At 44.2% G+C, this 57,671-nt stretch carries 48 protein-coding genes and 1 pseudogene (1 of these 49 only partly in view); 23 read left to right on the forward strand and 26 right to left on the reverse strand.

All coding sequences use genetic code 11. The features are described from left to right. The first annotated feature begins 95 nt into the window (after positions 1–95). Entirely contained in the window at positions 96–818 is a 723-nt protein-coding gene (nfsA, locus tag QQ041_RS10775) for an oxygen-insensitive NADPH nitroreductase (RefSeq protein ID WP_285953936.1), read from the forward strand. A 120-nt stretch (positions 819–938) separates the two neighbouring features. Here nfsA and QQ041_RS10780 read toward each other — a convergent pair whose 3' ends face one another. After that, entirely contained in the window at positions 939–2,468 is a 1,530-nt protein-coding gene (locus tag QQ041_RS10780; RefSeq protein ID WP_285953892.1) for a phospholipase D family protein, read from the reverse strand. A gap of 206 nt (positions 2,469–2,674) precedes the next feature. Further along, positions 2,675–3,244 carry a TetR/AcrR family transcriptional regulator gene (locus QQ041_RS10785; protein ID WP_285953893.1) on the reverse strand — a complete coding sequence of 190 codons (570 nt, stop codon included), beginning with the start codon at positions 3,242–3,244 and terminating at the stop codon, positions 2,675–2,677. A gap of 93 nt (positions 3,245–3,337) precedes the next feature. On the opposite strand from QQ041_RS10785, the gene QQ041_RS10790 reads away from it, so the two are divergent. Then, the gene (locus QQ041_RS10790; protein ID WP_285953894.1) at positions 3,338–3,871 is read left to right on the forward strand and encodes a dihydrofolate reductase family protein; all 534 of its coding nucleotides are present in this window, start codon (positions 3,338–3,340) and stop codon (positions 3,869–3,871) included. Between the two features lie 120 nt (positions 3,872–3,991). Here the strand turns inward: QQ041_RS10790 and QQ041_RS10795 are convergent, their stop codons facing one another. The 8 genes from QQ041_RS10795 to QQ041_RS10830 all read right to left on the reverse strand — a co-directional run bounded on the left by QQ041_RS10795 (position 3,992) and on the right by QQ041_RS10830 (position 16,462). Continuing rightward, positions 3,992–5,272: a dicarboxylate/amino acid:cation symporter gene (locus tag QQ041_RS10795; protein WP_285953895.1), complete on the reverse strand. Its 1,281-nt coding sequence runs from the start codon at positions 5,270–5,272 to the stop codon at positions 3,992–3,994. A gap of 164 nt (positions 5,273–5,436) precedes the next feature. Next, the gene (locus QQ041_RS10800; protein WP_285953896.1) at positions 5,437–6,585 is read right to left on the reverse strand and encodes an S-(hydroxymethyl)glutathione dehydrogenase/class III alcohol dehydrogenase; all 1,149 of its coding nucleotides are present in this window, start codon (positions 6,583–6,585) and stop codon (positions 5,437–5,439) included. Between the two features lie 215 nt (positions 6,586–6,800). Then, the gene (locus QQ041_RS10805) at positions 6,801–7,361 is read right to left on the reverse strand and encodes a sugar O-acetyltransferase (RefSeq protein WP_285953897.1); all 561 of its coding nucleotides are present in this window, start codon (positions 7,359–7,361) and stop codon (positions 6,801–6,803) included. Positions 7,362–7,632: 271 nt separating this feature from the next. Continuing rightward, positions 7,633–8,631 carry a LacI family DNA-binding transcriptional regulator gene (locus QQ041_RS10810; RefSeq protein WP_285953898.1) on the reverse strand — a complete coding sequence of 333 codons (999 nt, stop codon included), beginning with the start codon at positions 8,629–8,631 and terminating at the stop codon, positions 7,633–7,635. A 109-nt stretch (positions 8,632–8,740) separates the two neighbouring features. Then, positions 8,741–10,180 carry a 6-phospho-beta-glucosidase gene (locus QQ041_RS10815; protein ID WP_285953899.1) on the reverse strand — a complete coding sequence of 480 codons (1,440 nt, stop codon included), beginning with the start codon at positions 10,178–10,180 and terminating at the stop codon, positions 8,741–8,743. A gap of 277 nt (positions 10,181–10,457) precedes the next feature. After that, complete coding sequence (locus tag QQ041_RS10820; protein WP_285953900.1) at positions 10,458–11,588, reverse strand: RHS repeat-associated core domain-containing protein; 1,131 nt, start codon at positions 11,586–11,588, stop codon at positions 10,458–10,460. After that, positions 11,581–15,270 (reverse strand): RHS repeat protein, encoded by a 3,690-nt coding sequence (locus tag QQ041_RS10825; RefSeq protein ID WP_285953901.1) that lies wholly within the window; start codon positions 15,268–15,270, stop codon positions 11,581–11,583. The genes QQ041_RS10820 and QQ041_RS10825 overlap by 8 nt, the downstream gene beginning before the upstream one ends. A gap of 64 nt (positions 15,271–15,334) precedes the next feature. Beyond that, positions 15,335–16,462: a hypothetical protein gene (locus QQ041_RS10830; RefSeq protein WP_285953902.1), complete on the reverse strand. Its 1,128-nt coding sequence runs from the start codon at positions 16,460–16,462 to the stop codon at positions 15,335–15,337. 692 nt (positions 16,463–17,154) lie between these two features. Here QQ041_RS10830 and QQ041_RS10835 point away from each other — a divergent pair. Beyond that, on the forward strand, positions 17,155–17,427 hold the full coding sequence (locus QQ041_RS10835; RefSeq protein ID WP_261383441.1) for an EamA family transporter: 273 nt from the start codon (positions 17,155–17,157) through the stop codon (positions 17,425–17,427). Between the two features lie 67 nt (positions 17,428–17,494). On the opposite strand, the gene QQ041_RS10840 is transcribed toward QQ041_RS10835, so the two are convergent. Together QQ041_RS10840 and QQ041_RS10845 are read right to left on the reverse strand one after the other, a co-directional pair. Further along, positions 17,495–18,019, reverse strand: coding sequence for a hypothetical protein (locus tag QQ041_RS10840; RefSeq protein WP_285953937.1), 525 nt, complete (start codon positions 18,017–18,019; stop codon positions 17,495–17,497). A 51-nt stretch (positions 18,020–18,070) separates the two neighbouring features. After that, positions 18,071–18,460, reverse strand: coding sequence for a VOC family protein (locus QQ041_RS10845; protein ID WP_285953903.1), 390 nt, complete (start codon positions 18,458–18,460; stop codon positions 18,071–18,073). 195 nt (positions 18,461–18,655) lie between these two features. Between QQ041_RS10845 and QQ041_RS10850 the strand changes: the two genes are divergently transcribed. Continuing rightward, a complete protein-coding gene (locus QQ041_RS10850; RefSeq protein ID WP_285953904.1) occupies positions 18,656–19,543 on the forward strand; it encodes a DMT family transporter in 888 nt (295 codons plus the stop codon). An 88-nt stretch (positions 19,544–19,631) separates the two neighbouring features. Here QQ041_RS10850 and QQ041_RS10855 read toward each other — a convergent pair whose 3' ends face one another. Then, complete coding sequence (locus tag QQ041_RS10855; RefSeq protein WP_285953905.1) at positions 19,632–20,546, reverse strand: LysR family transcriptional regulator; 915 nt, start codon at positions 20,544–20,546, stop codon at positions 19,632–19,634. Positions 20,547–20,734: 188 nt separating this feature from the next. Here QQ041_RS10855 and QQ041_RS10860 point away from each other — a divergent pair, with 188 nt between their 5' ends. Together QQ041_RS10860 and QQ041_RS10865 are read left to right on the forward strand one after the other, a co-directional pair. Next, positions 20,735–22,807 carry an alkyl sulfatase dimerization domain-containing protein gene (locus QQ041_RS10860; RefSeq protein ID WP_285953906.1) on the forward strand — a complete coding sequence of 691 codons (2,073 nt, stop codon included), beginning with the start codon at positions 20,735–20,737 and terminating at the stop codon, positions 22,805–22,807. A gap of 349 nt (positions 22,808–23,156) precedes the next feature. Next, positions 23,157–23,981 (forward strand): SDR family NAD(P)-dependent oxidoreductase, encoded by an 825-nt coding sequence (locus tag QQ041_RS10865; RefSeq protein ID WP_285953907.1) that lies wholly within the window; start codon positions 23,157–23,159, stop codon positions 23,979–23,981. 19 nt (positions 23,982–24,000) lie between these two features. Here the strand turns inward: QQ041_RS10865 and QQ041_RS10870 are convergent, their stop codons facing one another. Then, positions 24,001–24,702, reverse strand: coding sequence for a lipoate--protein ligase (locus QQ041_RS10870; protein ID WP_285953908.1), 702 nt, complete (start codon positions 24,700–24,702; stop codon positions 24,001–24,003). A gap of 230 nt (positions 24,703–24,932) precedes the next feature. On the opposite strand from QQ041_RS10870, the gene QQ041_RS10875 reads away from it, so the two are divergent. The 4 genes from QQ041_RS10875 (at position 24,933) to QQ041_RS10890 (ending at position 29,022) form a co-directional block, all read left to right on the forward strand. After that, positions 24,933–25,832 carry a homocysteine S-methyltransferase family protein gene (locus tag QQ041_RS10875; RefSeq protein WP_285953909.1) on the forward strand — a complete coding sequence of 300 codons (900 nt, stop codon included), beginning with the start codon at positions 24,933–24,935 and terminating at the stop codon, positions 25,830–25,832. Positions 25,833–25,945: 113 nt separating this feature from the next. Next, positions 25,946–26,956, forward strand: a complete 1,011-nt coding sequence (locus tag QQ041_RS10880) for a Gfo/Idh/MocA family protein (RefSeq protein WP_285953910.1) — start codon at positions 25,946–25,948, stop codon at positions 26,954–26,956. A gap of 9 nt (positions 26,957–26,965) precedes the next feature. Continuing rightward, on the forward strand, positions 26,966–28,471 hold the full coding sequence (locus QQ041_RS10885; protein ID WP_285953911.1) for an SgrR family transcriptional regulator: 1,506 nt from the start codon (positions 26,966–26,968) through the stop codon (positions 28,469–28,471). 152 nt (positions 28,472–28,623) lie between these two features. After that, positions 28,624–29,022, forward strand: coding sequence for a DUF1090 domain-containing protein (locus tag QQ041_RS10890; protein ID WP_146491101.1), 399 nt, complete (start codon positions 28,624–28,626; stop codon positions 29,020–29,022). 177 nt (positions 29,023–29,199) lie between these two features. Here the strand turns inward: QQ041_RS10890 and QQ041_RS10895 are convergent, their stop codons facing one another. The 3 genes and pseudogenes from QQ041_RS10895 to QQ041_RS10905 all read right to left on the reverse strand — a co-directional run bounded on the left by QQ041_RS10895 (position 29,200) and on the right by QQ041_RS10905 (position 32,009). Next, entirely contained in the window at positions 29,200–30,294 is a 1,095-nt protein-coding gene (locus QQ041_RS10895; RefSeq protein ID WP_285953912.1) for an HDOD domain-containing protein, read from the reverse strand. Between the two features lie 316 nt (positions 30,295–30,610). Continuing rightward, positions 30,611–30,790: pseudogene (locus tag QQ041_RS10900) on the reverse strand (alcohol dehydrogenase); the annotation flags it as partial. A 97-nt stretch (positions 30,791–30,887) separates the two neighbouring features. Continuing rightward, positions 30,888–32,009 carry a multidrug effflux MFS transporter gene (locus QQ041_RS10905; protein WP_285953913.1) on the reverse strand — a complete coding sequence of 374 codons (1,122 nt, stop codon included), beginning with the start codon at positions 32,007–32,009 and terminating at the stop codon, positions 30,888–30,890. Positions 32,010–32,106: 97 nt separating this feature from the next. On the opposite strand from QQ041_RS10905, the gene QQ041_RS10910 reads away from it, so the two are divergent. After that, positions 32,107–32,880 (forward strand): helix-turn-helix domain-containing protein, encoded by a 774-nt coding sequence (locus QQ041_RS10910; RefSeq protein WP_285953914.1) that lies wholly within the window; start codon positions 32,107–32,109, stop codon positions 32,878–32,880. Between the two features lie 100 nt (positions 32,881–32,980). On the opposite strand, the gene uxuA is transcribed toward QQ041_RS10910, so the two are convergent. The 3 genes from uxuA to QQ041_RS10925 all read right to left on the reverse strand — a co-directional run bounded on the left by uxuA (position 32,981) and on the right by QQ041_RS10925 (position 36,250). Further along, the gene (gene uxuA / locus QQ041_RS10915; protein ID WP_285953915.1) at positions 32,981–34,168 is read right to left on the reverse strand and encodes a mannonate dehydratase; all 1,188 of its coding nucleotides are present in this window, start codon (positions 34,166–34,168) and stop codon (positions 32,981–32,983) included. Positions 34,169–34,376: 208 nt separating this feature from the next. Continuing rightward, positions 34,377–35,159: an FCD domain-containing protein gene (locus QQ041_RS10920; RefSeq protein WP_285953916.1), complete on the reverse strand. Its 783-nt coding sequence runs from the start codon at positions 35,157–35,159 to the stop codon at positions 34,377–34,379. Positions 35,160–35,266: 107 nt separating this feature from the next. Further along, positions 35,267–36,250: a TRAP transporter substrate-binding protein gene (locus QQ041_RS10925; protein ID WP_048610358.1), complete on the reverse strand. Its 984-nt coding sequence runs from the start codon at positions 36,248–36,250 to the stop codon at positions 35,267–35,269. 299 nt (positions 36,251–36,549) lie between these two features. Here QQ041_RS10925 and QQ041_RS10930 point away from each other — a divergent pair, with 299 nt between their 5' ends. The 7 genes from QQ041_RS10930 (at position 36,550) to QQ041_RS10960 (ending at position 43,632) form a co-directional block, all read left to right on the forward strand. Beyond that, positions 36,550–37,062 (forward strand): TRAP transporter small permease, encoded by a 513-nt coding sequence (locus QQ041_RS10930; RefSeq protein WP_048609952.1) that lies wholly within the window; start codon positions 36,550–36,552, stop codon positions 37,060–37,062. Positions 37,063–37,077: 15 nt separating this feature from the next. Further along, on the forward strand, positions 37,078–38,385 hold the full coding sequence (locus QQ041_RS10935) for a TRAP transporter large permease (RefSeq protein WP_285953917.1): 1,308 nt from the start codon (positions 37,078–37,080) through the stop codon (positions 38,383–38,385). Between the two features lie 96 nt (positions 38,386–38,481). After that, the gene (locus tag QQ041_RS10940; protein ID WP_285953918.1) at positions 38,482–39,945 is read left to right on the forward strand and encodes a fructuronate reductase; all 1,464 of its coding nucleotides are present in this window, start codon (positions 38,482–38,484) and stop codon (positions 39,943–39,945) included. Between the two features lie 12 nt (positions 39,946–39,957). After that, a complete protein-coding gene (uxaC, locus tag QQ041_RS10945; protein ID WP_285953919.1) occupies positions 39,958–41,370 on the forward strand; it encodes a glucuronate isomerase in 1,413 nt (470 codons plus the stop codon). 3 nt (positions 41,371–41,373) lie between these two features. Continuing rightward, positions 41,374–42,366, forward strand: a complete 993-nt coding sequence (locus tag QQ041_RS10950; RefSeq protein WP_285953920.1) for a sugar kinase — start codon at positions 41,374–41,376, stop codon at positions 42,364–42,366. 9 nt (positions 42,367–42,375) lie between these two features. After that, complete coding sequence (locus tag QQ041_RS10955) at positions 42,376–42,999, forward strand: bifunctional 4-hydroxy-2-oxoglutarate aldolase/2-dehydro-3-deoxy-phosphogluconate aldolase (RefSeq protein ID WP_285953921.1); 624 nt, start codon at positions 42,376–42,378, stop codon at positions 42,997–42,999. A gap of 129 nt (positions 43,000–43,128) precedes the next feature. Continuing rightward, positions 43,129–43,632, forward strand: a complete 504-nt coding sequence (locus QQ041_RS10960) for a YgjV family protein (protein WP_285953922.1) — start codon at positions 43,129–43,131, stop codon at positions 43,630–43,632. A 91-nt stretch (positions 43,633–43,723) separates the two neighbouring features. Here the strand turns inward: QQ041_RS10960 and QQ041_RS10965 are convergent, their stop codons facing one another. Both QQ041_RS10965 and QQ041_RS10970 read right to left on the reverse strand, forming a co-directional pair. Beyond that, a complete protein-coding gene (locus QQ041_RS10965) occupies positions 43,724–45,178 on the reverse strand; it encodes a glutathione synthase (protein ID WP_285953923.1) in 1,455 nt (484 codons plus the stop codon). A gap of 117 nt (positions 45,179–45,295) precedes the next feature. Continuing rightward, a complete protein-coding gene (locus QQ041_RS10970; RefSeq protein ID WP_017061092.1) occupies positions 45,296–46,243 on the reverse strand; it encodes a LysR family transcriptional regulator in 948 nt (315 codons plus the stop codon). 127 nt (positions 46,244–46,370) lie between these two features. Here QQ041_RS10970 and add point away from each other — a divergent pair, with 127 nt between their 5' ends. Next, on the forward strand, positions 46,371–47,369 hold the full coding sequence (gene add, locus QQ041_RS10975; protein WP_285953924.1) for an adenosine deaminase: 999 nt from the start codon (positions 46,371–46,373) through the stop codon (positions 47,367–47,369). A gap of 133 nt (positions 47,370–47,502) precedes the next feature. Continuing rightward, a complete protein-coding gene (locus QQ041_RS10980) occupies positions 47,503–48,087 on the forward strand; it encodes a sugar O-acetyltransferase (RefSeq protein ID WP_146491115.1) in 585 nt (194 codons plus the stop codon). Between the two features lie 121 nt (positions 48,088–48,208). Here the strand turns inward: QQ041_RS10980 and QQ041_RS10985 are convergent, their stop codons facing one another. Then, positions 48,209–49,042, reverse strand: a complete 834-nt coding sequence (locus tag QQ041_RS10985) for a hypothetical protein (RefSeq protein WP_285953925.1) — start codon at positions 49,040–49,042, stop codon at positions 48,209–48,211. Between the two features lie 37 nt (positions 49,043–49,079). Next, complete coding sequence (locus QQ041_RS10990) at positions 49,080–49,703, reverse strand: HAD family phosphatase (RefSeq protein WP_146491117.1); 624 nt, start codon at positions 49,701–49,703, stop codon at positions 49,080–49,082. Positions 49,704–50,786: 1,083 nt separating this feature from the next. Between QQ041_RS10990 and QQ041_RS10995 the strand changes: the two genes are divergently transcribed. The 3 genes from QQ041_RS10995 (at position 50,787) to QQ041_RS11005 (ending at position 55,547) form a co-directional block, all read left to right on the forward strand. Next, positions 50,787–51,551 carry a transcriptional regulator gene (locus QQ041_RS10995; protein ID WP_086714731.1) on the forward strand — a complete coding sequence of 255 codons (765 nt, stop codon included), beginning with the start codon at positions 50,787–50,789 and terminating at the stop codon, positions 51,549–51,551. Between the two features lie 263 nt (positions 51,552–51,814). Then, the gene (gene ygjK, locus QQ041_RS11000) at positions 51,815–54,505 is read left to right on the forward strand and encodes an alpha-glucosidase (RefSeq protein ID WP_285953926.1); all 2,691 of its coding nucleotides are present in this window, start codon (positions 51,815–51,817) and stop codon (positions 54,503–54,505) included. 334 nt (positions 54,506–54,839) lie between these two features. Beyond that, positions 54,840–55,547 (forward strand): GntR family transcriptional regulator, encoded by a 708-nt coding sequence (locus QQ041_RS11005; RefSeq protein ID WP_146491119.1) that lies wholly within the window; start codon positions 54,840–54,842, stop codon positions 55,545–55,547. Positions 55,548–55,667: 120 nt separating this feature from the next. Here QQ041_RS11005 and QQ041_RS11010 read toward each other — a convergent pair whose 3' ends face one another. Both QQ041_RS11010 and QQ041_RS11015 read right to left on the reverse strand, forming a co-directional pair. After that, positions 55,668–56,762, reverse strand: a complete 1,095-nt coding sequence (locus tag QQ041_RS11010; RefSeq protein ID WP_146491120.1) for a carbohydrate porin — start codon at positions 56,760–56,762, stop codon at positions 55,668–55,670. A 754-nt stretch (positions 56,763–57,516) separates the two neighbouring features. Then, on the reverse strand, positions 57,517–57,671 hold the final stretch of the coding sequence (locus tag QQ041_RS11015; RefSeq protein WP_004732372.1) for an enolase C-terminal domain-like protein. 1,045 nt of this gene lie beyond the right edge of the window; the window shows 155 of its 1,200 coding nt (coding positions 1,046–1,200); its start codon lies off the right edge, out of view; it ends in the stop codon at positions 57,517–57,519.

The following is a 57,671-nucleotide window of genomic DNA, read 5'->3' on the forward strand; positions in this document are numbered from 1 at the left end:
TCGCCAAACAGAAAGGCTCTGTCCCCCTTTACGCTCATGGTAATAGTCGTTATTGTGATTCTCTACGTCATCATCACAAGGACTGTCTGAGAGTTATGAACAGCACGATTGAAACTATTCTGGGGCACCGCTCCATTCGTCAATATACAAATCAACCGATTGAAAAAGCACAACTTGATGTGATTATTCAGGCTGGTCTCGCGGCTTCATCATCGAGCTTACTGCAGGCTGTTTCTATCGTGAGAGTGACAGACAAAGAGAAGCGTAAGCTGCTAGCGGAATATGCAGGTAACCAAGCTTACGTTGAGAACGCGGCTGAGTTTTTGGTGTTCTGTATCGACTATCAACGCCACGCTCAAATCAACCCTGAAGTGAAAACCGACTTTACCGAACTGACTCTGATTGGCGCGGTAGATTCTGGCATCATGGCGCAAAATTGCATGCTGGCTGCGGAATCTCTTGGCTTAGGTGGTGTGTACATTGGTGGTTTGCGTAACAGCGCACAACAAGTCGATGAACTGTTAGAACTACCACAACACACCGCCGTATTGTTCGGAATGTGTTTAGGTCACCCGGCGCAGCAACCAGAGGTTAAGCCTCGCCTTCCAGCTCACGTAGTAATGCACGAAAACCAATACCAGCCATTGAGCCTAGATGAAATCACGAGCTACGATGAATCAATGCAAAGCTATTACGCAAACCACTCAAGCAATCAAAAGCAGAGCAGTTGGTCACAACAGATCACACAGAAGCTGTCTGGCGAATCTCGCCCACACATTCTGCCTTACTTAAACAGCAAACAGCTGACCAAGCGATAAGTCTAGAACAGAGCTCAATACAGAAAAGACTCAGATGAGCGAGCTCAATTTTCGCCATCACAAACAAAAATGTCAGCGTAAGATACGCTGACATTTTTCATTTCTACGGGATTAATTCTCTTACAAGTACTTCTCTATCGGTAACAACTGCAGGAAGCCTGACTGCATTCGTTCCCACTTGCCTGTTTCAGGTTCGCTGTCCCAACTTTGCTCGCCGGAATACCAATACACATCACCGTCTTCCAGTTCTAATCGCCAGCTGTTTTCTTCACTCATCGCTTGCTCAATAGTTTCTGCTAATGTTTCAGCAATCTCTTTATTCTCGATGATCAAAACCGATTCAGTATTGAGATAGGTAGAGCGCAAGTTGAAGTTAAATGATCCGATACTCGCAATGCTGCGGTCAAATACGACTGATTTAGCATGCAGACCATAGGCGGTCGTTGGAGCGCATTTAGTCGCGTCTTGAGTCGATTCTTCACACAGCTGAGACTCTGGTTTGAGCTCAAACAGATCAATACCATGCTCTAGCATATCGGAGCGTCTTCCAGCGTAAGCAGAGTGGTTGCTCACAAGATCATTAGAGGCCATTGAATTGGTCAGCGCCTTTATTTCAACATTGTTGTTACTCAGAGATTGCCACTCATCAAGTTGACCATCATCAAACACTAGATAAGCCGATTCAAGCAAGATCTCTTGTTTCGATTCGCTCGCTAGTTTCCCAAGAAGAACCGCGGTCGCTTTCGGTTGATCGGTATTGTCTGAATCGATAGGCACTGGTGGATCGTAAACAAAACGCGCATTTACCCAAGTCATCTCACCAATCACCTCTTTCAGCAAGCTATCAGCAGCCTCAGGATTTAATGGTAACTCTGGGTAGTTTTTGTATTGCGGAACGGTTATATCGTCAATCTTTGAAAGATCCGGTTGTTCCTCGTCACCTAACATATCGACTGGGTAAGACCAACGGCTGTCCCAATACTCAATAAAGCTGGTTTGGATAGTGGTAACGACTGTTCCCATCACCAATACATCACGATCTCGGAAGTTGATCTCGTCAGAAAGATCGAAATATTCATCACCAATATTACGTCCACCAACCACAGACAAGGTGCCATCTACGGTAAACGACTTGTTGTGCATACGGCGGTTTAAGCGAGAGAAGTCGCCAAGGAAGCTCAACCACTTACTGAAACCACGGCGCGTTGGTGTTGGGTTGAAGATGCGGATCTCGACATTCGGGTGAGCGTCGAGTGCCGATAATAGGCCTTCACGCTCGTTGAGATTGATATCATCCAGCATTACGCGAACCTTCACACCACGCTCAGCCGCGGCTAACAAACGGCTGGCGAGGTAGCTGCCTGATTCATCTGAGTTCCAGATGTAGTATTGAATATCAATGGTGTGCTCTGCACTTTCAACCAACGCCAATCGCTGCGCTAAAGCATCCCAACCGGATTCTTGTAAACGAACGGCGGTCGTCGCCTGCTCTGATGCTGGTTGATATTCATCTGCCAAAACCGACAAAGTGCTTGGTCCATAAGAGGTGTACGGTTCTGCAGAGTGGTCGATGCCTTCTGGTAATGAAGAACAACCGCCCAGAATAGCGGCTAAAATTAAGGTTAAACTGATGCGTTGGAGCACAGGCATGTGTCTGACTTCCTTTTCACGATGACGTCTTTGAGAGTTGTCCCGACAGCTTTCGACTCACAAGCTATTCAGGTCTATTCATTGATTATTACTGCTAAATCCATAAATTTATAGGTAATTATCCAGTATAAATGAAACATCACTACTCGAACGTGAGCAACACAGCACCAAAGTACCCTCTTCGTCTATCAATCTTTGCTGCAAGATCACAACGATTTCAGCTGCTCGATACCCAAACAATAGAGGCCTAAAGGCTTTCTCACCATCTCAACCGTAATCTCTGTTCTATCCGGGTTACAGTTCAATGCAAGCGCGTAACCGTGTAAATAGTCCACTAGCAAATGAAGAGCGTCTTCGGTTTGCTCTAGTGTGAGATTCAGCGGGTTCACTACCGCTTCAAAGCGCTCACTAAATACCTCAACGGGCCCAAGCGACTTCATCGTTAACAAGGTTTCAAGTAAGCCACTATAGTCATTTAACACCGACAGGTAACTCACGCTGAGTTGATAAAGATTCTCTTGCCACTCTTGGTTCTGTTCAGGCTGTGCCACCTCTTCCACCAAAGAGACAGTGATCGATTCCAATAGATCATTTTTGTTTTTGAAGTAATGGTATATCGCCATCGCATCTACGCCGAGTTCTGTGGCTAACCCTCTGATACTCGGAACTTTACCGCCTTCACGCATCATGCCCTTTGCCGTATCTAAGATCTTTTCGGCACTCAGTTGGCTTGATCCACTCTTTGGTCGACCTCGTTTTTGATCCTTGACAGTCATATCACCACCTCTTAAACTTAATTTCTACACTGTAGAATATTTTAATTTAATAGAGCGTGAATGCCAAGTTCCAGTTCAATTTCGGAGTTAACAATGTCAAATATTGTCTTTATCGGTGCGAGTCTTGATGGTTACATTGCAGACAAAAAAGGTAGTCTAGATTGGCTACAAGCAATCCCAAACCCAGAGGGTGATGACATGGGGTACAACGCCCATATCGATCGTATTGATGCTTTAGTAATGGGCCGAAATACAATGGATATGGTGTTGAGCTTCGGTATTGATTGGCCTTACACAAAGCCTGTTTATGTATTGAGTAACACTTTAAATGAAGTACCTCAAGAACTTGAAGGTAAGGTATTTTTGATGAAGGGCGAGCTTAAACAGATTGTCGCGGATTTGAACAACAAAGGCCTAAAGAACTTGTACATCGATGGCGGCATCACCATTCAAAACTTCATGAAAGAAGACCTGATTGATGAGCTGATCATCTCGACCATTCCTGTCGTGCTTGGTGGTGGCTCCCCGCTATTTGGTGACTTAGTCTCTCCTCTCGACTTTACACTGAAAAGTGTCACGACTTACCTTGATGAGATCGTAACCACTCACTACTTACGTAAGCGCTAAATCTGTTGTTCGCATAAAGGTTATGTACCGATCAACACTGAATGACTGCATACATTAACAAACAACAAAAAGCCCGTTCATAATGTCTGAACGGGCTTTTTAATCAAATCAGAATATTCGCTAAGCTGGAGACTCGCTCAGTGTTGGCTCAGACACTGTTGTTTGTTGTTTCTGCCATTTATCCACGACCAGTGCAGCAATCATGTCACCTTCTACGTTCACCGCGGTACGGAATGTATCTAACGGGCGTTCAATAATGAGCAGAATCGCGATCGCTTCCAGTGGTATACCAGCGGCCAATAACACCAGCTGCATGCCAGACATAGATCCAGATGGCATACCCGGAGCCCCCACAGAAGAGACCATCGCCATAATGAAGATCATCACCAAGCCAGAAGTGGTGAGATCAACACCGAACAACTGAGCCAAGAAAATTGCCGCAACCCCTTCGAAGAGTGCCGTACCATCCATGTTCATCACTGCACCAAGTGGTAACACCATGCTGCTCGTACTTTGCGATACACCGAGCTTTTCTTCCGCACTCTTCATCGCAAGTGGCAAGGTAGCAGAGCTTGATGACGTTGCGAACGCCATCGCCATCGGTGCCGAGATACCTTTGAATAGTGTGCTAAGACGAATCCCGGTCATCACCTTCGCAATAGTCGGCAGTACAATCGCTCCGTGGATCAAAGTCAGCACAAACACGAGCAAAGCAAACAGCGCCAATTGCTCAAACAGTGACTCACCACCACGAACTGTAAAATCGAGAACAATGGCGAAAACCGCTAGCGGAGCTAAATGAATGATCCAACCGACAATAGTATTGATGCTCTTGTTCAAACCATTAAGCACCTCAAAAATTGGGTGTTTTTCTGGCAATGAAGAAAGTAGAGCAATACCCAGCATGAATGAGAACACGACAATCGCGAGCAAGTTACCATTGGTTAACGCCGCTACCGGGTTCACTAGTGCCATACTAAAAAGCTTGCTGGCAATCGCAGCTCCGCCTGCAGCATCTTCACTTATGAGCTGAACACCATCTCCAACCGGAGCGAAGCTAGTTAGTGGTTCCCAAGCAGGCAGCAACAGTGAGGCACCCAAGCCCAAAGAAATGGCCACCAACGTCGTGAAGCTATAGAAAAGCACCGTATTGCGGCCAATTTTCTTCAATCGAGTTATCGAGCCAATGCTTGTTATACCCTGCAATAACGAGAATAAAACCACTAACCCAACGACCATTTTTAGCAAGCCGATATAGGTAGTTTTGCCAAGCATTAAGAACTGATACCAACCCGACTGGGTTACATCAGATGTTGGAGAAATAAGTTGTGCGAGAAACCAAGCAAGCAATGCAGCTAGCATCAGTTGAAGAGGTAGAGAGCGGCGAAGTTTGGTCAACATAAGGACGATTCCAGTAACCCTGTAGGACAATTCAGATACCTTTATTAAAGGGAAACGCCTTTAATAAAAATATGCCTTGGTAAAGCATGCCTAGGAAAAAATAAAGTCCGTTAGATTCAATCTAACGGACTTTATGAAAACCAGATGAGGTTTAAGATTTAAGGCTATTTATCCATGTGTAGAACAGTACGGATAGACTCACCTTTGTGCATTAATTCAAATGCTTCGTTTACGTCATCTAGACCCATAGTATGAGTGATGAACTCTTGTAGTCCGAATTCACCTGCCATGTAACGGTTTACGATTTCTGGAAGCTCTGAGCGACCTTTAACACCACCGAAAGCAGAACCACGCCATACACGACCAGTTACTAGTTGGAACGGACGAGTTGAGATCTCTTGACCAGCGCCAGCAACACCAATCACAACTGATTCACCCCAACCTTTGTGGCAGCACTCTAGTGCTTGACGCATCACGTTTACGTTACCGATACATTCGAATGAGTAATCAACACCACCGTCTGTCATCTCAACGATAACGTCTTGGATTGGCTTGTCGTAGTTCATTGGGTTGATGCAGTCAGTCGCGCCTAGTTGTTTCGCTAGCTCGAACTTGCTCTCGTTGATATCAACACCGATGATTTTGCTTGCACCAGCCATACGAGCACCAATGATTGCAGAAAGACCGATACCACCTAGGCCGAATACAGCAACTGTGTCGCCTTTTTCAACTTTCGCTGTGTTCAGTACCGCACCCATACCAGTAGTTACGCCACAACCTAGAAGACAAACCTCCTCAAGAGGTGCTTCTTTGTTTACTTTCGCTAGTGAAATTTCTGGAAGTACCGTGTACTCAGAGAAAGTAGAGCAACCCATGTAGTGGAAGATTGGCTCACCGTTTATAGAGAAACGGCTTGTACCATCTGGCATTAGGCCTTTACCTTGAGTTTCACGGACCGCCTGACAAAGGTTAGTTTTACCAGACTTACAGAATTTACATTCGCCACACTCAGCTGTGTAAAGTGGGATAACGTGGTCGCCAACTTCAACGCTTGTTACGCCTTCGCCGATCATTTCAACGATGCCGCCACCTTCGTGACCAAGGATAGAAGGGAAGATACCTTCTGGATCGTCACCTGAAAGAGTGAATGCGTCAGTGTGACAAACACCAGTAGCAACGATACGAACAAGTACTTCGCCAGCCTTTGGCAGTTCAACGTTAACCGTTTCACGCTTTAGTGGCTCACCTGCTTTCCAAGCAACCATAGCTTTAGATTGGATATGAGTTTGACCAGGTTTAATTTCGATAGTCATGTGATATTTCCTATATTAGTCAGTCAACGTTGAGCTTGTTTGTTATCGCTCTCTCGTTTTGTTGGGGCTAGTATAGGTAGGGATACCAATTTTGATAATCCCCTATTTTTGGAAATGATTATTACGTATTGGTAATAATTAATCGAGAAAGCTAAGTTCATCACCTACACAATAGAAAATGGCTCTAATGTAGATGATGAAAGTATCCAGTAAATTTAGTCGTTATCGATCGATTTCAGCACTTTACATGGATTACCCACGGCAACCACGTTAGCTGGAATGTCTTTAGTCACGACGCTTCCGGCGCCAATCACGCTGTTTTCACCAATGGTGACGCCGGGGCAAATAATCACACCACCACCAAGCCAAACATTATCGCCAATGGTAATTGGTGTACCGAACTCAACGCCGTCTTCAACTCGGCCTTTCACATCTAATGGATGGCCTGCTGTAAGGATTTGTACATTAGGGCCAAGCAGCACATTGTCACCAATGGTGACTTCAGCCACATCCAAAATCACGCAGTTAAAGTTAGCGTAGAAGTTCTTACCCAACTTGATGTTCGAGCCGTAATCACAGCGAAATGGTGGCTCCAAATGCGCATTTTCACAGCCAGGAATGAGCTCTTGGGTTGCAGTTTTCCATTCAGACGTATCAGGAATACTGTTGTTGAGTTTTTGAAGTACCTTACGACACTCAATTCGAGCTGAATAAAGCTCTTCATCCCAAGCCTGATATGGTTCACCTGCTAGCATTTTTTGTTTTTCTGTTTTCACGTTACTTACCTATTTTCACACTACTTACCGTTTTCACATAACTTAACTAATAGTGGTCAATTCATCGACCAAAGAACGCAATGTCGCATATCTTTAACTCTCATAATAAGCACGGTTTTAAGAGGATTTCTGAGATGCGCTGCCAGTCACGATTTGTAGTGTTCGGCCAATTTAAATCGCTTCTAAACCAAGCAAGAAACATAGATAGTGCAAATAAAAAAGCCTTTGCTATCAAGCAAAGGCCGGTTTAATTAAGTGCGTTGCACGCGGCTTAGATACGCTGGGCTACCGAGTCGCGAATCACAAGGCTACCAGTGGTGTTAATAGCACCTGCTTGTTCCGAGTCTCCGACGATTTTCAGGATAGCTTTTTGCGTCATCTGTTCGAGTGGCACACTCACAGAGGTTAAGCTTGGCGTTAGAAATTCGCCCACTTTACTGTTATCAAAGCCAACAATAGAGATGTCTTTAGGTAATGAGTAACCCAGCTCTGTTAACGCTTTAATCGCGCCAATCGCCATGTCATCGTTTTCAGACAAGATCGCAGTGAAGCTTGCTTTGCTTTCCACTAAAGCTTGCGCGGCACGGTAACCACTCTCCATTGTCCAATCACCCTGAACGACATTAAGTTCATTCACTGCAATACCGTGCTTGGTTAACACATATTGATAAGCTTGGTAACGTTGTTCATCCGTTGAAGAACCCGCTTTACCACGAATTACCGCAATCTCTGCATGACCCTGCTCGATGATATGTTCAACCATCAAACAAGCACTTTGATAATGATCTGTGGTAATTGCGTGATTGGGCTTCGACGGCATTTCACGATTGAGCACCAAAATTGGTGTATCCGTGCTTTCGATGATCTGAGTAATCTCGCTTTCAGTTAAGCACTGCGGATAAATGATGATACCCGCGCATTTCATGTCGAGTAAGAAATTGATCGCCTTTCTTTCGTCTTCAGCGCTGTGTTTGCCATCGGTGATCACCAGTTGATGATTCGATTTTTCGCTATAAGATGCTGCGTGATACATCAAGGAAGAGAAGTAAGGGCCATTGAACAGCTCATTAGTGATAACAAAACCGATGAAGTTGGTCTTCTTGGTCGCCAATTGCTGAGCTAACAGGTTTGGTCGATAGCCCGTTTCTTGAATCGCATCAAAGACCTTCTTGGCAACGTCAGGCCTTACGATGTTCTTGCCGTTTAAGACACGAGAAACCGTCGACTTAGATACGCCTGCGCGGTTCGCGACATCAAGCATTGTCACCATTTGCTTCTTTCCTCATATAAAAAATTAGCCGACATAAGCCGACTAATTTAATGCTAATTCATATTGCGCGTATCTTTATATTACATAGGACGACGCAACAAGAGGCATTCTAAATAGAGGCACCATTAGATGCAATCACGCCTTTGTACCACTCAAACGACTTCTTACGTTTGCGCTCTAATGTTCCTGATTGGTCGTTGTGTTTGTCTACATAAATGAATCCGTAACGCTTTTTCATCTCACCAGTGGTGAACGACACCAAATCGATACAGCCCCAAGGGGTGTAGCCCATTAAGTCAACACCATCAATCGCAACGGCTTTTTTCATCTCTTTGATGTGATCTCCAAGGTAGGCAATACGATAGTCATCATTGATGCTGCCATCTTCTTCGATGGTATCAACCGCGCCAAAACCATTCTCAACGATGAACAGTGGTACTTCATAGCGCTCATAAAGAGATGCTAAGCAATAACGCAGGCCTGTTGGGTCAATCGGCCAGCCCCAATCGCTCGACTTGATGAACGGGTTATCGACCGAATTTTCATGACCACCATCCATTACGTCTTCAGTCGACTGATGCGAAGAAGAATCCAAAGTATTCGACATGTAGTAGCTAAAACCGAGATAGTCAGCTTTGCCTTCTTTTAAGATTTGCTCATCTTCAGGCTGCATCTCAATATTGAAGCCTTTAATAGCCCAATCGCGTTTTGCGTAGCTTGGGTAGTGACCACGAACCATGACATCAGAGAAGAAATAACGATCACGCATTGCTTGCTGCGCCACCATGATGTCTTCTGGCTTTGAAGAACGAGGGTAGAAAGGCACCATCGCACACATTGCACCGATCTGAAGATCTGGGTTGATCTCATGACCTTTCTTAACTACCAATGCGCTTGCAACAAACTGGTGGTGAACCGCTTGGTACATCGCTTCTTGAGGCTTTTCGCAATGTGGGAACTTCACGCCAGAGCACAACCAACCGAAGATATCTGCCGAGGTATTCATCTGGTTGTTGATCTCGTTAAACGTCATCCAGTATTTCACTTTGTGCTGGTAACGCTCCATCACCATGGTTGAGTACTTAACAAAGAAGTCGATCACTTTACGGTTCATCCAGCCACCGTATTCTTTGGCTAGATGGTAAGGCATTTCAAAGTGGCTCAGCGTCACAACTGGCTGAATATCGTATTTCAGAAGCTCATCAAACAGGTCATCGTAAAATTTTAAGCCCGCTTCACATGGCTCAGCTTCATCACCATTCGGGAAAATACGCGTCCACGCGATACTAGTACGGAAACACTTAAAGCCCATCTCAGCAAATAACTTAATGTCTTCTTTGTAGCGATGGTAGAAATCAACCGCCACTTGGTTTGGGTAGTTTTCACCATCGATTACACCATCGGTGATTCGACGTTGTACTCCATGAGCGCCTGCCGTTAACACATCGACCACACTCACACCTTTACCATTCGCATCCCAGCCGCCTTCTAGCTGATGCGCCGCAACCGCGCCACCCCATAAAAAATCGTTTGGAAATTCGTTGTTCATACCATCACTCGCTACAAGTTATTCGCTAGAAAATAGATAGGTTTAAGATAACAAACTTAAAAGCTGCAACTCTGAAACCGATTTCAAGATACAATAAAGATACACATTGAAACCGGTTTCAACAACTGTTTTTGATCTTTTTTTGATCACAAAGTGAATCTAAGGGAAGTGCTCATGATTTACAGCTAACGTTCAAAAACGCCAATACTAAATACAAAAAAACCAGCTCAACTAAGGTTGGGCTGGCTTTACATTGTTCAAGAAAAAATAGAGCAGGCTAAGACAATGGCAATTGACGGATCATTTGCTGTACTTCATTACCATATTTTATGCGCTGTCTGGTCTCTTCGAGTGCGTACATTTGGGTCTTCTTAGCAGCAGGATTAGCACTTCTGCCTTCAGTTACCATATTATCCGCTGATGACTTTTCCTGATCCAAGCGCCCAGGTATCGTTTTGACCGTAGACCAGCCCAAACTGCCAATCGAGCGCGCCGTCATTATACCTTGATAGATGGTATAGCCACGTGCACCAACCTTTACTTGCCCAAGGAGGATCTTTGTGTAACCACCATGAATCGGAGGTGGCGTGTACGTCATCGTCTTGCCGCCCTGAGTCATTCTGGTCGCTATCACCCGTCCCTCAGAGCTTCCTATGCGCATGGCCGGGTTCGTTTTACTCGCCCATGCCACATTGTACTCACTCGAAGGCCTGATTTTATTCATTAAGCGAGAGCCAAGGCCTGGCTGTGTCACATCTTCCAAAGCACCACCAGCTCTTACCCAACGCAGATTCTGAACCGACTTATAGGCCGAATATCCACCACTCACCACACCAATAATATCGAACGGAATCGTCGCTATATCGAGTTTACGGGAAATGTCCCCATCATCGATAACGCCAGATGCGATTTGCAATGCGCCACTGGTCATCCCAGCAATACCACCGATGATACCAGCCGCCAACACCAAGCTTGATCCACCAGTAGGTGCCGCCAATGCAATACCCACAATACCCGCGATCACACCAAAAGCACCAAACAAGATCTTGCTGATGTTCAGGTGCCCACTTGGGTCAGTGAAATTAATAGGATCATTGTGACAATACACATAAGCATTATGAACACCCTCATTAAAAGGCGCCAAACTGTCGGGGGCATTGAAACGCATCAGCTTAGGTTGGTAAACACGATAGCCTTGTCCTAAGTGATAACCTTGCAACACGGGGTCTAGCCACTCACCATTGAAGCCAATGTCTGAATGAGAGATTGTCATCGACTGCGCCATCGCCAAACGAACTGAAGTCGGTAGCAAGGATATGCCACCAGCCACTGCCGCTGTTTGACCAATTTTAATCAGAAACTGACGGCGATTAAGTGGGGTAATAAATACCGAGTCTTTATTATTCATTTGCATTCCCCGCTTGATCGCGTTGTCCATATGGAGAGTAACGGTACATCGAGCCCGTTTTCCCTGAAGTATTAGAGGCAATGACAGAACCATTTTGATCCGTCGCTAACAGGGTCGTCTCCGAGCCTGTCTCTGACCATATTGGTACCCCTTCGTGATAGACATACTGAGTCAGTTTGCCATTTTCTTCTATTGCTGAGAGATCACCCCATAGATAACTAAAGTGACGAGATTCCGAAGACGATAGCTGTGCAGACAATCGGTCATTGCTGTCATACTGATAAAGCCATTCAGTATTATCAGCTAGCACACGCTGTAATCGATCGAAGTTGTCATACTCGAGCACTCGACCATCCGCATCTTGAACCATGTTGCCATTCAAGTCGTATTTCACTGTTACCTGACCATCGAGTTGTGGGTGGGAATGAGTGATACGAGTCAACTGGCAAGGATCATCCGATTCATAAAAGTAACGAGCGAAATCCTCAGATTCAGTAGTAACTGTGCGTTGCGTCAGCATGTTACCTAGCTCATCGAAGCTCCAATCAATAGACGTCATAGGCTGAGACCAATCACTCAGTGGGCCAACGCCGAAGAACTCGACTTTCGTCAACTGAGAAAGGTCATCATAGGTATAGATTTCCGTCAGATTACCTAAAGTTGCACACTCCTTTTTACGAGAATTAAGCAGCCCTAACGCGTTATATTCTTGTGACTGCTCAAAGATATAATTATCGTTCAAGGCTATAGCTCGGTTGACTTCGCGACTATATTCATCCCATTCGAGTTCAGTGACTTGGGTTTGATTACCCGATATCAATGTTTCTAGTATCACTCGATCAAACTCATCATATTCGTAGTAAACCGTTGTTGAATTTGAACTCAACTTCACTAATCGTCCGAGTTCGTCGTAGCCATATTGGCGAGTGTCCGTGTCACTATCAATTGCAGCGATAACCCCACCATCGGAGTAGCTGTAATAACGAGACTGACCATCATTCACCTCGGCTTCAGGCAAACCTTTAGTCGAGTAGATAATGGTACTTTGATTACCTTCACTGTCCTGACTCCCTGTCGGTAAGCCGGATATTGGGTCATGACTGTAACTAGAAGCCTGCCCATCAGACGACTTAGCACTTAGCACACCCAATTGGCTATCGCGAGTAAATATCCTTGTTGGGGCTGCCATGCTGGTTTCAGTTTCTGGGATATTGCTGCTATCCGCATAAGTCCACGCCAATGAAGCTTGGGGGCTCGCTCCTCTGCGCAAGGATCGCGGACGTCCCAATCCATCAATATCGCGTTGCCCTAAAGTCACCCCACCAATTTTCAGATCTACAACTTGTGACTGATCGGTATGTTCAGCGTAAGTGATATCTTGATCGACACCGTTCGCTTGAGTCATGCGAACAACACGATCAAAACGGTCGTAGTGGTAATGCTTAGATCGAGCGAGAGGATTCGTTTCTTTAATCAATCTTCCCCATGAGTCGTACTCATAATTCCAACTGTTGATGCCTTGCTCTTTTTTCTCTTCTAACCCCCAGCTATTCAGAGAGCTGACCGTCATGGTCAAGCCTTCAATACCTTGAGTTTTCTTACGTGAGGCGAGGTTATTGAACTCGACACGACGTTTTCCATTCGCTAACAGAGTCGCTTTAACCTGATCCCACTCATCGTATTCATAGCTTTCTGTTAAGACCACAGGCGCCGATCTGGAATTGCGATCAGGCAACACATCGTAAGTACTCTTACTTTGGAGTCTGCCCAACGCATCGTACATTTTTGTCCATACGACCGAGCTACCAACTTTAGCCTCTAATTCACGTCCTTGACCGTCCCAGCTTTGTTCACACAAGTTGCCTTTGCAATCGGTTAGCAACAAGGTTTGTCGACTCATACCAGTATCAACAATGTATTGATACGAACGGGCTGCACTTCCTTCAATCCGTTCTTCAGTAGTTCTACGAAGCGAATCATAAGTAAATGCACAGCTAACTCCGTCTGAATCGACATGACGCGCGAGTTCTCCAATATCAAGGTAGTGCCCAACCGCAAGATTGGTTTTCGTATTGTCGTGACAGGTCAGCTCTTCGTGTTCTTCAAGGACATCGCTATCCAACTCATAGCGATAGTGAGAAATAGCAGAATACGTGCCGTTAGGATGAAGAATGTCATTTTGGACTGAAGCCAATCGTCCGAAAGAGTAAGTATCACCAGTATCAGTTTGATAAGCGTAATGACTTCTATAGCGTTGGACGTCTTCTTCCAAACTCAGAACCACATCACGATGGCCATTCAGCCCCTCAAGAGAAGCATATTGATAAGAGATCACTCTCTGTTCTGATCCATTGTTGAGCGTACGAGATTTTACGAAATTCACCATGTCAGTAGGCGATGCAGGACAACCTTCCTCACCATTTTTAGCGTAGTATTCGTAACGTTCTGCGATGTCATTCTCATCAACGAACTTAAGCATGTTGCCGTACTCGTCATAGTCCCAAAATCGACTTTGAGCTTGGCTATCCGATCCAGAAAACCAGATTTGTTCCTCTTTACTGATCAAAGAATACTGAGCAGGTTGATCCGAAAACTGTTGGTTATCAATCGCTGGGTATTCCAGCCTTTTCAAATGAACAAGGTTTCCGTTAACCTGTCTAGCTTCTTCAACGAGTAAGTGAAATTGATTGTATGTTTGCGCTGTTACAACGGTGCCATTTTCAATTTTTTGGACGCGATAAGTATATTCGTAACCACGCTCAAGCAGGTTATCAAGCCCTTCACTTAATTCACCACCACGTACACCATAACCCATGAAATTGCGGCTATCTGTACCAACACTGTCGTAGGTTGTGGTAATAACTGGCGAATTAAGGGTGAGGACATCGTGTGCAGTAACTGCTGGTAAATAAGTCATTGAGTTGACTCGAATACCATCAGCTTTATATCTCAAACGCTCGGTCAAACCACAAGGGTGATTTACTTCATTGATTAGCGTATATGAACCAATGCTTTCATAACCAAAACTATAGCTACCTGCTTGTTCTGGTAAATTGCATTTGACGAGCTTGTTATTGCTAAGAGTAAGACTGAAATAAGCTTCATGGGTGCTGCCAATATTAGTAAAAATATTAACGCGCCCTACCGAAATATACTCGACCCACAACAGTGCGGTCTGTTTGGTTGTTCTATCATCCCAAATTTTATCTAGGCGCTTATTTTGTCCCACGTTGAGCCAAGAAAAGTAGAGAGCATGGCCATTACTTTGAGTGATCTTAATGATGTCGCCATCTTTATCTAAAAGATCAATACGGCCATTTTTATACGTAATTTCATAGCCATTCGCGCTAGAAGATACCGAAAAATCGAGCAGTTTCTTGTAGCGAATACTCATTTCGATATTGGCATTTAATTCAGCACGGTAGGACTGCCCATTTGCAAGGTAGAGCTGTTGGTTCTCGATGTCGTATCTTGGGAGATTCAATTTCCAGCCCTTACCGAAACCAAGGTTGTCCGTCGAGTAAGGTGAGAATTGAATGGATATATCGAAGTTTGGTCCCTTAAGCCAGTTACCAATAAGAGAGCCAAGTAAGATTTGATATGAATAGCTTCTGGTTCTTTGGTCTACGCCGCCCGAACAAAAGCTATCAAAGTTAAAAGCGTTTGAAGTCCAATTAGACATAAATTTCCCCTAAAGTGAATGAGTTAGCTCAAAGTGGATGAGCTAACTCTGTTTTATCTGGATGTTATTGGCTAACGAGATTCCAATGGGTGTAATCCCATTTCTGGCCGCCACCAGTAAATTCACTTTGAGGATAAATAAGCTTTAGTGGTCCTTTATTTCCGTATTGGTCAAATACAGTAAATCGGTACTCTTTTTGAGAATCATTGTTCGATGTCCCGCTATTTGAATAAAGCAATTGGCTCAGAGTCACTGATCTTAGTTGCTGGTTAACTCGCCATACCGCCGTGCGACCTTCGCCAGCGGCGCTATTCCAAACATATTCATCAGATACATTACGCTCTGAACCTGGAGCGAACACATAACCTTTCACTGAACGAAAGCCATTAGTACAATCTGAATAACAACCTAACCACTCATCGTTTAGGAACACCTTATCGCTGTCCGACTCGTCGAAGTTATCCATAGCAACCTCGACCAGTTTCACTGAAGTATCTTTGGGCGTCACATAGAAGTTATACATCTCAGCTTTGTCGAAATAGAACCCATCAGCGTTACTCTCTTCCCATACCTTGTCACCTTCTCCAATCTCTGAAAAGTCGGCGGCACTATAGGACTTAGGCTGTACGCTTTGATAGAAGGCACTTGATTCATTTGGATAAGCGCAGCTGTCGTAGTAGTTATTGTCATATTGGCTACCAGTATTGAATTTAACTTTCATACAAACTTCACGATGCTGAGCTACCTCATTGCTATAAACCCAAGCGGTTAATTTGGTATCAGATGCTGAAACCCGAGACGTTGGTAGCCCCTTAGAGTACCCATAACTGCTCCCCATTTGGTGAGAATAGTCATTTGGGTTCAATGTATACCCCCAACAATCTCTTCCATAGGTACAGTCTTTATCTTTGCCTAACTCTTGTTCGCTATTCTTAAGGTAAAAAGATATCGCTCCCTCTAAGTCACTCTTAGATACGGTCACTGGTCTGCCGTAACTATCTGCGAAGGAAACAGAAACACTGAGTTTTGACTGCATTCTCCCGTTAGCATAAAAAGGCATTGGCACACCGTTGCTTTCGTTGTGATCAGCCGTTAAATCTTCGTCTACCACATGATAGTCGCCGTTAATTGCAGCAACACTTACATTAGAAAAAACACACGCTGACATTGCTATTAACAATGACTTATTCATCGACAACTTCATAGTGTTGACCCTACATATTATTCGTTAAGAAATTAAAGAAAAGACAACGTTATCGCTGGATATGACAATTTTTTTATAATTAAACTAGCCATAAGGTCTTTGCCTTATTTTTAAATTTATATTATCAACTATTAAAAGTGTCATTATCTATTCTGATAACCATTGTTTATACGCCATTTAATTGATTAAACAGACAGCGCTAATTTAATTAATCACTTCATCAATGTAAAATTTCGAAACCTTCTTGGCCCGAACCACACCACAAAACTCAATGAAAAACTATACCCATAAAAAACAACAAGTTAACATGTTTAGTGTGACGTTATTTCAAGTTTATTCATGTAATAACCATGCTCAGAATCGAGAGGGCATTACTTTTACAAAAATAAGTATGTTTATTTGCTGTGACTCGCATCGTTACACCACCTTACTGTTAATACTATCACTGATTTTACATTGTTTTTATATTAACAAGAACTATTCGAGATAATTACCCTTATTAATAAAAAGGTAATATTCATAATTCAGTTTATTTCCTCAGAATTTACCGAGTTCGTTAATTACGTCAAAATATGAAAATCACCGTAAAATCACTACTGTGTTCATTTATTAAACGAGAAGGTGATAATTTATATGCTTTTATCTAATTCCTATTAATATAAATAATGAAAAGCTAATATATTGAGTGGCAATGGCCAACAGGTTCTGAATTTCTGTTGTTGATATTGGTGGGTGTGATCTCGTCCATCGGCCAATGGTTTGGCGTGACAGCCTACAAATGGGGAGAAGCTAACGTGGTATCTAATGTTGAATATTCGCAGATGATCTACTCAATGATTCTTGGTTACTTGTTATTCGCTGAATTACCAAACACCTTAGCGTTGATTGGCGCAGCGGTGATCGTTTTCAGTGCTGTTATGCCTTTTGTAATCAAGCTTAAGAAAGGCCTGTAATTCACGATTCAATTCGGCCCTACACATTTGATAGGGGCATTTGTTATCTCTAAATTAAAGCTTGTTCTCAATGCTGTTCAAAATACTGATCATGTTGTGATTTGCCAGAATGGTCTTGGCTTCCAGGATAGAACTGTACGAGCGTCTGATCGGCGAGTGTAAGGTGAATCCAGCCTTCTTTGACTCTCAGCCAATTAGTGCCGTTTGTTTCATAGACGCTAGGAAATTTACCCCAACCAGACTTAGTAATCTGTAGTTCTTGGAAGCGGTCAATCGGTGTAAGTTTGTTGCTGTTGAAATCAGCATTGGAGTAAACCAACAGAGGCTCGATAGCATCGCTTGGCTTAAACGTATAACAGCTCACGAAAGCGGATGTGCGATCAAACCATTGGTAGGGCCGTGCTCCTGTGAGATCATAAACCGTGCAGTCATTGAATTTAAGAGCCCACTCTTGATGAGCTTTAAAGCCGAGATACCCTATTGGGTTCAATGATTCAGACTTAGCATCAGTCTCTTTCTTATGTACCAGATCTGAGGTAGCACATCCCATAAGCCCAAGACCAAAAAGAAAAGTCAAAGAGTGCTTCATCATTGTCATACCTCAGTTCCATTCGTAAATGAGTAACTCAATAAAGTCTCTACATTAAACGGTAAGTTCCAATCGATTACCATCAGGATCGAGTACACAGCTCTCATAATAGCCATCTCCAGTTCTTCTTGGGCCATCTAAGCGTTCATAACCATCTTCAATCAAACGTTTAGTGAGTTCATCCACCGCTTGCTCTGATCCTAGAGAAATTGCCATATGGATGAAGCCGGTAAACTGATCATAGAGGTCATCTTTCGATTCAGGAACCGAGTCCATTTCCATGATCTCTAGACGACTTCCTGTGTCGAAAGAGAGGAAGTATGAAGAGAAACCTTTAGTTGGGTTATGGTATTTTGAGTTCGATGTCGCGCCGAAATAGTCTTCATAAAATCGTTTCAACACTTCGAGTTGTTTGGTCCAAATTGCGATGTGTTCAATCTTCATTTTGTTCCCCTAAGCTTGATGTCTAACGCTAGATTACTCATCAAATCAGGATCAATAAACAGAACGAAATCATCAAATCCATTCCTATTTAAGAACTCGAACCTATACCGACAGTTGCCAATGTTAAGATCTAAGTTTGTGTAATACTTAGCTTTGATTCATAGTCGGTGTTTTACATATTCAGAGGTTCATGCTGTGAGCTTTATAAAACTAATTATCCTCGCTGCGATATGGGGTGGTTCATTTCTTTTCATGAGAATCGCAGCTAGCCCTTTGGGCCCAGCAGTCCTAATTGAAGCGCGAGTTCTGTGCGCAGCAGTCACTCTACTCTTGGTTTCTTTTTATCTGAAAAGGAAGCTCTCTTTTAATACTCATTCGAAACACTTTTTCATTCTTGGCTTGTTTAACACCGCGCTTCCTTTTTTGTGTTTCGCTTATGCAGCTCAAACTTTGAATGCTTCAACCCTTGCGATTTTGAACTCTACGGCACCGATATGGGCGGCAATCATTGGTGCGATATGGACAAAAACGGCGCTTGAAAAGAAGGTGCTGCTCGGATTAGGTATTGGTGTCACTGGCGTCGGTGTGTTGGTCGGTTGGGATGCCATGAACATCGGCCAAGAAGCGGTTGTTCCTATTTTTGCTGCGGTTTTGGCTGCATTTAGCTACGGTATCGCCTCTAACTACACCAAGACAGCACCCAAGGTTGAAGCGTTCAATAATGCCCACGGCAGCATGTGGGCGGCAGTATTAATCGTATTGCCGTTTGTGTTCTTTATTCCGATGAGAGAAGCACCCGATCTCACGATCGCCACATCGGTCATCTTGCTCGGCGCGGTTTGTACTGGTTTAGCCTACCTGCTTTATTTCAACCTCATTAATGAACTTGGTGCGCCTTCAGCACTATCGGTGACCTTCTTGATTCCAGTGTTTGGTATTCTTTGGGGGAACTTATTCTTAGATGAAGCGATTGGCATTAATACCATTGTCGGATCTATTCTAGTTATCACTGGCACCATGTTAGTGACAGGAATGTCGCCAATGAAAATGCTCAAAGCCGCTCGTCAAAAACGCGCGCAATAAGCAGGTTGAACCCAAAAATCTTAATTAAAATTCTGATGTAACAGAGACAAAAACGGCTTCCAAATGGAGGCCGTTTTTTATTGAATCGTTAACAGCTTTGAGAACTCGTCATGTATTGCTGAATTTTGGTTCTTAACCATTGATGTGCCGGGTTTAAGTCTGTTCGTTTATGCCAAATCATATACTGCTTCATGGGCAAGACCTCAAACGGCTGGTCGAGCACTTGCAATTGGAATCGCTCCGCAAACTGATTGGCAAAATCACGCGACGTACTACCGACACAGTCCGAGCCCGATACCAACACACACATCGTCATTAGCGAATCACATTCCGCACTGACCTTTCTTTGCTTAAGCGGCGATTTAGTAAAGTAGTCAGCGGTGTATAAACGCGTACGGCGCATTCGAAAAGTAATGTGCTTTTCATTGTAATACTGCTCTTCTGTCACCGAGCCATTAATTCTAGGGTGACCCTTTCTGGCAATGAGCACCAGTTCATCTTCAATCACAGGTTGTTTCATATATCCATTGACTTGCGGATAATGGATATCGATCGCTAAGTCCGCTTGCTGCATACTCAAACTTTGCAGTAAGTCTTCTTCATTATTCGGCACCATATTGAACTCGATTGAGATGTTTCCCAAAGTCTCATCTTGCTCAACAAGGGGTTGAAGTTTGGTTAGGCCGATCTCGTTAACCAGAACTCGAAACACGTGATGCTGCTGATTATCAAACTGCTTTAAGGTGCTGACTGCGCTTGTAATTCCTTCTAACGCGGGCTCTACTCGGCTTGCCAGTTGCACGGCAGCATTGGTTGGAGTGATCCCTCGCCCTTCGCGAATAAAGAGGTCTGTATCAAGTTGAGATTGCAATCGCTTCAATGCTCCGCTGACCCCTGGTTGAGTCATACCAAGAGATTCTGATGCTAAGGTGATCGACTTTAATCGATACACTTCCAAAAACACGCTCAGTAAATTTAGATCTAACTTTTCAACATCACTCACGGTCACTCTCCATGTTTAGGGCACTCGCATTGGTTATGCGACAAGCTTTGCGCTTCAATCTGCTACTTTTAAGCATACAACACATAACAGTTCGTGATGTATTAAATAAAGCTTACTTTATTTTTTGCTATATGTCTTATTCCTATAATCGCCTCAACGAAACAAAATTCTGAAATGAAGAGGCTCTTATGACAACTTCTCGCACGTTCAAAAACGCATCACTATTCCTAGCTATCTCACTCGCATTCCCTGCAGTTGCAGCTAACCATGATCACGCACACTTCAGCGAAATTGGTGACCAAGGTGGCAAAAGCGCAACCGAGATGACGACCAAAGCAAACCAAGAGTTCGCAAAAACACTTAACTTTGCCGACACTCGCGCTTTCGACAATAACAACAAGGGACTGATTGCTAGCTTTGATCAAGAGACGGGCGACATCATCCGTAACAGCTTTAACTTCATCGATCCAAGTGTTTCAAATGCAGACAAAGCGCCAGATTCAGTCAACCCATCACTATGGCGACAAGCGGTATTGAACCAAGCCGCAGAAGGTTTATATGAAGTTGTTCCGGGTAAGGTTTATCAGGTTCGCGGCGCCGATTTAGCTTCGATTTCTTTCATCCGTACTGACAATGGCTGGATCGCTTATGACGTTCTACTAACCAAAGAAGCAGCAGAGAAGTCACTAAAGTTCTTCCAAAAGAATGTTCCTAATGGTGGCAACTTACCAATCGTTGCGATGATCTATTCGCACTCACACGCCGATCACTTCGGTGGTGCTCGCGCAATTAAAGACGCGTACCCAGATGTAAAAGTATATGGCTCAAAGAACATCACTAAAGAAATCGTAGATGAAAACGTGCTGGCTGGTAATGCAATGTCTCGCCGTACCGCTTATCAATATGGTGCAACACTGAATCGCCATGAACACGGTATTGTCGATGCTGCGCTGGCAAAAGGCTTATCGACGGGTAGCATTACCTACGTATTGCCGGACTACGAACTGAATCACAACGAAGAAATTGAAACTCTGGTTATCGACGGTTTAGAGTTGCAATTTATGGATGCATCGGGCACTGAAGCTGCCTCTGAGATGGTGACTTATATCCCGAGCATGAAAGCACTATGGACGGGTGAACTGACTTACCAAGGTATGCACAACCTGTATACCCTACGCGGCGCGAAGGTTCGTGATGGTTTGAAGTGGTCTAAGAAAATCAACGAAATGCTAGTGACTTGGGGGGAAGAAACTGAAGTGTTGTTTGCTTCTCACTCATCGCCAATTTGGGGCGAACAAGAGATCTCTGATTACCTAAAAATGCAGCGTGACGCTTACGGCTTTACTCATAACCAAACGCTTCGCTTAGCTAACAACGGTGTGGTTCTGCAAGATATCGGTGATGAGATCTACAAAGTAATGCCAGACAGTATTCAACAGTCTTGGCACACCAATGGTTACCACGGTACTTACTCGCATAACGCTCGTGCGGTGTACAACATGTACCTTGGTTACTTCGACATGAACCCAGCCAACCTTAACCCACTGCAAGTGAAGCCAGAATCGGTCAAGTTTGTTGAATACATGGGCGGCAGCGATGCCGTAATTGAAAAAGCGCAGCAAGACTATCAAGAAGGTGAATACCGCTTCGTTGCGACAGCATTGAACAAAGTAATTCAAGCTGAACCAGACAACAAAGTTGCACGTGGCCTATTGGCAGATACTTACGAACAGTTAGGTTACCAATCAGAAGGTGCTGGTTGGAGAAACATCTACCTAACGGGCGCTCAAGAGCTTCGCATTGGCACACAACCGGGCGCACCAAAAACCGCGTCGCCGGACGTACTAGCTAACATGACCATCGAAAACTTGTTGGATTACTTAGCTGTAAAAGTGGATTCGCTAAAAGCGCAAGAAACACCATTTACCATGAATATTCAGCTGCCTGACGTGAAAGAGTTCTACTACGTAGAGATGTCGAACGGTAACCTGAACAACATTCAAGTGAGTGAACTGCAAGATGCCGATACGACACTGATCATCAATAAATCAGACGTGTCTGGCATTGTATTGAAGAAAACAACACTCAATAAACTGTTAGAAGATGGCCAAGCAGGCGTGAAAGGTGACAAATCATCTCTGAACAAATTGCTGTCTTCACTGACTGAAGCTGACACCTCGTTTGAGATTGTACCTCGCCCAAGTAAAGGCGAAGAGGTGGATGCCGAGCTATACCAAGATTCATCGGTACACGCTCATTAAGCGATAAAAACTATAACAACGTCAAACAAAGCCTAAAAAGGCAAGATGGCTATTAACGATAAAGCCTCAACCATTGAATCGGTTGAGGCTTTTTTGATTTTAGCTTTATTCGATATCAAGAAAATTAAATGAGAAACCCCACTCACAGTACTCAATAAGCATTTAGAAAATCTTCTTATCAAGCCCAGAAAAACAGTACTGTATTTGTTAAACCACACCCTTATTTCACGGTTTCTCAATAGCAATACACATCCGTACTTTCTATATCTCAGCATGTGAAGTAGTAGAAACTTTGTGCAATCAAACTTTGTTATAAAAGTTGTCCGGACTCTTTATTCAAGGAAGGAAGATGCGAAAAAAGATCATGATTACAGGTGCGACAGATGGTATCGGTTTAGAGACCGCGAAAATGTTAGCCCAACAAGGGCATCACATCCTTATCCATGGACGTAACCCAACAAAACTCAGCAAAGTAGAAACAGGCCTTTCTCGATTATCCAAGGATGCGATTATCGAAAGTTATGTTGCCGATCTCTCTTCTCTTTCAGAAGTTGGAGCCCTCGCCAACCAAGTAAAATCGGAGCATGAAAAGCTCGATGTACTCATTAACAATGCTGGCGTATACAAGGTTTCAGAAGTCACCACCTCAGACAACCTTGATGTACGCTTTGTTGTGAACACCATTGCACCTTATCTACTGACACAGAAGCTTCTCCCTCTTTTTGATGCGACAGGTCGTATCGTCAACCTATCTTCAGCAGCCCAATCAACCGTAAATTTAGAAGCGCTTATCAGTTCGAACGCAGGCAAACTAGATGGCCCAGTTTACGCGCAAAGTAAGCTCGCGCTGACGATGTGGTCTATCGAATTGGCCAACACGCTATTAGATAATGGACCTTCGGTGATCCCGGTGAACCCTGCTTCTTTCCTCGGCAGTAAATTGGTCAAAGAGGCTTATGGCGTGGACGGTAACGATCTGGCGATTGGAGCCGATATCCTGTGTCGCGCTGCACTCAGTGACGAGTTTGCCAACGCATCAGGAAAGTATTTTGATAATGATTCGGGGTTATTCAAAGACCCTCATGCCGATGCATTGAATCCCGCTAAAAACCGTAAATTAGTGGAAGCACTTGACCGGTTGCTAGAAGAGAAATTGTGCGTGGCACCCAGTTGATTCTGGTAGACACATAGCATCACACATACTTGATGAAAGCTTGGCTTAACTGCTGAAAGAGTGAGTCTATGCTGGGCAAGGGTGTCACATGCTCGGACAACGGAGTATGAACCTGCGCATCGACCACGGTTGGATTGCCGCAAACCTGATTATAAAAGTTCACGGGGGCAACGATGTGCTCTAAGTCAGCGTCTAGCAAGATACAGGCTTGCGAAAGTACGATTTGACCGCCCCCGCGTTTAAGCAAAACACGCTGAGCCGTACCCACTATTTTTTGTTTATTGATGTTGAGGTTGTAATCGCCATCGCAATAAGAACCTGGGGTTGCATGAACATCCACATCGACGCCCAGCTCTTTAAAAAACATCGTTAATACATTGCACAAATGTAGATACGCTTTTTGAATATTGTAGGCTTCATCACGAGGCCAATGATAAATGTGCGATAGGTTAATGACACCCGGCAGTTGGGGAACGGGAGCGCCGCCCGTTTTACGCGAACAGAGTTGCCAGCCTTGGTCGGCGAGCTGTGCTTGAGACTGCACCGTCACTGGCCATTTTTTACCTGCGGGCAAAACGAGTGTCGGCGTTTTTGCTTGCCAAAGCATCAAGGCTTGTCCAATCTCACCAGCCTGTATCTGCTGCAATAATTCAGCTTCTTTTTCAAACGCACGCTCAACATCAATGTGCGGGTAACATACGAGTTTATTCACTAACTTCAATGCACTTTTCCTCTACAACTTGTTGTGTTCGAATTATTCACAGGCCTCAGTGATTAATAATATATCCCCCAAATCCAATACAACATAGCGCCAGAGGCACAATATCTTATTATTCCTATTTATGCGGGATCGACTTAGTTAAAACCCTTACGTTTGGATAGCTTTAGTCAAGCAAGGTTGTCTGATATGGTGGCGGCAGAACTTCAGCAATTGTTTAGATAGTATTGAATATGAAAACACTCACCATACTTGATGGCGGCATGGGCCGAGAACTCAAAGAAATTGGCGCGCCATTTTCTCAACCACTTTGGAGTGCTCAAGCGCTGATTGAAGCACCCGACTTTGTTAGCCAAGCACACCAAAACTTTGTCGACGCAGGCGCTGAAATCATAATTACTAACAGCTATGCGTGTGTGCCTTTTCACTTAGGCGAAGAGCTTTTTATACAAAGAGGCTTTGAGCTAGCGGCGCTTTCTGGCGAACTGGCTAAAGCTGTAGCGGACAAGGCTCCTCAGACTGTACAAGTCGCAGGTGCGATTCCACCGCCATTTGGTAGCTACCGACCAGACTTATTTAAGGTAGAAGAAGCAGCACCAATCATTCAAACCCTTTACGATGCACAAGATCCAAATATCAACCTTTGGATAGCAGAAACCATCTGTAGCCTGCAAGAATTCGAATCCATTCATTCGGTACTCAAGCAATCAAACAAACCGTGTTATTACGCATTCAGCTTGGAAGACACCAAGAGCGATTGTGCCAATATTCGTTCTGGCGAGAGCGTAACAGACGCCATCAAACTGGCCTGCAAATCAAACGCAAAAGGCATTATGTTTAACTGCTCAGTGCCTGAAGTGATGGATCAAGCCATTATTGATGCTAAGAAAGTGATCAATGAGCTAGGTGGTAGCTTAGAAATTGGTGTCTACGCAAATAACTTTGCACCTATCAGCAGCGAACATGAAGCGAATGACATGCTTCAAGAAATGCGCGAGCTGGATGGTCAAGGTTACTTAGCTTACGCCAAACGCTGGTACACATTGGGCGCGAATATCGTCGGTGGTTGTTGTGGCATCGGGCCCAAACACATTAAAGCCCTAGCCGATTGGAAGCTCTCCATACAGAGCTAAACCAGAGCTTCAACTAGAATAAAATAAATAGAGAACAGGTTGAGAAATCTGTTCTCTATTTGTATGTGACGTCTCTGAGTACACTGATACAAAACAACGATTTGGAGCAACTGATGAGCAACACGCAACGCAAGATTAAATGGGGTATAGCCGGGCTAGGTAATATCGCCAATAGATTCGCAACCGCAGTCACAGAACACTCTATGCATGGTGAATTGTATGCTGTTGCTGCAAGAGATCACTCTCGCGCGGCCACGTTCGCCAACAAGTTTGGTTGCGACAAAGCTTATGGCTCTTATGAAGAAATGGCGCATGACCCAAATGTTGAAGCGGTTTACATCGCTACGGTTCACCCATACCACCAGCCACTCGCCGAACTGTTTCTAAAGAACAATAAACACGTATTGGTCGAGAAGCCCGCCTTTACCAACCTTGGTGATTGGTTAGAAATGAAAGCCCTTGCGAAGCAACATGATGTGATGTTACTAGAGGCAATGAAGACTGTCGTGTTCCCAGCCTATCGCGAGCTTCAATCATTCTTGGTCGACAACAACATTCAGGTAGACTCGATAGAAGCCAGCTTTGGCAATGAACACGACTATGACCCAGAGCTGTTTATCTTCAACCCAGATTTAGCGGGCGGAGCAACGCTTGATGTTGGGGTGTATGGACTATGGTTTTTCTACGATTTGTGCCGCACGCTTGGGGTTACGCCTTCTATCCCTCAAGTAGAGATGTCGAGCCTTTATGAACAATCAAATGTTGATACCGATTCATGCTTCCAGTTCTCTGGAGAAATCAGCGCGACCATATCGGCTTCAACGGTGCGCAATCTGCCACGCGCTGCGCGATTAATTGGCCCAGACATCACCATCACAATTCAAGAGAAGTGGTGGAACCCTGCCTACATCGAGATCGAATACCGGAATGAAACCTTCACTATTCAACACCCGATTGAGGGCAATGGGTTCGAATATCAAATCGAGCACTTCTCGCAACTTCTATTAGAAGGCAAACTTGAGTCTGATATCCTAAGCTCAAAGATAAGTGCACAGGTTCTTGCAACCATGGAAAAAGCACTCGCTGATGCAGGCTACCAACACTTAACTCAACCTAACATTTAGGAATGCGAATTGGGCAACCTTAAGCGCAAGCTTGAACTGTACGAAAAGATATTTCAGGCTTTTGGGCCTGGAGTATCACCCTGCCAAGTCAGTCAAATAGCAACGCTTCTACATGTTAGCGAGCGTCACGTTCAAACTCTACTCAAAGCAATGACAGCGCAAGGCTGGATTGAGTGGCAAGCCAGTTCTGGGCGCAACAAAAAGGCACAGCTCACGTGTCTGGTTGAACCGATGGATATTTGTTACCAATACGCACAAAACCAAGTAGATTCAGGTAACGTCGAGCAGGTATTTAGCACCTTGAGCTTTAACGGACGCAACGCTGGCGCGGAACTGCAAGCTTTTCTAAGCAGCGCCAATCAATCTGCACAGAGCGTCGCGTACATTCCCTTTCACCGTGAGCTCGAGACTCTTCATCCTCAACGAGTACTTAGGCGCACCGAACGCTTCTTAGTGATGCAGGTGTGCCAACGCCTCACCTCCGTTCAGCACGGTAAGCTCAGCGGCGATTTAGCCTACCATTGGCAACCCAATGAAGATGCAACGATCTGGCATTTCCAAATTCGTAATGGCGTTCAATTCCACAGCGGTCGAACACTTGAAGCTCAAGACATAGCACGCAACCTTAACTCACTCTGCCAAGACAAAATATGGCGTCGCTGTTATCAGCATATTGATGAGGCCTCTGTCTCGCCTGGTAATGTGCTTGTCGTGAAATTGAATCAACCTGATTGGCATTTACCGCGCTTACTTGCCAGAGTTGAAGCTTCCATATTTGACTCATCATCAACTGATAGGCTGATTGGTTCTGGCGCATTCTCGTTAGACATTTTCTCGAACAAGATGTTGAGATTGAGCCGCAATAGCGCGTATGTACACAGTACGCCCATTCTCAATCGAGTTGAGTTGTGGGTCTATCCAGAATGGGCACAGAGTAAAGCTTGCGCTCAAAATAAGGTGTGTGTGAAGCTGCCCGAAAAGACGATCACAGTGAGTGGAGATAACTCTGCTGATCAACAGAATTTCGGCTCAACGTTTTTCAAGATTCAGAACCCAACATTGTCTAAACCATTTCGCGAATTCACCGTTGAAGACACCTCTGAATGCCAAGTGCTATTCAAACAGTTGTCGGTTTCTGACGAGTGTCCGATTGTCGTTGAATATGGACACTACCAAACCATCAAAGACGTCGCGCTATGCAGCATTATTGATGAAAACGACACCTTTGCTTCGTGGCTAAGCTTCTTCAGTCGGTTCCCGTTTGAGGACTTAGCTCTACCCTCTGAGATGCTAAAAACAATAGAACAAGGCTTAGCTTCAATAACAAACCAGCCAAACTTTGAGTTAGCAATGAATGCACTGTTGATGCTTCGGCTTTGGTTGAATGACTCTGGGATTGTGGTTGAGATCAAGCAAGAGGCGTTCAACTTAGAGGTTTCTGAAAAGATACACGGCGCGCAAGTGAATGGTTTCGGTTGGTGCGAACTCGACAAGTTATGGATTAGCCATTTGTAAATCTAACCATGTTCAAAATAAGTCATTAGGTACAGCAACTTATCTTTAACACTCCCCTGCCAATAGCAAGGTAATCGGGTGCTAATGTACTCTGGAAGTAATACTCAACAAAAAATAACACAAGCTAAACAGCCATAATAAGAAGGTAAACCATGACTCGACACTTAAAAGGCTCATTACTGTTTCTTTGCGCATTCTCTTTTAACAGCATGGCGAGCACCCAATGCGACGCACTAACTGGTTGTGAAAAGAAATTCTGTGAGATCGAATATCAAATAAAGAAAGCGGAGCAGTACGATAATCAGTACAAAGTGGAGCGATTAACCACGGCGTTAAAAGCCGCGAAAGAGAACTGCACTAATGAAGGCTTGAAGGATGATCTCCGTGAGAAGATTGAATCCAATGAAGAAGATTTGGCCGAATACAGAGCCGACTTAGAAGAAGCAAAAAGAGACGATAAAGCGGATAAGATTCAAAAATACCAACATAAGATCGAAAAAGAACTGCATAAAATCGATCGCTCAAAGCAAGAGTTAGCAGAGCTCCCTTAAGCAGCAATTGTTTTCAGCTAAGCCCCTTGTTCTAAGCTACTCCCTAGTTTTGATACATCATTTAGCTACCAATGATGTATCAAAACTAGAAACAAAAATGGCCTTACATATTAATAAGGCCATTTAAAGCATGCTGATTTAAACAACATCCACAATTAACAAAGCAAATTCGACAGCTTATCCCACCAACGCCAATTCAGACTCTTTATAGATGCGATTAGCTATCTTATACGCTGCCGGTGACGTCAGCCTCTCCTTGCATCGACTCTTAAACTGCTCGATGTCGATCGCCTGTTCTTCCAATAAGTACGTCAGCTCACTCAAAGAGTTAGCCTCAAACACAGCTTGGCCAAGTGGAGTGCATGCGTATCTGCTCGACTCTTGATAACCAATCACAGTCAGTACCGATTCAGGCAGATCCCAGAACTTTGCAATCGTGTAAGTCAGGCGAATAGAATAGCTATTAATCAAGCGCTTCAATGCCAACGAGTTAGGCGGAACTGAAGGGTCAACATGCTTGAAAGCTTCCACCATCATTTGGAAAATGATCATCTTGCCTAGGTTACGGATCAACCCAACAAAATATGCGGTAGCTTGGTCTTCTTGAGATGGCGACTCTTTCATTAACTCCTTAGAAAAAGAAGCAGTTTGAACACTGTGATTCCAAATTTTCTCACCGAAATGACGCCAGTAAATATTATTGCCCGGCGTAAAGTTCTTCATGTAAGAATTCACCACTCCCTCAACAAGGCCTTGAGAGCCCATATTTAAGAATGCAGTTTTTAGGTCCGTCACCTGCTTTTCATTACGTTTGTAGAACGCACTGTTAGCCAGTTTAATCACATCGGCCGCCATACTCGGCTCGCGCTCAATCACTCTTAACAGTGCATCGACATCAAATTCGTCGCTCTGTAATTCTGCCATCAATGTAGTCACTGAGGCTGGCATCACTGGCAATTCATTGAGCAAGGCTTTTGGAGAGCGAATCAAATGTTCGATCTGACAAGCGACAAAATCGCTAAATGGGTCTGACTCTGTTCGAAGGCGAGACTCTCCAAACAAGTAATCAAGAAACTCACCATCGTGAAGGCTCATCGCTTTGTCGACGATTAATGATGATGGTTGAGCTGACGAAGGCGGAACAAAGATTGAAGAGCGAACAGAATCAGTAGCAACGATTTGTTGTTGCTCTTTTTGGGCAGGCTCTGCAGAGGGTTTGTTTTTTGAATCAACAAAAGGCGAGAATAGTGCCTGCAATACCCTTTTAAACATCAATACGGCTCCTAGATGAATACAAAACAGAACGGGATATATAACGGCGGCGATTATTACATAGCAGACTCATAAACCATACAATGATAAATAAATCATTAATTTTTCAGCTGTATAGGATCTGTTACTCATCAAGTTGTTAAACCAAACTTACGTATCTCCCAGAAACAAAAAGAGCGAGCTATTAACGCTTGCTCACTCTTCCATCAATCTAAATCGTAAAGCTGACTAAAACTAGCGCTCTGCCACTTCTTGCACAATCTTGGCTACGTGCTTTTCTTCAAGAACTCATCTTGTTCAGTATGGAGTCAGCCAATGGGAAAAACGCTAGCTCAACATCAGACATTGTGCTGTTCACCGCGTAAGCATGTTTTGCTGCTACTTTGGTGTATTCAGCAAAACCGCCATCGCACTCAGAGCCAAAATACCATCGCTGCGGCAAATCTTGCCCATAAACCTCAGTCAAACAAGGCTCAATCAGAACACGTTCGCCAATACTTCGTTGCCAACGGCTACGAATCAAGAAAATGAAAAATTCCGCACCCAATAGAATGCGGAATTTATCGATATCGATCAGATATTTACCGTTTAAGCTAGAGTCGACTGCGTATCGTCACCAACACAGATAACGCGCCACAAAGTACCAGTACCACACCTAGATCTTGAATCATTCCCGCTAAAGCGAGCCCAGAACCAATCAAGGTGTAGTACATCAAACCAAACAGTGCGCCTGCGCTTCCTGCTTGAGATTGGTAACGTACCAACGCTCGGCTCAATACATTAGGAATCGCGATTCCAAACGCCATCACCACCAGCATCATCGGAAGTAAAAACCATATTGACTGCTGTGAAAAATAGACACCCACCGCACCTAATGTTTGAAGCCCTGCCGCTAAGCCAATCAAAGAGATAGAGGAAACTTGTCGCTTCAATAGTGCTTTGTTAACCCAGCTTCCTAGCAAGGTTCCGAACCCAAGCACGACGCCGCTATAACCAAACTGCTCGATACTAAATCCAAGCTGTAAGAAGGTGAATGAACCTAGTTGGTAATACGAAAACAGCGCAATATTGAACGATGCGACAAGCAGCGCTGAAATCCAAATACTGCCGTCTTTGGCCATGCGTATACCGAGCGATTTTAACTGCAACGGTTGCTTAGATTGCTGTGTTTCCGGCAAAGACCACAAACTGTGTGCTATTAGTGCCAACACCATAATTAGTAAGGCAGTAAATACGTATTGGTGTCCACCAGCCTCACTCAATTGGCCACCAAGCAGCAGCCCGATGATTGGGCTAATCGACAGCCCCATCCCCATGTAACCAAATACCTTAGCTAGCTCTGTTCCACTAAAAGCATCTCGAAGCATGGTTTGAGTGACGACAGAGCCAACTGCAAGTCCGAAAGCGCCCATCGCTCTTGCTATCATCAACCACGTAAAACTGTCGGTTTGCATGGCTATGAGTGCAGAACAGGCGAATAATCCCATCCCCAATAACATGGTGGGACGACGTCCCCATTTATCCGCTAACACTCCCCATACCACCACACCCAGCGCAAATGCAGAGAAGTAAATCGATAGAGTTTGAGCGGCTTGTGTGTAACTAACATCAAAGGATTTCGATATTGAATCCAGAGTCGGGCTATAGATGGTTTCTGCGATTTGAGGGAACATCAACAGCAGCACCATTTGCCACAAAGAAGGTTTTGTTTTCATCATTTTTCCAAGACCAGTGAACTTGACGCGAAGTCTAGAGGAAACTAACCTTGACCCGTTAACAACATTAAAACCAAAAACAACAAGATTGGGACAAATGGCATTAATTAGTGAGACCATCGAGTTTGATGCAGATAGTTTACCTGCGCCTGTAATTGGCATTGCCGCAGAGCTAGGCAAACATGACTCGGGTATACATCACCACGTTAAGGGGCAACTTCTGTATGCTCCGCAAGGCTGCATCACCTTGACCTTAGAAAACGCCCTTTGCATTTTACCGCCGACCAAGGCCGTGTGGATCCCGCCCTATACCAAGCACCGAGCGCAGATGACCAATGTAGTTGCCTATCGCTCGCTCTATTTCGACAGTGGTATTTACACATGCCCAGAAAACATAGAAATTGTAGAAGTAAATGAGCTACTAAAGGCTCTGATCAACAAAATGGCTTTTTGGGATTGGGACATTGCGTCCGAGCAAACCACCAATACTGCCAACCTGTTTTGGGAAGAGTTTTACAGCGCCAATCAACACTCGTTTATCTTGCCGCTACCAACAGATCACCGCTTTAAAAGCTTTTGCAAACGAGTCCGAACCGCCTCGTTTCTTGCCCCAGCCCTGTCGACATTAGCGAGCTCGGTTGGCGCAAGCACCAAGACGATTACTCGATTATTCAAAGCCGAAACAGGCATGACCTATCAAGAATGGCGTCAGCAATGGCGCTTGTTTAAAGCGATTGAACTGCTTTCAGAAAACCGACAAGTTGGTGATGTGGCACATCTGCTAGAGTTCTCGTCCAACAGTGCATTTATCGCTTTTTTCAAACAGCAAACCGGACAAACGCCACTGGCGTTTACCAAGTTAGGGACGTGATCGCAATAATACAAACTCTTAGATTTTACTTAGCTCAGATACAAAAAAACCAGAACATGAGTTCTGGTTTTTAAGAATATTTTAAAGCTAGATGCAATCGTTATTTGGTATAGAAAGCGCGTTTCAATGCCATCTCTAAACCGCGAACTTCAGCTAAACCTTTCAAGCGACCAATCGCCGAATAACCTGGGTTAGTGGTTTTCTTCAGGTCATCCAGCATTTGATGACCGTGATCCGGACGCATTGGAATTAAGCGGTGATCACCCACTTCTGCACGGCGATGTTCTTCGTCCAAAATAGCCATCACAACGTTGTACATATCCACATCACCATCTAGGTGCGCTGCTTCATGGAATGTCATTGGGTTGCTCTCTTCACGCTTAGTTGAACGCAGGTGCGTAAAGTAAATTCGATCACCGTGCTTTTTGATCATATTAACCAGATCATTGTCGCCACGCACACCGTATGAACCCGTACACATCGTCAAGCCATTCATTTTGCTTGGTACATGTTCGGTCAACCAATCAATGTCTTCGATCGTTGAAACGATGCGAGGTAAGCCTAGAATTGGACGCGGTGGATCGTCTGGGTGAACCGCCATCTTCAAGCCATTCGCATCACAGATAGGCATCAGCTCAGCGAGGAAGTAAGACATGTGTTCACGTAGCTTGTCTTTGTCGATTCCCGCATAGCGATCTAGCTGTGCTTGAAAGGCTTCAAGTGTGTAGCCTTCTTCAGCGCCTGGTAGGCCAGCGATGATGTTATTAGTCAGTTGCTGAATTTGCTCTGGCGTCATGTTATTGAAGTAATCCAACGCTTGCGCTTGCTCTGACTCTGAATAGTCCGATTCTGCACCCGGGCGCTTCAAGATATGCAGCTCAAATGCCGCAAATGCGATTTGGTCAAAACGCAGTGCGCGAGAGCCATCTGGCATTTCAAATTCTAAATCGGTACGCGTCCAATCCAACACGGGCATGAAGTTATAACAAACTGTATCGATGCCACATTCAGCAAGGTTAGACAGAGTTTGCTTATAGTTATCAATCCATTGCTGGTAGTTACCAGTTTGAGTTTTGATCTCTTCATGAACAGGCACACTTTCTACTACCGACCACGTTAAACCTTTCTCTTCGATGATGGCTTTACGCTTCAGGATCTCTTCTTTTGTCCAAACTTCACCATTTGGAATATGGTGCAGTGCATTCACAATACCAGTTGCGCCCGCTTGACGAATGTCATCTAGCGAAACTTGATCATTAGGGCCGTACCAACGCCACGTTTGTTCCATGAGACTTACCTTTCTTTAAGACGCACTTAGCCGGCTCGAATTAATCAAGCTAAATGCAATAACGACTTCTTAATGGCAGTAATGATAATTACTGCCCGAGATAGCACCGGTCTACGCCGGTCTAAAGACGATTACCTATCTACAACCTAGTGAATGAATCAGCTTTCAAGAGGAGCCTTGTCGCTGAATTCAACACTAGCTTTCAGAACTAACTTTCAGTGTTCAGCAGCACCACTGGGTTAGAACTAAATAAGTAACCATCAAAGTTTGGGTCATCAATGTCTGACAACGCTAACAAACGCTGTTTAACATTCTCAAGGTGTTGCCACATTGCGTTCTTAGCAGCGACAGGGTCTTTTCGCTGTAAGGCGGCGAGGATACGAGCGTGGTCATCTAACCATTCTTCACGGTAATCTTGACCACTGATGTGAGAGTGGAGTTTATTCCACATTGGACTCTTTTCGCGTCGATCCCAGGATTGTTTCAGCATATCTACCAGCACAGAGTTTTGAGTGGCCTCTGCAATACACATGTGAAATCTTTCATCTCCGCTGCAATCGGTGGTGCCGCTTGCAAGCTCTTCGCGCTCGAGTTCGAGTGCAGAGCGCATCTTAATGATGTCGCCCGGAGTGACCTGAGTTGCCGCAAACTCCGCAATATTACTTTCCAGCAATTGACGGGCTTGCAGCATCTCGAATGGACCAGCATCATCGCTGACCACATTCTCGCGAGAATGAGTAGGAATGTTCAGGACATAAACACCTGACCCTTTTTTTACCTCAACTAAGTTTTCAAGCTCCAGCATGATGATCGCTTCACGCACCACAGTGCGGCTTACATCTAGACGATCAGCAATATCGCGTTCTGGAGGTAACCTATCTCCGACCTTATATAGGCCTTCAATAAGTTCTTTTCTTAGTACTAACCCTATCTCCTGATAAGGTCTTTTCGGCTCGAAAGGCATCATGATGATATTGTCACTTCTTTCCATTGTATTTCTCTCGCCATCATAATGACCAAATATAATTGGTCAACCTCTATATCCTAAAATGCAGTAACACCTTGTTTTTGTATTACTCTTTTTTCTATATTTGCTCGTTATTCAACAGCCTGAATACGGTCAATCAATGCACTCAATTCTGGGTCCGCTTTATCTAGCGCGTCGTACATAGGTTGAACCGCTAGTGCGAACGCAGCCTTGTCTGGTTCCACAAAAGTAACACCCATTTCCTCGGCTTTAGCACGCTCTTTTGCTTCCGATTCAGCCCACAATTTTTTCATCAATTCAGATGAATCACTTGCCGCTTTCATTAGCGCATCTTGTTGCTCTGTAGTCAGTTTGTCGTATGCTTTGGTTGAGATAACCAACACATCCGGAACCATCGTGTGCTCATCTAAGCTGAAGTATTTAGATACTTCACTGTGACGGCTCAAGCTGAAAGAAGGAATGTTATTTTCAGCCGCATCCACTACACCTTGCTGCAGTGCTGTGTACAACTCACCGTAAGCTAGTGGCGTTGGGTTACCGCCTAACGCTTTCACCATCGCAATTGCTGATGGGCTTGGTTGAACACGAACTTTCAAACCTTTCAGGTCTTCAGGTGTGTTAATTGGCTTGTTGGTATAAAAGCTACGCGCACCTGCGTCGTAGTAAGTCACACCAATAAAGCCGCTATCACGAGAAGAGTTAAGAATGTCACGGCCTACTTCACCATCAGTCACACTGTAGTAGTGCGCTTGATCGCGGAATAAGTAAGGCATGTTGAATGATGAATAAGCAGGAGAAAAAGCTTCTAATTCAGCAGCATTACTTTTCACCATGTCTAAAGCGCCGTTCTGCATCAGCTCCATAGATTCACGCTGTGTACCCAATTGAGCATCAGGGTAAATACGAATACGCACCTCACCATCCGTCAATTCACGTACTTCTTTCGCCATAAACGTCATCGCTTCATGTACTGCATGGTCACGAGGGTGGTTATGGCTCAGTTTCAATGTTGTCGCTGCATAAGCAGAAGCTGTTGCTCCAAAAGTGAAAGCAGCACCGACAACCGCACTAATCAAAGTTTTACGCGTCATCATCATTCTTATTCTCCGTGGATTGGTTATCCAAAATGTAGGGTGTTTTTTGTTATGGGCTCATATTGGGGCTCAAGAAAGGAACCGTCAAAGCGAAATTTAAAATTGATTAACCAATATCACAATAAAAACCCACAAATTGGTCAACCAAAATCATTTGTGAAGTTGCTCACGCCAACCAAAAAATGAATAGCTTATGATTCAGCCAGATTTTTGAACATCCCATCCCTACATAGAAACAATTTCTTACATTGGTAAACCAATTGTTATGAGATACGCAATTTTGTTGAAAGGAAATAAACATGAATAAATTGGTCAGTTACATAAATAGAGGGTTGGCCGCCTTTACAGTGTCTCTATCGTCTTTCTTAGTACTGTGTGTGATATGGCAGGTCTTATCCCGCTATGTTATTGGCAAACCAAGTACTGTTACCGACGAGCTCGCGCGTTATCTCTTTATGTGGGTAGCCTTAATTGGTGCTGCTTACACTACGGGTCTGAAACGCCACCTTGCCATCGACCTGCTTACGATGAAGCTGACTGGCAAACGCAAATTAATCAACGAAATCGTTATCCAAATAGCCATCGCTTCTTTCTCTTATATCGTTCTGGTACACGGTGGAAGCCAACTTGCTGCTAAAACGCTTGCGATGGGACAGCTGACTCCCGCTCTAGGTTTAGAAATGGGCTACATCTACTTCTGCTTACCGATTAGTGGCGCTTTGATGATTTTTTACTCCGTCGTATTTACCTACGAACGCGTTAAACAATTAATGTCAGGTGACGATTTGATCACCGACTCACAACTTGATTGATAGAAGGATTTCACAATGGAATGGCAAGTAATACTGACCTTATTCGGTAGTTTCGCTGTACTGCTTACAATCGGTGTACCGGTCTCTTTTGCGATTGGTTTATCGTCACTGGCAACCATCTTGATGAGCTTACCGCTTGAGCCTGCAATCGCTGTAGTTGCTCAACGTATGGCTGCTGGCCTTGATAACTTTGCTCTACTGGCAATCCCGTTCTTCATTTTGGCGGGCAACATCATGAACCAAGGCGGCATCGCGCTGCGTTTGATCAACTTCGCGAAAGTGTTGGGTGGTCGTCTACCGGGTTCATTGGCACACGTAAACGTGATGGCAAACATGATGTTTGGTTCTATCTCTGGCTCAGCGGTAGCATCGGCTACTGCAGTGGGTGGCACCATGTCTCCTCTGCAAAAGAAAGACGGCTACGACGAAAACTTCTCTGCTGCGGTAAACATTACTTCGTGCCCTACCGGTCTTTTGATTCCACCAAGTAACACGCTGATCGTTTTCTCGTTGGTTTCTGGTGGAACTTCAATAGCAGCACTGTTCTTAGCGGGTTACATCCCAGGTCTCATCATGGGGCTAAGTATCATGATCGTGGCGGGCATTATCGCGAAACGCCGTGGTTACCCAATCGCAGCACGCCCTTCAATGTCGGTAGTATGGGATACCTTCTTAAGAGCGGCGCCATCTCTAGCGCTGATCGGCATCATCATGGGTGGCATCATTGGCGGTATCTTTACTGCGACTGAGGCTTCTGCGATTGCGGTTGTATACACCTTTGTTCTCGCGGTACTTATCTACCGTGAAGTTAAGTGGCGCGATATTCCAAAGATCATCCTTGAGTCTGCGGTAACGACATCTATTGTTTTGTTATTGGTCGGTGCATCAATGGGCATGTCTTGGGCAATGGCAAACGCCGATGTGCCTTACATGATTGCCGATGCTCTACTAGCGGTTTCTGATAACCCATTAATGATCCTATTGATTATCAATGTGATTCTGCTGATTGTGGGTATCTTCATGGATATGACACCAGCGGTACTGATCTTCACACCAATCTTCTTACCGATCGCATTGGATCTAGGCATCGACCCTGTTCACTTCGGCATAATGATGACATTCAACCTAGCTATCGGTATCTGTACGCCGCCAGTAGGTAGTGCGTTATTCATCGGTTGTTCGGTTGCCAACATTGCCATTGATAAAGTCATCAAACCGTTGCTGCCATTCTATGCGGCGCTTATCGCTGCACTAATGGCCGTTACTTTTATCCCTGAGCTGAGCTTGTTCCTACCTGAATTGGTGCTGGGCTACGGTTCGTAATTTCGTCACAGATACATTTCTAGACTGCTAAACACTCACACGTATTATCAAATAATAAAATCCCGCTGGTTCGCTGGCGGGAGAAGGAAATAAATAATGAAGACTGTTGCTAACTCGACGCTGCCAAACACTGTATTACGACCTGATTACGACCGTTCAGCACTTCAAAGCCGTATTGTGCATCTTGGTTTTGGTGCCTTTCATCGTGCGCACCAAGCTCTATTCACTAATGAGATGCTCAGCAAGACCAGCACCGATTGGGGTATTTGCGAAATTAACCTATTCGGCGGCGAAGATTTAATTGAATCACTTCGTACGCAAGACCACCTTTACACAGTTGCTGAAAAAGGCGCGGAATCTACCGATGTAAAATTAATCGGTTCAGTAACTGAATCACTGCATCCAAATCTAGACGGCATCGAAGCTGTTTTAGAAAAAATGGCTGAGCCTCAAGTGGCTATCGTGTCGATGACCATCACAGAGAAAGGCTACTGCGCTGACCCTGCAACTGGAAAGCTTGATAGAAACAATGCCCTAGTCATCGCTGATTTAGCGAACCCAACACAGCCAAAATCTGCGCTTGGTTATATTGTGCAAGCGCTCAAAATACGCCGCGAACGCAACCTTCCTCCATTCACGGTGATGTCTTGTGACAACGTCCAAGAGAACGGTCATGTAGCAAAAGCAGCGATCATTGAGTTCGCTCAACTGCTTGACCCTGAATTGCGTGATTGGATTGAAACCAATGTCACCTTCCCTTGCACCATGGTTGACCGCATCGTACCCGCAGCAACCGAAGAAACACTGACAGAAATTGCAGAACTGCTTGGTTGTGAAGACCCATGTGGCATCGCCTGTGAACCCTTCCGCCAATGGGTGATTGAAGATAACTTTGTGGCAGGCCGTCCAAACTGGAATGTCGTTGGCGCAGAGTTCGTAGAAGATGTGGTGCCTTACGAAGAGATGAAACTGCGCATGCTCAATGGCAGTCACTCTTTCCTTGCTTACCTTGGATATCTTGGTGGCTACAACCATATTTCCGATACCATGACAGACGCTGGTTACCGCAAAGCCGCTTTTGACATGATGATGAAATCCCAAGCACCTTCGTTAACCATGCCTGAAGGGACTGATTTGGAAGGCTACGCAACTTTGCTGATCAACCGCTTCACCAACCCAAGCTTGAAACATAAGACGTGGCAGATTGCGATGGATGGTAGCCAGAAGATCCCTCAGCGTATGGGTGGCAGCTTGCGATTCCATTTAGAGCAAAGCTCAGACTTCTCATGGCTTGCAACGGCCATCGCTGGCTGGATGCGTTATGTATCTGGCGTTGACGAGCAAGGCAATCAGATCGATGTTCGCGATCCAATGGCAGACACACTGCGCCAGATCTGCGACGAGCATGGACTCAATGTATCTGTGGTTCCGGCGTTGCTTGCGGTTGAAGCAATTTTCCCTGCCGAGCTAGGTCAAAACCCACAGGTCATTGATGCAGTAAGTTCAGCGTACCAATCATTAATTGAACACGGTGCCGTTGCTACCGTGGCTGCGTTATAAGGAGAACAAACAATGAAGAGTTTCTTATGTGAAGACTTTTTACTGTCGAATGAGACAGCGCGCCGCTTGTACCACGAACACGCAAGCCACCAGCCGATTTATGACTATCACTGCCACCTAAACCCGGCAGAAGTTGCTCAAGATCGTCAGTTCGAAAACATGTCTAAGATTTGGCTTGAGGGTGACCACTACAAATGGCGTGGTATGCGTTCAGCAGGTATTGACGAGCGCCTGATCACCGGAGGCGCTAGCGATTATGATAAGTTCATGGCCTGGGCTAAAACCGTCCCTCAAGCCTTGGGCAACCCACTTTACCACTGGACACACTTAGAACTCCGTCGCCCATTTGGTATTACTGGCACTCTCTTTGGCCCAGACACAGCTGACCGAATTTGGCATGAATGTAATGAACTATTAGCGACACCGGAATTTAGTGCTCGCGGCATCATGCAACAAATGAACGTTGTTATGGCTGGTACGACTGATGACCCTATTGATTCGCTTGAACACCATAAAGCGATCGCAGAAGACAACACATTTGATGTGAAGGTTCTGCCAAGTTGGCGCCCAGATAAAGCGTTCAAAATTGAACTCGACGGCTTTGCTGATTACTTGCAAAAGTTAAGCATGGTTACTGACATTGAGATCACTCGCTTCCATCACCTATTGAATGCTTTGGACAGCCGCTTAGCACATTTCAACGACCATGGTTGCCGTGCAGCTGACCACGGTATTGAAGTGGTTCGCTATGCGCCGATTCCATCAGAATCCGATTTAGATGCTCTGTTAACTCGACGCCTCAATGGCGAAACGCTCACCGATTTAGAATGTGCACAGTTCTCAACAGCCGTTCAAGTGTGGTTGGGCAAGCGCTACGCAGCTATGGGTTGGGTAATGCAGCTTCACATTGGTGCTCAACGCAATAACAACACGCGTATGTTCCAACTGTTAGGCGCAGATGCAGGGTTTGATTCAATTAGCGATAAGACGTTTGCATTCGAACTGGCTCATCTGTTGGACGAAATGGATCAAAGTAATGAGTTGCCTCGCACCATCCTCTACTGCTTGAACCCTCGCGATAACGAGATGATGGCAACCATGATTGGTAACTTCCAAGGTGGCGGCATCGCGGGCAAAGTCCAGTTCGGTTCTGGTTGGTGGTTCAACGATCAGAAAGACGGCATGCAACGCCAAATGGAGCAGTTATCTCAGCTTGGTCTGCTTAGCCAGTTTGTCGGCATGCTGACTGACTCTCGCAGCTTCTTATCGTACACACGCCACGAATACTTCCGCCGAATTCTATGCGACATGCTTGGTCGCTGGGCTGAAAACGGTGAGGTGCCAAACGACATGTCGCTGCTTGGCCCTATGGTCGAAAACATCTGCTTTGGCAACGCAAAACGTTACTTCGAAGAGAGGGCGTAACCCATGAAACATATCGCCATTATTGGTGAGTGCATGATCGAGCTTAACGGCAAACCGTTCGGCTCAATGCATCAAACGTTTGGCGGAGACACTCTCAATGCTGCGGTCTATTTAAGCCGCGGCTGTGAAGCCAACCTCAATCAAGATGACATCAAAGTGTCCTACGTCACGGCTTTAGGTGCAGACCCGATTAGCAAGGGGATGCTAGAACGCTGGCAACAAGAGGGGGTGTCGACGGACCTAGTTCTACAAGACAGTCAACGTACCCCAGGTCTATACCTGATTCAGCTTGATGACGCAGGCGAGCGTACCTTCTTATACTGGCGTAATCAGTCAGCAGCACGGTACCTGTTGCAACATCCAGATTTTAGCCAGATAAAACAAGCTTTGCGCAACGTCGATATGGTCTTTCTCAGTGGCATAACATTAGCGATTCTACCCGAGCAAGATCGTATCCAGTTATTGAACATCTTGGTTGAATTGAAGACGCAAGGCGTTGAGATCGCCTTCGACAGTAACTTCCGCCCTGCGCTTTGGCCACAGGACGAAAACCAAACCGTCAAAAATAGCTACCAAGCCATGTATACATTGACGGATTTAGCGTTAGTGACATTCGATGACGAACAGTTGATTTGGGGAGATACTTCACCAGAACAAACTATCGAACGTCTAACAGCGCTGGGTGTTAAGCGATGCATCGTCAAACTGGGTGCAGATGGCTGTCTCATTCAAGATGCCACAAGTCAAGCTAACAGAGAGCAAGATTCTGGTACCGCTTCGGCTCCACGGGCGGTGCCTACCCAACCTGTTGAACATGTCGTTGATACGACCTCGGCAGGAGACTCATTCAATGGCGGATTTTTATCTGCTTACCTTGCTGGTGAAGACTTAACAACGTCATGCCAGCGTGGCAATACCATGGCAGGCGTCGTTATCCAGCATCGCGGTGCCATTATTGCAAAAGAACTTACTCAAGCGGCCATCACAGCCATTTAAGGAATACCAATGAACATCAAACAACAACTAAAAACACTGAAAGTTATCCCTGTGATCGCTATCGACAACGCTGAAGACATCATCCCTCTGGGTAAAGTGTTAGCTGAAAATGGTTTACCTGCAGCAGAAATTACGTTCCGTTCTGAGGCTGCTGTCGAAGCTATTCGTCTACTTCGTGAATCACAACCAGATATGTTGATCGGCGCAGGCACTGTACTCAATCGTGAGCAAGCGATCGCGGCTAAAGAAGCGGGCGCAACGTTCGTCGTCTCTCCTGGCTTTAACCCAAACACGGTAAAAGCCTGCCAAGAAATTGGTATCGATATCATTCCTGGAGTCAACAACCCAAGCACAGTAGAAGCCGCTCTAGAAATGGGCTTAACCACATTGAAGTTCTTCCCAGCTGAAGCATCAGGTGGCATCAACATGGTTAAGTCGCTTCTTGCTCCTTACACGGATATTGAGATCATGCCGACAGGTGGCATTAACCCAAACAACATCAAAGACTACCTAGCGATACCTCGCGTGCTCGCATGTGGCGGTACTTGGATGGTGGATAAGAAGCTGATTGAAGAAGGCAATTGGGAAGAACTGGCTCATTTAACTCGTGAAGCTGTTAAGTTAGTCAATTAAACCTAATGCAATAGCATTTTAACGTTATATCTAGCCCTCCTTTTGGAGGGTTATTTTATGGGTAAGCATTATTCATTCAAAGTTAATATTTAATCGCGTTCTATATCATCTTAAAAATAAAGGCTAAATATGGAAAACTGGCTAGCGCAGGGGATTGGCGGAATTGCATTTTTCGTTGGCGTAATGGCTTTTTGGCAAAAAGACGACATACGTTTCCGCTATCAGATGATGACATTCTGTTTCATCATGAGTGCTCATTTCGCACTTATGGGGGCAACCGTGGCTGCTATTGGTGTAATCATCAACGCCATCCGAAGTTTTGCTTCAATAAAAACTCAGTCCCGCAAAGTGATGTGGTTCTTTATTGGACTAATGTGGCTGATGACACTCCCCAATATTACCCACTTCTTCGAACTGCTCACCGTAATCGGCTCATCTGTCGCTACATGGGCGCTGTTTTCAAAGCAAGGCATTCCTCTTCGCAGCCTAATTTTGTTCAATTCCTTCTGCTGGGTTTGCCATAATATCTGGCTCGGATCTATTGGCGGCTCATTGGTCGAGAGTACTTTTATCATCACTAATTTGATAACCATATATCAGTTGTATCAAACAAAGAAAAGTTGTCGACGTTAGCTAACTCCGTTGGAGCAAGTACCAAAACAATTACTTGGATCCGAAACGAAAACCAGAACATATGTTCTGGTTTTTATAGAGACCTAATGAGTTAATCAATCAACACCAACGAGTCTAAAATCCCTTTGCCACTATGGATCCCGCCTTCGTTTTCACTAGCAGGTTTACTGCGAATCAAGTATCCCGCATAACCATCAAGCTGAGTGACTGGCTCACCTTGGTAATAGGCAGTGAACAGCCCAACCTCACTCACAAGATCATCAACCAACGTTTGTTGAGTATCTCGCACCGCAATGGTTGGTACATCACGTTCATGTGGATACAAACGTTGCATCAGAGCCCAAGCGTCGTATTCTTCCGGTTTAAGCTGGTTCAATTGTTCATTGATGTCATCACCAAATACGCAGTGACCGCCGCCCTCACCTTGGTTTTTCAACACCCACTCTTGCTTATTAGCTTGCGTGTTAAACCACTCTATTGATTCACTGGTGATTGGCTTCATATCGGCTAATACACTCTTGGCCAATTCGGCTTCTTCTAACGTTAAACTCCAGCGTGTGTATTCTGTTGCTGACATCATGGTCAGCAGCATTTGCATGGTTTTACTGGTCGCTAACTGTTGGCTGATGGTCGCGTTCATTGCGACATGGTGTTGTTCCATAAACAAGCGAGTCTGACTTAGTGTGTGGCAACAAATCGATTCGTTGAGTTCTGGAGCCCAGTAATCTGAATACTGATAGCCAGCTCTTAGATAAACCACATCGACCGCACCAACATCTTGCAGCAACAAACGTTGGTTATCTCCTGTTGAAAGCTGACAGCTCAATTGTTCAAAGGTACGACGAACCGTGCGAATGCCCTGTTTTTGCAGCTCAACTTCAAGCAAATGTTGGTCATATACATTGTCTTCGTTCTTCTGAACCACCATCAAGAAAACTGGTTTATCTTGCTCATCGAAATCGGTTTTCACTTGCCTTGCAGCATTAGCGATACCATAAGCCAACTGCGTTAAGCCTTGGTTTTCAGCTGGTGTTGCTGACAATTCTTCCAACCAATGGTTATAAACGTTTGGCCATTGGTTTTGCATGAATGAGTGGAACTCTGTAGCGCGTTGACCAAAAGGCGCCATTCCTGCCGCAATGCCATTAAACTCAATCACTTTTGCACCGTGTTGGCGATCGTCCATAAAATCAGTACGCATCATCAACAAAGGTTGTCGCGCTGGATTCAAGCGCTCATCCGCACTGCCGTGTGCTTGTCGGTGCAACTCCATCAAGCGACCAAAAAACGGGTCGGCTTTCGCCATATCGCTCAATGATGACTGTAAAAAGTCGTGGTCTTCAGAAACATTATTGATGAGCTTGGTGATCAGCGGCGTCACCTTCAACAGGTGTTCAAAAACCTCGCGCTCCATGGTCATTGGCGCAATACTGAAAGGGCAATGCCTAGCGGTATTATCTGACTGACGAAAAGCGACGCCGTGCATGATCGCCCACTCACAAGCCTCTTCAATTACTTGCTGCGGAATCAATGGCATTGAATTCATTTAGATATCTCATTCTTGCCGGGCATTTAGCACCCGTAGTAAGACGATGCTCATTCTAAAAAGACGAAATAAATTTCAAAAAGTTATTTCGCCGCTTTGATCATCGTAGCTTGAAGTTTACAGCTGAGGTTCTTGAGTCTTATTAACAATGAGGTCGCGAAGCCATTTGTGGCTTGGTTCAGAGTCAAAGTAACGATGCCAAAGCAAAAACAAACCACCGGGAACCAACTCAATGGGAATCGGCTTCATCACCAGCTCGCCACTCTCAATATAGTCACGAACCGAGTTGTACGGATAACACATCAGCAAATCGCTTTGCTTACAAAGCTTTACTGCGCTGGTGATGTCCGACACGTTGGCGGCTTTGTTAATTTGAAGCTGTTTGGCCTGTAAGATTTCCAGTAGCAACCAGTCGCCAACGCCACCGGTCACTAACTGAATATGACGGTATTTAAGGAAGGCTTGCAGATTCCACTCTTCTTGAAGCACTGGGTGATCATTGCGCATCAAACACACAGAGTAATCTTGCAGCAATTCGACATGGTTCAGCTCGGCAGGAATGTTTTGAATGTGGGTACTCGCCCTTTCATCGAGCTCAAAAATTCCAATCCCAAAATCGACCTCACGCTTTAGTAAGCGCTTAAAAGTTTCGCTGCTCCAAGTAGTGCTGTTTACCGTAATGTTCGGCGCATCTGCCAGCGCGTTAGGCATAAATTTAGGGTAAATCGCGGTATAAGCGGTTTCAACAAGATCGATATTAAAAGTGCGTTCGCTATCTTTCGGTTCAAAGATATCCGGCACGGTTAGCTGTTCAACTTGCAGAAGGATCTGATGGATCTTAGGCGCTAAAGAGGTGGCTTTCGGGGTTGGAAACAGACCTTTTGACTCGCGTTCAAACAAAGGGTCATCAAACAAAGAGCGTAGCTTGGTGAGTTGCTTACTCACCGCAGACTGACTAAGGAACAATCGCTCTGCCGTTTTGCTCACACTGCGCTCTTCAAGCAACACGTGTAAACACAGCAGTAAATTCATATCACATTTGAGTAAGCTCTTAACATCTACCATGATATTCCTTAGATTCAGATTAATGATGACTTTATGTCACTTTAAATCATATCACAAACTTGTTAATTTAAGCCCATGTAACCTATGAGTTAATAACTCAAAAAAATAATAGACCTAAGGAATACTCATGAATTTTCTAGCACTCCCTAAGATTGATTTGCACTGCCATCTAGACGGAAGTGTTCGTCCAGACACCATTATTGATCTGGCGAAACAGTACGGAATCGAACTGCCTGAAGATCGCGATGCGGTTGTTCAATCTCTAACGGTGCCAGAAGATTGCAAAAACTTAGATGAGTACCTGGCTTGTTTCAGCTTGCCACTGCAAGTGATGCAGACTGAAGAAGCGATTGAACGTATCTCTTTCGAGCTTTACGAAGACGCTGCACTAGAAAACGTTAAGTACCTAGAAGTTCGCTTTGCACCAATCCTGCACGTAAATAAAGGTCTGTCTCTTGATACGATCATTGCAAGCGCAGTTAAAGGCATGAAGCGTGCTGAAGAGAAATACGACATCAAGGGCAACTACATCATGTCTGTACTGCGTATGTTCCCTAAAGATTCTATCAAAAACGTAATCGACGCAGGCCAACCTTACCTAGGTAAAGGCGTGGTTGCATTTGATATCGCTGGTGGCGAAAAGCCAGGTTTCTGCGCTGAATTCCCTGAATACACGCAATACGCTCTTGAAAAAGGCTACCGCATTACCGTGCACGCTGGTGAGCAATGGCATGGTCAAAACGTTTACGATGCAGTAACTATGTTGGATGCTGAGCGTATCGGCCACGGTGTTCACATCCAAGGTAACGAAGACGCGTACAACATCGTTAAAGAGAAGCAAGTTGCACTTGAGACTTGCCCAACAAGTAACGTTCAAACTAAATGTATTCACAAATTCAGCGACCACCCAATTGCTGAATTCAAGAAAGACGGCATCGTTGTAACGATCAACACAGATAACCGCACTGTGTCGAACACAACCATGACTAACGAAGTGAAGCGTGTGTGTGAAACATTCAGCTTAACAAAAGAAGATTACGTAGAAATCTACAAGTACTCTGTAGAAAGTGCGTTTACTTCAGATGAAGTGAAACAGCACCTAATGGGTTTTGTAGAGCAAATCTAATTTAAGCAATCTTGATTGCTAAGTAGAAAAACAGGAAGAGAAAGGCTGAGGCTTTTCTCTTTTTTTATGCCCGAAAATCGCTAATCTTGCAGTATTCGTCATTTAGACCGAGACTCTCGGAAAGTGGGTAAGCATGAGTAATACAAACGTTAAAACTGAACTAGAAAAGATGCTATCTGGGCAAGTATATGATGGTGCAGACCAAGAAATTGAAACCGTGCGTTCCAATGCCAGAAAGTCGCTAATGGCTTTCAACAGCCACCAAGACCCAGACCAGCAACACACATTGCAAGAGCAGCTATTTGGTAAGGTTGGTAGCAGCAGCTTAATCCAGCCCCCTTTTCATTGTGAGTTTGGCAAAACCATCGAGATTGGTGACGACACCTTCATCAACATGAATGTGGTGATGCTTGACGGCTCCAACATCAAAATTGGCAACAATGTATTGGTGGGACCAAGTGTCCAGTTTTACACTGCCTCTCACTCACTGAACCACCTCAGTCGTCGCAAGTGGGAAACTTTCTGTCTACCTATCGCAATCGAAGATGATGTCTGGATTGGTGGAAACTCGGTGATTAACCAAGGCGTGACCATTGGTGCTCGCTCTGTGATCGCAGCCAACTCTGTGGTCAACAGTGATGTACCACCAGACTGCTTGTACGGCGGCACACCAGCAAAGCTGATTCGACACTTGAATGCCGAACAAGCCCACGACTAAACAAGCAAGTTGCGTATCCAAATCTAAAAACAAAAAGAGCCATGTTTCAATAACATGGCTCTTAATCTAATAAACAGCGTTGTTCTATCGTACGATTAACTTTCTACACAGTTCATCTCATTCACTGCTCTGAGGCCTGTAATGGGCTCCGATCTAAAGCCTTCTCATACTCGCTTTGTGGTGAACTAAGATAGGTATTTTTCACAAAACCCTTCCACCCTGAAAATAGCGACTCTATCGGCTCATTCGTTATTCCAGATACATCACCGTTACTCTTTATGAGCTTGATAAAAGCCTCCTCCCCCCAAGAACGCTCGATAAACTCACCGATGGTATAACCGACTTCATAGATTGTTGAACCACCATTAGGGTTGATATATAACTCTTGAACAAGCCCATCAAAACGGGCTTTGATGGCATTCCTGTTATTCATGTGGAACCAATAATCTTCAGATTTATAGATAGCCACCGCTTCCCACAACCAACGAGGGTTATTCGCAAAATTGGGGTTGATTTGAAGTGTCAGTAAGTGCACAAATTCATGCAATGCTGTTCGTTGAATTTCACCACCAAAATAAAGCAGCCTGATTTCATTACTTTTAGGCTCGATGTAGCCTGTAGAAAACGCATATCGCTGTCCAATGCTACGCTCTTGCTCATCTAAGTAGGCCTTTTGGCTTTGCCATACTCTCACTGTTATGACCGGTATTGAGTCCAGGCCGAAGCTCTTCATCAAAGGAGCCTGCTTGAGTAATAGCTCGTTGTGAATACTTGGAATTATCGCAGGTGAAGTTCCATCGTAAAGGACAAACTTGAACTGTCCTTTATCTGATTCATAGCAACCATCACATGCTTGCTCACCGCGAATTTGAAGCACGAAAGCCACGACTAAAACCAGCACCGACATGGTCAAAAACAAGAATGTAACCATAGACTTAGGTGGGTATCTTTTCATTTTCTACATCCTCAAATTTAACTCATTTGCCAAGGTGTCAATCTATTAAATTAACGCCAAGCGCCTGCAAGCTGTTTTCACACTGAACGGCATCAGTAAACTGGATAGCAGCCATACCCACAGATCTCGCACCTTCAACGTTATAAGGCATATCATCGAGGAAGACGGTTTCTGAAGCTTTAAGCCCATAATTAGATAAAAGCGCTTGGTAGATTTCAGGTTGTGGCTTAAGCATACCAAGCTCAGCGGAGACTGCCGCACCATCAAACAACGCCCAAAATTGATAGGTATTTTTTAAGTAATCAACAATCTCGACCACATTGTCGGTAAGCGCATACACACCATACCCAGATCGCTTTACACGCTCGATGAGTTCAACTGAACCGTGCAGTAAAATCTGCGTTTGCTTAACGTAATAAAACAAGCGTTCGCACTCTAACGGGGATAAGTCGAGTTCTTGTTGATAACGAAGCTTGGCCTCACTTTCGGTCAAGAATCCTTTGTTCAAATCCAACCAAATCGTGCTTTGGAAAATAGAACGAGCTCGAGACTCCAAGTCTTCAGTATCACCAAAAGTAAGACGGGCAATTTCCAGAGGTGCCCAACGCACAATGACATTGCCCACATCAAACACCACATTTTTGATTTCATTAGAACTCATACATACTCCCGTGATCGCCATGTTATTGATGGAAAAAAGACACAAAGTGCCACGCATCAAGATTCATAGCGAACGTTTATAAATTAAAAGTCTCGAGTAGAATATACAACCAATAGAGTACAAAAAAGACCATCATTACGACGGCCTTCTCAATATTCACTAACGAGTCAATCATCAACATAAATCAGCTTCAGATGGGAATATGGTCGGTGCTTTATAAGCGTTATACGTTTATGTCATCACCTGCACTCTTTTTGTTCTTTTTCCATTGAAGCGGTGTTATCCGTTCGATCGCTTAAACGCTCATATAAATTGTGAGGCATCTGCGTATCCCAATTGAAGCGTAATATCTAAGATCGAATAATCTTGCTCTGTCATAACCCGCTAGCGAATTCAAAAGACAAAGCCATCTAAAAGCACTCACCAAGTTAAGAAATGAAAACTTAGCCATGTAGCTCGCGACTCAGAAAGCTCAAACATTCAAAGCACGTCCTATTGGATGTGCTTTTTTCTTATCTGCTTGCAGGTAATCTCATCCTTCCGCCTATCAAGCAAAGAGAGAAAGGTGAGATACCAAGTAATTTTAAGATCGAGTAATAAATAGGATAAATATATAGGAAGTTTGGGGAATAACTATATAATATGATTACGCTTCAATAATTACACTCTCCATTTAACTAACCTCCTTACTCCTTATAACAATATTTTTACTGGTCACCTCCTCAATAAAATACCAGTTAATCAAGAATACTTTGTGATATCAATCTAGACTAAATTCCCAAGTACAACTTATTGATACTTCCCACCCAACAAATTAATCTCTCGTAAGAAAATTTTTACTAAAAACCGATATGAACTTAATTTTACGCATCAAAACAATTATACTCACCCCCATACTGATAATGAGTTAAACGTTAGTAACATTGAGTAAAACTTGTTCAATAAACAACAAGTAAAATTCTCAAATTTGCAAAACTCAACTCATAGTTAATATTGAAAATATTTGGAACCAAAATCACAAGGGTAGGATTCTCTTGAATTTATTATCAGGGATGCTGACAAAAATAGAACAGGCATTGTTAGATGAATAATTCTGCAACGTATTTACTTGCTGCTTTACGAGAAAAAATCAAAGAGAAGGGGATTTGTTATTCCGATCTCTCTGCTGGGATGGGAATTCCTCTCTCAACCATTAAAAGACAACTGCACAACACGTCTTTAGGGCTGGATAAAATACTCTCGTACGCGACTCATTTAGATACTGACTTAGTAGAATTATCTATGCGAGGCAAACAGTTACAGCAAGAGAACGAACAGTTTATTACTGATATAAATAGTGAAATATTCCATCAATATCCGTACTTGTTTGATTTTTTGTATCTATTGCGACGAAAAAAATGGTCACCACAAGATATTGCCAATAAATATCAACTGAGTCATACGTCAGTAGCCATATATTTTCGAGCATTAGAAATGATGGACTACGTAGAATTAAAAGGCGAAGATCAATACCGCTTCAAAGATCAAGGCCGTTTTATTTTTGAAGAAGGTTCTAAGCTTGATACGTTGTTTGCTAAGCGCTTTAGAGATGAAGTATTCAGCCATGACGTGCGCCCTCCGATCTGTATAGGACGCATTGCTATTACTGAAGAACAAGAAGAGAAGCTGGCGAACGAGGTGTACAACAAACTGATTGAGTTTGATGTACAAAACAAGAATGGAGAAGGCAGTGAACGGCTCAGAAATGTGTTAATGACCTACACACCAGGCAATCAGATATTTCTTTCTGATACGATTCCAAATATTGACGGTGAATTATTAAAAGCCATATCGATGGCAAACGAATAATGATTAACACGCACTAATAACAAATTATATTTGATTGAGAAAGAATCTAGTCGTAATCCATCAAGGCTACAATATTATTCAATAATTAATAACTTGTTATTTAAACAAGTTGAATAAAGAAAGAATAGACGCAAATAGCGCTCTTTTCTCATACCAATAAGTGAAATAAATAAGGCTGAATCTTCTTCACGAAACTCGGCAGGGCATGCCTCGACCTTTTTTCGCCTGATCAGATTCAAAAACCAATAAATGAAGGATATAACATGCAGTTTAAAACGTCTTTATGTGCGATTGCTGTCGGGGTTGCTCTAACACTAAGCGGATGCAATAGTAGTGATAATAGCTCGAATGTGGATGCTCCACTTAAAGCAACCGAATTCCACAACACCATCGATCGTGCAGGTGTACCAGTGGCGTTACGTGATTTGCACGGCGGCCACCTGCGCTACATTCCAATGTTCGATAACGGCTCATGGCATGGCCACACGTTAGACACCAAAGGTGGTGAAATCACGCTAGGTGGTACAGCGCTATTGACCGAAGAATACGTATCATTCATGGCTGCACGTTTTGACCGTTTGGCTCTGACTGTCGACGGCCAGCCAATGCCGCTAGAACTGACAAACGCATACTCACAACCAGGTGCGTTGATTCAAACGTATACAGGCGATAACGGTATCGAAGCCGAGCTAGAAATGCGTTTTGTGACTAATCGTACTTCTCTTGTAAAAACCACCATCAAAAACCCAAATAAGCTAGATATTCAAGGTGAATGGGATGGTGAGTTGATGCAAAACTATCGTGCGGATGATGGCACGGCATACAAGAATGAAGACAGCACAGTCCGTAGTGTTGAAGAAGCTTACCCAACTTACTCCCGTGAAATTACAGCGACAGACAGTGGTGTAGAAGTCTCTTTTGGCGCAGTTCGTGATTCATGGTCATTGTTGACATCTGGCGATTCAAAGTTCGAAGTAACGCGTTCTATCAAACCAGAAACTTCTACCATCAATGACGACAAGAAAGGTTTCGTGCAAACGGCCTCTCTAGGTGATGGCGAAGAGATCACGTTATACACGGCTTACACTCACGTTCAAAACACCAAAGAACAAGCGTCTGAGTTTGCAAAACTGGATAAAGTGATGGCCGATCCAAAAGGTTACATGCACGATTCAGCAATGCGCTGGGAAGAATACCTAGAAAACGGTCTCACCAACGATGCGGCTTCAAAAGAGCATGAGTTTGTTGCAGTAAAAGCAATGGAAACATTGAACGCGAACTGGCGTGGTGCTGCGGGTGCGATTGACCACGACACAGTTACGCCTTCCGTTACGGCCCCTTACTTCTCAGGCAACATGACATGGCCATGGGATACGTGGAAACAAGCTTACGCAATGTCACACTTCAACCCAGATGTAGCGATGGAAAACATTCGCACTGTATTCCAATACCAAGTGCAGTCTGATGATCCAGTCCGTCCTTGGGATGAGGGCTACCTACTTGATGTCGTGACTTACAACCTACCAGCTGAACGCTGGGAAGGCATGTCTGCAGAATACAAAAAAGTGTTCCCTCAAGCGACTGATGGCCTGAATTGGAACGAACGTAATACTAAGCCATCACTGGCTGCATGGGCTGTTTGGGAAGTGTATACGGCACTGAAAGACGAACATAACCGTCCCGAAGAAGCGCAGAAGTGGCTAGAAGAAATGTATCCGAAGCTAGTGGCATTCCACGATTGGTGGTTACGCGCTCGTGATACCAACAAGAACGGAATACCGGAATATGGCGCAGCGAAAGACCCAATTCATACCGTTTTCGAAGATGATGTGAATAACGGTTCTTGGGGACCAGATGCGTTTGTGGACGACATGAAGTTCCAATATAAAGACGAAGCGAATGGCGATACGTGGATCAAAGAAACGAGTATCGAGAAGTACAATGAATTACTGACTTCTGGTGATTACACAGCAATGAGCATACCTGCGAAAGTTGCAGCGGGTTGGGAATCAGGGCGTGATAACGCAGGCGTATTCGGCTTTATCGACACTATCGATAACCTACAAGGATTATCTGAACAACCGACACAAGAAAAAGCGGAAGTGATAGACCAAATGGGTCGTTACGCTCATGACACTAATGGTTTCGACAATACGTATGACATCGCTATGGGCACAGACGGTTCAGTGGTGACTTACCTCGATGATTCAGTTGAGAATATGAACAAGCTGACTCAGGCGAAGAAAGATTGGGAAGTGAAGTTCAACGAGAACACAGACGATTCAAACAACTTATCAGGTTATTCACTGATGCAAGAGTCAGTAGATCAGGCCTCTTACTGGTACTCAGACAACCTATACCTATCGCAAATCGCCGACGTACTGGGTAAAGCAGACAAAGCCGCTGAGTTTGCAGAAAAAGCAGCGGACACCAAAGAGTACATCAACCGTTGTATGTACGATGAGTCAACGGGCTTCTACTACGATATCGAAGTAATACCAAATGGACTCCCTAATCAATGTGCAGGTCCGGTGTTGGTGAAACGCGGTATGGGTCCTGAAGGTTGGTCACCGCTATTCAACAACGCAGCGACGCAAGAACACGCGGACAAAGTCGTGGAAAACATGCTAAATACTAGCAAGTTTAACTCACCTAAGATTCCGCTAGGTACGGCATCAATGGACAACCCGGCTTACGGCCCAGATATTTACTGGCGTGGTCGCGTGTGGCTAGATCAGTTCTACTTTGGTGTGCGCGGTATGGACAACTATGGGTACGGTGTAGAAGCGCGTCAAATGGTCGACAAGCTATTCCAAAATGCGCAAGGCCTAACAGAAGCCACCCCGATTCAGGAGAACTACAACCCAGAAACGGGTGAGGTTCAGGGCGCGAATAACTTCTCTTGGAGTGCAGCGCACCTTTACATGTTGTACAACGGTTTCGTGGGCAAATAGCAGCCACACTCATTAGATATTAGGCGTTGCAGATGATCCCCCTAGCATCTGCAACCGCTTAAGCCTCTTCAAGTCAGGTTTAAAAGTCACAGTAAATGCTGTGGCTTTTTATTATCTGCTTGCCTAATACCTCTATCTCCCCCTTATCTAATCGAGAAAGAGAATGAAGTCACACCCCTAGATATAACCCTCGAATTCACCCTCCAAAACACCCTATTTCTCATCATCTAATCAGCCTTCTATGTTAGAATTATCGGCTAGTTCGGAATGCGCTGAGTCTCTGATTTAGTTAACTATAATTTAATCACCATGAGTGCTTTTTTAAGTTTTTAGAATGAAAAAATATGAATTAGTTGTTCAAGATATTGTGAGCAAAATTTGTCAAAACAGTATCAGCCATAAGCTTCCTGCAGAAAGAGAACTGTCTGAAATATATGGATTATCTCGTTTCACGATTCGTAAAGCACTAGCCAAGCTAGAAGCTATTGGCATGGTGAAATCTAAAGTGGGTTCTGGTTACTTCGTCAACACTTCTCTCATTGGCACACCACTGGTGTACAACTCCATTACTGAAAACAGTTTTGAAGAGATCTCTTATAAAAAGCTCCAGCTAAATAAAGCGCTACCTAATAACCATGAACAGCAGATTTTTTCTTTAGACGACAATGACTACATTTGGAAAATTAGACGGCTTCGATTGATTAACAACAAAGTAGTTCAGATAGAAGAAGCCAAGATCCCTGTTAGCGTCTTTCCAGAAATGAATGCCGAGATCATTGAAAGTTCAATCCAGAAACATGCATTGGCGAAAGGCCTTCAGATCGATAGCTACTTAACAACGTATCAAGCGATCAACGTTTCTAAAGAAGATGCAGAGTTGCTCGGCTGCAAAAAAAATGCGGCAGCGATGAATATCACCAACCGAGGTTTCTTAGCATCGGGTGAGCTGTTCATCGTCAGCGATATCATTGACATCAACTACCAATGCACCTACCACACGCCTTTTAACAATGAGAGCATGAGCTTCCGAGACAAAAAGTAACAGTTTGATTTGTATTCAGCTACTTTGTCTTCCCACGTTTAATTTCTCTAGTTTCCGTATCTCCCTAAAAACAACAACCCGCACAGTGGCGGGTTGTCAGGAGAATTGAATCAACTGTTATTAGAATTCGTAGTACAAACGTACGCGAGCACCAAAATCATCGTCTTCAGAGAACGCAGATGTATTGGTCGTTTTGTTGTCGACCGTCGTGTAGTAAGTACCAAGAAGAACAGAGAAGTCTTGTACTTCGAGCACATTCTGGAACTCATAAGATGCGTAACCCGTGTTAACCGTCACATCACCTTTCGCCCATGTGGAATCATATTCGTTCGCACCATAGATGTAACCGATACCGAAGTTGTTATAAAGCGCGTTCAAACCCGCAGTTGCATTGGTTTCATCGACAGCATCTAAGTAAGCAAAGTTAGCGTTAACGCTCCAAGAATCATTAGACCAATTACCTGTTAGACCGTAGCCAGTTCGGTCAGAGATATCTTTACCCGAGGTGTCGACAACTGCATCGCTAACTAAGTTAGTTTCCATTGAGGCTGCAACAGTAAAATCACCCATTTTATATGACACAACCGGGCGAACAAGGAAGGCATCTTTGGCGTTGTCGTGGTCTACGTCCACACCATGGTAACTATCAGAGAACAAGTCAGAGCGATCGCCGATCATCGTTCCTACTTCGACATACAGATCCCCAAAACTTTGGCTATACATCAACTGACCATCAGAACCACGACCGCGAGCTTCTTTCATCTGGTACACATAAGCGCTGCCACCCGTATAAAGCTCATTTGAGGTATCACCTGAATACTCTAGGAAAACATCGAGGCCTACAGGGAACATATCGTAGGCTTCAAAACGACCCGCTTTGATCGCCCACCCGTCTTTTTTGCCGAACTCAAAGTAGGCATCATCGAGTGCGACATTGCCTGTGCTTTCAAATAGAGGCTGCGCTTTAACCCCAACATAGTGACCATTACTGGTGTACTTTTCGCCAGCGAACTCAATCAGAACTCGACCATCTTGGTTGAACTCTGCGTTACCATTATCATTCGACTCTCTATCTTGGTAGTTGAAGTTCAGCTCAACGTTACCACCAACAGAGAAGTTACCTTCTTCTGTATCAACAATGGCAATGCCTGCATGAGCCCCCATTGCAGAAGAAACTAAAACAGCAGCTAAAGACAGTTTGAATGTGCTTTTCATATAAACCCTAATATTATTTTATTGTTATTAGTTGCATAGCAACTTTTTGAATTTCAAGTTGAAATATATGGACAGTATTCGACTCGATTTCTAGGGCATATATTGACTAATTAACTCCTCACTCACAATATTATCCATCTGGAATTGCAGACCTAAATCACTGTTTTATATTTATTAAAATAACCTTTAAATTCAACACCTTAAATGTAAAACGCAAAGTTAAAAGCTAAAATAACCTCTATTGCACAACACAGGTTAAATAACAGTCAAACTTGGATGAATTTATAGCAATACGCTCAACTACTTAATTTAAAATCATATTAAACCGTTTTAATAACTATCAGGCTATTTATTTAAATTAATTAAAGGTTAACGAAGCCATATTATAAATATTAACAGTAATAATTAATGTACATCATTACTTTTCCATGAACCGATCAAATAAAACTTAAACTTAAACTTTTATCGAAAAGAAAACCCTAGTAAGTGGGTAAATTAATGTGCACTTATAATGAAGTATTTTCATGATAGTCAGCTTATTATTACTGAACTATTTAAAGTCAGTTAATTGAAGGCATGTGAGAGGTAATACTAATAGTTTGGATATGAAAATTCTGATTACTTGCTGATTGATTAGCTAGGCCGAAACAGCAACACATCGGGAACGAAGACTGACAAAGAAGCTAAAACTAACGATAAGTTTCAGACAAAAAAAATGGCCGCTATCTGCGGCCATTTTGGTTAACTCAATGAGTTATGGAGTGTGAATCGCGCCATCAGGAAGGCGACTTTGAGTCCACTCGTGGGGGCGATACATAACAGGGAACTCGGCAGCAACCTCTCGGTCGATTTCAACACCAATACCTGCGATTTCCGACGCGTATAAGTAGCCATTAATTGGCTCTGCAG

This window comes from Vibrio sp. TMPB1044 (genome assembly GCF_030442075.1).
In the GTDB taxonomy this organism is placed as follows: domain Bacteria; phylum Pseudomonadota; class Gammaproteobacteria; order Enterobacterales; family Vibrionaceae; genus Vibrio; species Vibrio satsumensis.

Excerpts from the sequence above, each read along its gene's own strand:
- nfsA (WP_285953936.1), top strand. The coding sequence starts at position 96 with ATGAACAGCACGATTGAAACTATTCTGGGGCACCGCTCCATTCGTCAA.
- QQ041_RS10780 (WP_285953892.1), bottom strand. The coding sequence starts at position 2,468 with ATGCCTGTGCTCCAACGCATCAGTTTAACCTTAATTTTAGCCGCTATT.
- QQ041_RS10785 (WP_285953893.1), bottom strand. The coding sequence starts at position 3,244 with ATGACTGTCAAGGATCAAAAACGAGGTCGACCAAAGAGTGGATCAAGC.
- QQ041_RS10790 (WP_285953894.1), top strand. The coding sequence starts at position 3,338 with ATGTCAAATATTGTCTTTATCGGTGCGAGTCTTGATGGTTACATTGCA.
- QQ041_RS10795 (WP_285953895.1), bottom strand. The coding sequence starts at position 5,272 with ATGTTGACCAAACTTCGCCGCTCTCTACCTCTTCAACTGATGCTAGCT.
- QQ041_RS10800 (WP_285953896.1), bottom strand. The coding sequence starts at position 6,585 with ATGACTATCGAAATTAAACCTGGTCAAACTCATATCCAATCTAAAGCT.
- QQ041_RS10810 (WP_285953898.1), bottom strand. The coding sequence starts at position 8,631 with ATGGTGACAATGCTTGATGTCGCGAACCGCGCAGGCGTATCTAAGTCG.
- QQ041_RS10815 (WP_285953899.1), bottom strand. The coding sequence starts at position 10,180 with ATGAACAACGAATTTCCAAACGATTTTTTATGGGGTGGCGCGGTTGCG.
- QQ041_RS10820 (WP_285953900.1), bottom strand. The coding sequence starts at position 11,588 with ATGAATAATAAAGACTCGGTATTTATTACCCCACTTAATCGCCGTCAG.
- QQ041_RS10825 (WP_285953901.1), bottom strand. The coding sequence starts at position 15,270 with ATGTCTAATTGGACTTCAAACGCTTTTAACTTTGATAGCTTTTGTTCG.
- QQ041_RS10830 (WP_285953902.1), bottom strand. The coding sequence starts at position 16,462 with ATGAATAAGTCATTGTTAATAGCAATGTCAGCGTGTGTTTTTTCTAAT.
- QQ041_RS10840 (WP_285953937.1), bottom strand. The coding sequence starts at position 18,019 with ATGATGAAGCACTCTTTGACTTTTCTTTTTGGTCTTGGGCTTATGGGA.
- QQ041_RS10845 (WP_285953903.1), bottom strand. The coding sequence starts at position 18,460 with ATGAAGATTGAACACATCGCAATTTGGACCAAACAACTCGAAGTGTTG.
- QQ041_RS10860 (WP_285953906.1), top strand. The coding sequence starts at position 20,735 with ATGACAACTTCTCGCACGTTCAAAAACGCATCACTATTCCTAGCTATC.
- QQ041_RS10865 (WP_285953907.1), top strand. The coding sequence starts at position 23,157 with ATGCGAAAAAAGATCATGATTACAGGTGCGACAGATGGTATCGGTTTA.
- QQ041_RS10875 (WP_285953909.1), top strand. The coding sequence starts at position 24,933 with ATGAAAACACTCACCATACTTGATGGCGGCATGGGCCGAGAACTCAAA.
- QQ041_RS10880 (WP_285953910.1), top strand. The coding sequence starts at position 25,946 with ATGAGCAACACGCAACGCAAGATTAAATGGGGTATAGCCGGGCTAGGT.
- QQ041_RS10890 (WP_146491101.1), top strand. The coding sequence starts at position 28,624 with ATGACTCGACACTTAAAAGGCTCATTACTGTTTCTTTGCGCATTCTCT.
- QQ041_RS10895 (WP_285953912.1), bottom strand. The coding sequence starts at position 30,294 with ATGTTTAAAAGGGTATTGCAGGCACTATTCTCGCCTTTTGTTGATTCA.
- QQ041_RS10905 (WP_285953913.1), bottom strand. The coding sequence starts at position 32,009 with ATGAAAACAAAACCTTCTTTGTGGCAAATGGTGCTGCTGTTGATGTTC.
- QQ041_RS10910 (WP_285953914.1), top strand. The coding sequence starts at position 32,107 with ATGGCATTAATTAGTGAGACCATCGAGTTTGATGCAGATAGTTTACCT.
- uxuA (WP_285953915.1), bottom strand. The coding sequence starts at position 34,168 with ATGGAACAAACGTGGCGTTGGTACGGCCCTAATGATCAAGTTTCGCTA.
- QQ041_RS10920 (WP_285953916.1), bottom strand. The coding sequence starts at position 35,159 with ATGGAAAGAAGTGACAATATCATCATGATGCCTTTCGAGCCGAAAAGA.
- QQ041_RS10925 (WP_048610358.1), bottom strand. The coding sequence starts at position 36,250 with ATGATGACGCGTAAAACTTTGATTAGTGCGGTTGTCGGTGCTGCTTTC.
- QQ041_RS10930 (WP_048609952.1), top strand. The coding sequence starts at position 36,550 with ATGAATAAATTGGTCAGTTACATAAATAGAGGGTTGGCCGCCTTTACA.
- QQ041_RS10935 (WP_285953917.1), top strand. The coding sequence starts at position 37,078 with ATGGAATGGCAAGTAATACTGACCTTATTCGGTAGTTTCGCTGTACTG.
- QQ041_RS10940 (WP_285953918.1), top strand. The coding sequence starts at position 38,482 with ATGAAGACTGTTGCTAACTCGACGCTGCCAAACACTGTATTACGACCT.
- uxaC (WP_285953919.1), top strand. The coding sequence starts at position 39,958 with ATGAAGAGTTTCTTATGTGAAGACTTTTTACTGTCGAATGAGACAGCG.
- QQ041_RS10950 (WP_285953920.1), top strand. The coding sequence starts at position 41,374 with ATGAAACATATCGCCATTATTGGTGAGTGCATGATCGAGCTTAACGGC.
- QQ041_RS10955 (WP_285953921.1), top strand. The coding sequence starts at position 42,376 with ATGAACATCAAACAACAACTAAAAACACTGAAAGTTATCCCTGTGATC.
- QQ041_RS10960 (WP_285953922.1), top strand. The coding sequence starts at position 43,129 with ATGGAAAACTGGCTAGCGCAGGGGATTGGCGGAATTGCATTTTTCGTT.
- QQ041_RS10965 (WP_285953923.1), bottom strand. The coding sequence starts at position 45,178 with ATGAATTCAATGCCATTGATTCCGCAGCAAGTAATTGAAGAGGCTTGT.
- QQ041_RS10970 (WP_017061092.1), bottom strand. The coding sequence starts at position 46,243 with ATGGTAGATGTTAAGAGCTTACTCAAATGTGATATGAATTTACTGCTG.
- add (WP_285953924.1), top strand. The coding sequence starts at position 46,371 with ATGAATTTTCTAGCACTCCCTAAGATTGATTTGCACTGCCATCTAGAC.
- QQ041_RS10980 (WP_146491115.1), top strand. The coding sequence starts at position 47,503 with ATGAGTAATACAAACGTTAAAACTGAACTAGAAAAGATGCTATCTGGG.
- QQ041_RS10985 (WP_285953925.1), bottom strand. The coding sequence starts at position 49,042 with ATGAAAAGATACCCACCTAAGTCTATGGTTACATTCTTGTTTTTGACC.
- QQ041_RS10990 (WP_146491117.1), bottom strand. The coding sequence starts at position 49,703 with ATGAGTTCTAATGAAATCAAAAATGTGGTGTTTGATGTGGGCAATGTC.
- QQ041_RS10995 (WP_086714731.1), top strand. The coding sequence starts at position 50,787 with ATGAATAATTCTGCAACGTATTTACTTGCTGCTTTACGAGAAAAAATC.
- ygjK (WP_285953926.1), top strand. The coding sequence starts at position 51,815 with ATGCAGTTTAAAACGTCTTTATGTGCGATTGCTGTCGGGGTTGCTCTA.
- QQ041_RS11005 (WP_146491119.1), top strand. The coding sequence starts at position 54,840 with ATGAAAAAATATGAATTAGTTGTTCAAGATATTGTGAGCAAAATTTGT.
- QQ041_RS11010 (WP_146491120.1), bottom strand. The coding sequence starts at position 56,762 with ATGAAAAGCACATTCAAACTGTCTTTAGCTGCTGTTTTAGTTTCTTCT.